This is a genomic window from Streptomyces sedi, from assembly GCF_006335015.1.
In the GTDB taxonomy this organism is placed as follows: Bacteria; Actinomycetota; Actinomycetes; order Streptomycetales; family Streptomycetaceae; genus Streptomyces; species Streptomyces sedi.
Genome location: NZ_VDGT01000027.1, coordinates 1 through 57,671, shown reverse-complemented (window position 1 = coordinate 57,671; position 57,671 = coordinate 1). Strand labels below are relative to the sequence as shown.

At 71.2% G+C, this 57,671-nt stretch carries 45 protein-coding genes, 1 tRNA gene and 1 CRISPR repeat array (1 of these 47 running past the window's edge); of the genes, 24 read left to right on the top strand and 22 right to left on the bottom strand.

The window, feature by feature from the left end; translation table 11 throughout:
- From FH715_RS25930 to FH715_RS25875, 12 genes are all read left to right on the top strand, one after another.
- Positions 1-4,880: the 3' portion of a non-ribosomal peptide synthetase gene (locus tag FH715_RS25930; RefSeq protein WP_139649556.1), read on the top strand. 295 nt of this gene lie to the left of the window's left edge; 4,880 of the gene's 5,175 nt are visible here — the last part of the coding sequence; its start codon lies beyond the left edge, outside the window; the stop codon is at positions 4,878-4,880.
- Between the two features lie 7 nt (positions 4,881-4,887).
- Positions 4,888-10,395 (top strand): type I polyketide synthase, encoded by a 5,508-nt coding sequence (locus FH715_RS25925; RefSeq protein WP_170184831.1) that lies wholly within the window; start codon positions 4,888-4,890, stop codon positions 10,393-10,395.
- Positions 10,395-11,195 (top strand): SDR family oxidoreductase, encoded by an 801-nt coding sequence (locus FH715_RS25920; protein WP_170184830.1) that lies wholly within the window; start codon positions 10,395-10,397, stop codon positions 11,193-11,195. The genes FH715_RS25925 and FH715_RS25920 overlap by 1 nt, the downstream gene beginning before the upstream one ends.
- Positions 11,196-11,256: 61 nt before the next feature.
- Entirely contained in the window at positions 11,257-13,596 is a 2,340-nt protein-coding gene (locus FH715_RS25915) for a lantibiotic dehydratase (RefSeq protein WP_139649551.1), read from the top strand.
- A complete protein-coding gene (locus tag FH715_RS25910) occupies positions 13,593-14,429 on the top strand; it encodes an inositol monophosphatase family protein (RefSeq protein ID WP_139649549.1) in 837 nt (278 codons plus the stop codon). Before FH715_RS25915 ends, FH715_RS25910 begins: the two co-directional genes overlap by 4 nt.
- Entirely contained in the window at positions 14,426-15,466 is a 1,041-nt protein-coding gene (locus FH715_RS25905; RefSeq protein WP_139649547.1) for an inosamine-phosphate amidinotransferase 1, read from the top strand. Before FH715_RS25910 ends, FH715_RS25905 begins: the two co-directional genes overlap by 4 nt.
- A 49-nt stretch (positions 15,467-15,515) precedes the next feature.
- Complete coding sequence (locus FH715_RS25900; protein ID WP_139649546.1) at positions 15,516-17,381, top strand: ABC transporter ATP-binding protein; 1,866 nt, start codon at positions 15,516-15,518, stop codon at positions 17,379-17,381.
- Positions 17,378-19,201 (top strand): ABC transporter ATP-binding protein, encoded by a 1,824-nt coding sequence (locus FH715_RS25895; RefSeq protein WP_139649544.1) that lies wholly within the window; start codon positions 17,378-17,380, stop codon positions 19,199-19,201. Before FH715_RS25900 ends, FH715_RS25895 begins: the two co-directional genes overlap by 4 nt.
- Before the next feature lie 62 nt (positions 19,202-19,263).
- Positions 19,264-20,487: a condensation domain-containing protein gene (locus tag FH715_RS25890; protein WP_246108987.1), complete on the top strand. Its 1,224-nt coding sequence runs from the start codon at positions 19,264-19,266 to the stop codon at positions 20,485-20,487.
- Between the two features lie 49 nt (positions 20,488-20,536).
- Positions 20,537-21,922, top strand: coding sequence for a condensation domain-containing protein (locus FH715_RS25885; RefSeq protein ID WP_139649542.1), 1,386 nt, complete (start codon positions 20,537-20,539; stop codon positions 21,920-21,922).
- 98 nt (positions 21,923-22,020) lie between these two features.
- Positions 22,021-22,863 (top strand): SDR family NAD(P)-dependent oxidoreductase, encoded by an 843-nt coding sequence (locus FH715_RS25880; RefSeq protein WP_139649540.1) that lies wholly within the window; start codon positions 22,021-22,023, stop codon positions 22,861-22,863.
- A 270-nt stretch (positions 22,864-23,133) separates the two neighbouring features.
- Positions 23,134-23,913: a helix-turn-helix transcriptional regulator gene (locus tag FH715_RS25875; RefSeq protein WP_139649538.1), complete on the top strand. Its 780-nt coding sequence runs from the start codon at positions 23,134-23,136 to the stop codon at positions 23,911-23,913.
- Positions 23,914-23,962: 49 nt separating this feature from the next.
- Here FH715_RS25875 and FH715_RS25870 read toward each other — a convergent pair whose 3' ends face one another.
- The 9 genes from FH715_RS25870 to FH715_RS25830 are packed head-to-tail and all read right to left on the bottom strand — an operon-like array spanning position 23,963 to position 32,711.
- Positions 23,963-24,508, bottom strand: a complete 546-nt coding sequence (locus FH715_RS25870) for a hypothetical protein (RefSeq protein ID WP_139649536.1) — start codon at positions 24,506-24,508, stop codon at positions 23,963-23,965.
- The gene (locus FH715_RS25865; RefSeq protein ID WP_139649534.1) at positions 24,481-25,935 is read right to left on the bottom strand and encodes a type IV secretory system conjugative DNA transfer family protein; all 1,455 of its coding nucleotides are present in this window, start codon (positions 25,933-25,935) and stop codon (positions 24,481-24,483) included. The genes FH715_RS25870 and FH715_RS25865 overlap by 28 nt, the downstream gene beginning before the upstream one ends.
- Complete coding sequence (locus FH715_RS25860) at positions 25,925-26,173, bottom strand: hypothetical protein (protein ID WP_139649532.1); 249 nt, start codon at positions 26,171-26,173, stop codon at positions 25,925-25,927. Before FH715_RS25860 ends, FH715_RS25865 begins: the two co-directional genes overlap by 11 nt.
- A complete protein-coding gene (locus FH715_RS25855) occupies positions 26,170-27,570 on the bottom strand; it encodes a hypothetical protein (RefSeq protein WP_139649530.1) in 1,401 nt (466 codons plus the stop codon). Before FH715_RS25855 ends, FH715_RS25860 begins: the two co-directional genes overlap by 4 nt.
- Positions 27,567-29,057, bottom strand: a complete 1,491-nt coding sequence (locus tag FH715_RS25850) for an SCO6880 family protein (RefSeq protein WP_139649528.1) — start codon at positions 29,055-29,057, stop codon at positions 27,567-27,569. The genes FH715_RS25855 and FH715_RS25850 overlap by 4 nt, the downstream gene beginning before the upstream one ends.
- Positions 29,054-30,505, bottom strand: a complete 1,452-nt coding sequence (locus FH715_RS25845) for a hypothetical protein (protein ID WP_139649526.1) — start codon at positions 30,503-30,505, stop codon at positions 29,054-29,056. The genes FH715_RS25850 and FH715_RS25845 overlap by 4 nt, the downstream gene beginning before the upstream one ends.
- A complete protein-coding gene (locus FH715_RS25840; protein WP_139649524.1) occupies positions 30,502-31,368 on the bottom strand; it encodes a DUF8175 domain-containg protein in 867 nt (288 codons plus the stop codon). Before FH715_RS25840 ends, FH715_RS25845 begins: the two co-directional genes overlap by 4 nt.
- Before the next feature lie 54 nt (positions 31,369-31,422).
- Complete coding sequence (locus FH715_RS25835) at positions 31,423-31,725, bottom strand: hypothetical protein (protein WP_139649522.1); 303 nt, start codon at positions 31,723-31,725, stop codon at positions 31,423-31,425.
- Complete coding sequence (locus tag FH715_RS25830) at positions 31,722-32,711, bottom strand: MinD/ParA family ATP-binding protein (RefSeq protein ID WP_139649520.1); 990 nt, start codon at positions 32,709-32,711, stop codon at positions 31,722-31,724. Before FH715_RS25830 ends, FH715_RS25835 begins: the two co-directional genes overlap by 4 nt.
- A 518-nt stretch (positions 32,712-33,229) precedes the next feature.
- Between FH715_RS25830 and FH715_RS25825 the strand changes: the two genes are divergently transcribed.
- The 8 genes from FH715_RS25825 (at position 33,230) to FH715_RS25790 (ending at position 42,434) form a co-directional block, all read left to right on the top strand.
- Positions 33,230-34,252 carry a transglycosylase SLT domain-containing protein gene (locus FH715_RS25825; protein ID WP_170184828.1) on the top strand — a complete coding sequence of 341 codons (1,023 nt, stop codon included), beginning with the start codon at positions 33,230-33,232 and terminating at the stop codon, positions 34,250-34,252.
- A gap of 59 nt (positions 34,253-34,311) precedes the next feature.
- Entirely contained in the window at positions 34,312-34,602 is a 291-nt protein-coding gene (locus FH715_RS25820) for a GIY-YIG nuclease family protein (protein ID WP_139649516.1), read from the top strand.
- 87 nt (positions 34,603-34,689) lie between these two features.
- Complete coding sequence (locus FH715_RS25815) at positions 34,690-35,307, top strand: hypothetical protein (protein WP_139649514.1); 618 nt, start codon at positions 34,690-34,692, stop codon at positions 35,305-35,307.
- Positions 35,308-35,811: 504 nt separating this feature from the next.
- A complete protein-coding gene (locus FH715_RS25810) occupies positions 35,812-36,744 on the top strand; it encodes a quinone oxidoreductase family protein (protein WP_246108986.1) in 933 nt (310 codons plus the stop codon).
- A gap of 13 nt (positions 36,745-36,757) precedes the next feature.
- Entirely contained in the window at positions 36,758-37,576 is an 819-nt protein-coding gene (locus tag FH715_RS25805; protein WP_139649510.1) for an IclR family transcriptional regulator, read from the top strand.
- A 482-nt stretch (positions 37,577-38,058) separates the two neighbouring features.
- A CRISPR array of direct repeats spans positions 38,059-39,552; the repeat unit is 29 nt; unit sequence GTCCTCCCCGCGCGAGCGGGGGTGTTCCG.
- A 397-nt stretch (positions 39,553-39,949) separates the two neighbouring features.
- Complete coding sequence (locus FH715_RS25800) at positions 39,950-40,519, top strand: hypothetical protein (protein WP_139649508.1); 570 nt, start codon at positions 39,950-39,952, stop codon at positions 40,517-40,519.
- A gap of 344 nt (positions 40,520-40,863) precedes the next feature.
- The gene (locus FH715_RS25795; protein ID WP_139649506.1) at positions 40,864-41,061 is read left to right on the top strand and encodes a helix-turn-helix transcriptional regulator; all 198 of its coding nucleotides are present in this window, start codon (positions 40,864-40,866) and stop codon (positions 41,059-41,061) included.
- Positions 41,055-42,434: a tyrosine-type recombinase/integrase gene (locus tag FH715_RS25790; protein WP_139649504.1), complete on the top strand. Its 1,380-nt coding sequence runs from the start codon at positions 41,055-41,057 to the stop codon at positions 42,432-42,434. The genes FH715_RS25795 and FH715_RS25790 overlap by 7 nt, the downstream gene beginning before the upstream one ends.
- A gap of 194 nt (positions 42,435-42,628) precedes the next feature.
- Here FH715_RS25790 and FH715_RS25785 read toward each other — a convergent pair.
- Positions 42,629-42,710 (bottom strand) — tRNA-Tyr (locus tag FH715_RS25785).
- Positions 42,711-42,843: 133 nt separating this feature from the next.
- On the opposite strand from FH715_RS25785, the gene FH715_RS25780 reads away from it, so the two are divergent.
- The 3 genes from FH715_RS25780 to FH715_RS25770 all read left to right on the top strand — a co-directional run bounded on the left by FH715_RS25780 (position 42,844) and on the right by FH715_RS25770 (position 45,623).
- The gene (locus FH715_RS25780; RefSeq protein WP_139649502.1) at positions 42,844-43,332 is read left to right on the top strand and encodes a YajQ family cyclic di-GMP-binding protein; all 489 of its coding nucleotides are present in this window, start codon (positions 42,844-42,846) and stop codon (positions 43,330-43,332) included.
- Between the two features lie 60 nt (positions 43,333-43,392).
- Positions 43,393-44,502: a magnesium and cobalt transport protein CorA gene (locus FH715_RS25775; RefSeq protein WP_139649500.1), complete on the top strand. Its 1,110-nt coding sequence runs from the start codon at positions 43,393-43,395 to the stop codon at positions 44,500-44,502.
- A gap of 440 nt (positions 44,503-44,942) precedes the next feature.
- Positions 44,943-45,623 carry a DedA family protein gene (locus tag FH715_RS25770; RefSeq protein ID WP_097233113.1) on the top strand — a complete coding sequence of 227 codons (681 nt, stop codon included), beginning with the start codon at positions 44,943-44,945 and terminating at the stop codon, positions 45,621-45,623.
- A gap of 135 nt (positions 45,624-45,758) precedes the next feature.
- Here FH715_RS25770 and FH715_RS25765 read toward each other — a convergent pair whose 3' ends face one another.
- The 12 genes from FH715_RS25765 to FH715_RS25710 form a co-directional block, all read right to left on the bottom strand.
- Positions 45,759-46,130: a YccF domain-containing protein gene (locus tag FH715_RS25765; RefSeq protein WP_139649498.1), complete on the bottom strand. Its 372-nt coding sequence runs from the start codon at positions 46,128-46,130 to the stop codon at positions 45,759-45,761.
- 15 nt (positions 46,131-46,145) lie between these two features.
- Complete coding sequence (htpX, locus tag FH715_RS25760; RefSeq protein WP_139649496.1) at positions 46,146-47,006, bottom strand: zinc metalloprotease HtpX; 861 nt, start codon at positions 47,004-47,006, stop codon at positions 46,146-46,148.
- A 183-nt stretch (positions 47,007-47,189) separates the two neighbouring features.
- Complete coding sequence (locus FH715_RS25755; protein ID WP_139649494.1) at positions 47,190-48,860, bottom strand: NADH-quinone oxidoreductase subunit N; 1,671 nt, start codon at positions 48,858-48,860, stop codon at positions 47,190-47,192.
- Positions 48,857-50,443 carry a complex I subunit 4 family protein gene (locus FH715_RS25750; RefSeq protein WP_139649492.1) on the bottom strand — a complete coding sequence of 529 codons (1,587 nt, stop codon included), beginning with the start codon at positions 50,441-50,443 and terminating at the stop codon, positions 48,857-48,859. The genes FH715_RS25755 and FH715_RS25750 overlap by 4 nt, the downstream gene beginning before the upstream one ends.
- Positions 50,444-50,447: 4 nt before the next feature.
- Positions 50,448-52,373 (bottom strand): NADH-quinone oxidoreductase subunit 5 family protein, encoded by a 1,926-nt coding sequence (locus tag FH715_RS25745; protein ID WP_139649486.1) that lies wholly within the window; start codon positions 52,371-52,373, stop codon positions 50,448-50,450.
- On the bottom strand, positions 52,370-52,768 hold the full coding sequence (gene nuoK, locus FH715_RS25740; RefSeq protein ID WP_139649484.1) for an NADH-quinone oxidoreductase subunit NuoK: 399 nt from the start codon (positions 52,766-52,768) through the stop codon (positions 52,370-52,372). The genes FH715_RS25745 and nuoK overlap by 4 nt, the downstream gene beginning before the upstream one ends.
- Positions 52,768-53,325, bottom strand: a complete 558-nt coding sequence (locus FH715_RS25735) for an NADH-quinone oxidoreductase subunit J family protein (protein WP_139649482.1) — start codon at positions 53,323-53,325, stop codon at positions 52,768-52,770. The genes nuoK and FH715_RS25735 overlap by 1 nt, the downstream gene beginning before the upstream one ends.
- Positions 53,322-53,885 carry a NuoI/complex I 23 kDa subunit family protein gene (locus FH715_RS25730; protein WP_139649480.1) on the bottom strand — a complete coding sequence of 188 codons (564 nt, stop codon included), beginning with the start codon at positions 53,883-53,885 and terminating at the stop codon, positions 53,322-53,324. Before FH715_RS25730 ends, FH715_RS25735 begins: the two co-directional genes overlap by 4 nt.
- Complete coding sequence (locus FH715_RS25725; protein WP_139649478.1) at positions 53,882-54,841, bottom strand: complex I subunit 1/NuoH family protein; 960 nt, start codon at positions 54,839-54,841, stop codon at positions 53,882-53,884. Before FH715_RS25725 ends, FH715_RS25730 begins: the two co-directional genes overlap by 4 nt.
- Positions 54,842-55,756, bottom strand: a complete 915-nt coding sequence (locus FH715_RS25720) for an NADH-quinone oxidoreductase subunit C (RefSeq protein ID WP_139649476.1) — start codon at positions 55,754-55,756, stop codon at positions 54,842-54,844.
- A complete protein-coding gene (locus FH715_RS25715; RefSeq protein ID WP_139649474.1) occupies positions 55,753-56,307 on the bottom strand; it encodes an NADH-quinone oxidoreductase subunit B in 555 nt (184 codons plus the stop codon). The genes FH715_RS25720 and FH715_RS25715 overlap by 4 nt, the downstream gene beginning before the upstream one ends.
- Positions 56,298-56,708, bottom strand: coding sequence for an NADH-quinone oxidoreductase subunit A (locus FH715_RS25710; RefSeq protein ID WP_246108981.1), 411 nt, complete (start codon positions 56,706-56,708; stop codon positions 56,298-56,300). Before FH715_RS25710 ends, FH715_RS25715 begins: the two co-directional genes overlap by 10 nt.
- Positions 56,709-56,845: 137 nt before the next feature.
- Between FH715_RS25710 and FH715_RS25705 the strand changes: the two genes are divergently transcribed.
- Positions 56,846-57,671 (top strand): sensor histidine kinase (locus tag FH715_RS25705; RefSeq protein ID WP_211367774.1); only part of this gene is annotated, 826 nt, incomplete at its 3' end.

Sequence of the window (57,671 nt, the reverse complement as noted above, 5' to 3'; positions counted from 1 at the left end):
ACGCGGCACTGAACGACCGCGCCAACCGGCTGGCCCACCACCTGATCCGCGGCGGGATCGGGCCGGGAACCCGAGTGGCCGTCGCCCTGCCGCCGTCCCACCGGGTCATCGTCGCGCTGCTCGCCGTCCTGAAGGCCGGCGGTGCCTACGTGCCGCTCGACCCGAGCCATCCCACCGGGCGCCTACGCGACATCCTCGCCGACGCCCGGCCGCACCTGCTGCTGACCATCGACGAGACGACGAGGAACGGTCTGCCGCTACCCGAGGGCCTGCCCGTCCACGATGTCGACGGCCTTCTCGCCGGTAGCGGTTCCGGCGCGGACCCGGTGGCACGGGACCTGAACGCCCTCCTGCTGCCCTCTCACCCCGCCTACACCATCTTCACCTCCGGCTCCACGGGCCGTCCCAAGGGGGTGATCGTGCCTCGTACCGCGTTGGCCAACCTGCTCGCGGATATGACGGAACGATTCGCTCTCGGCCATGACGACCGGCTGCTCTCCCCGACGACCGTCAGCTTCGACATCGCGGCACTCGAACTCTTTCTGCCGCTCCTGGCCGGAGCCTCCGTTGTCGTGGCAGGTACGGAGGAACGCTCGGACCCCCACGCCTTGGCCGAGCTGCTGATCTCCTCGGGCACCAGCCTGATGCAAGCGACCCCTTCTCTGTGGCGGATGCTGATGGACACGCGGCCGGAGGCACTGCGCGGTCTGCGCGTCCTCACCGGCGGCGAAGCACTTCCGGCCGACCTCGCCCGGCGCCTCGTGGACGTGGCCGCCGAAGTGGACAATCTCTACGGACCAACGGAAACGACCATCTGGTCCACCTGCCGGCGGGTCAGTGCCGGGCAGGTCTCCGGCATCGGCGCGCCGATCCGTCACACCCACGCGTACGTACTCGACGAGAAGCTGGCGACGGTCCCGGACGGCGTGGAAGGAGATCTGTACCTCGCGGGCGAGGGCCTGGCCGACGGCTACCTCGGCCGGCCCGGACTCACGGCGCGTCAGTTCATCGCCGACCCGTACGGGCCCGCAGGCACTCGCATGTATCACACGGGTGATCGAGCGTCCCGCAACGCCGACGCCACACTCGATTACCACGGACGGACGGACCAGCAGATCAAGATCCGCGGCCACCGCGTCGAGGCCGGGGAGATAGAGGCGGCCCTGGAGAGGCACCCAGCCGTGGCTCAGGCGGTCGTGGTCCCGGTGAACTCCGCGGGCGCCACCGGCCAGGACCTGGCCGCGCTCCTGGTCGGACTGTCCGAGGACAGCTCGGAACGGGCAGCCGATCAGGACCTGCGTTCCTTCCTGGCCGATGTCGTGCCCGACGCCTGGGTACCACGCCGCTATGTGTGGTGCGACCGGCTACCGTTCGGAGGAACGGGCAAGCTGGACCGGAACGCCGCGCGCGCGACAGTCGTGGACGCCTTGGCGCGCGTTCCCGCCTCAGGCGGCGAGGAGAACTCGGACGTTCTCCGATCCCTGTGGGACGCGGCGCTGGGCGCCCCCGACACCGGCGGCACTTTCCTGAGTCAGGGGGGTCACAGCCTCGCGGCAGCGCGTGTGATCGGCGGCGTCTGGGAACGGCTCGGCGTTCGCGTCCCGATGAGCCTCTTCGTCAAAGAGGACGCCTCCCTTCGGGAGCTGCGCGCGTATGTCACCGGCGCGGAGCACGAACCGACGGCCGTGCGAGAAGGGACCGGACCACTCGCGGCCCCTCGCCCGCGGCACCGGGATCTTATGCCCCTGCCGGCCTCCCTGCGCCGTCTCTGGTACCTCCGCCAGCTCTATCCGGAAGCGCGCGCGGCCTATCACGTCGTGGCCGCGGCCCAGCTCCCGGGGGAGCCGGACCCCACCCGGCTCGACCAGGCGGTCCGTGCCCTGATCGCCCGGCACGACGCGCTGAGGATCGAGGTGAGGGACGAGGGCGACGTACCGGAGCTGTACCGCGTGCCCGCGCCGGACACGGCAAGGACCGTCGAGATCTGCGACCTCGACGGCGACTGGCGGCCTGAGCAGTTCGCCGCACAGAGCATTGCCCTCCCCTCCCCGGACGAGGCCCCGCTGATGCGTGTCAGGGTGGCCCGCGGGAACGGGCGCTGGTGTCTGGTGCTGGTCCTCGACCACATGATCGCCGACCAGCGGGCGGCCGACACACTCCTGGCCGACCTCGTGTCGGACCAGGAATCGGTCGGGGCCTCGGCATCACTTCCCGCACCGCGCTCCTTCTGGGAGTTCCTGGAGGCCGGATCGGCCGAGAGCGGTGCCCGAGCACACGCTGACCTGAAGTACTGGCGGGAGGAACTCGACGACGCGCCGGCGGAGCTGCTGCTTCCGATGGCGGCAGAGCGCCCAGCCGAACCCGACTTCCGCCCTGTGACCCACACGGTCCGGGTAGTCCCCGCACAGGCCCGCGGCATCGCTTCCGCCGCCGCGTCGCTCGGGGTTACTCCGACCGCCTTCCACCTGGGATGCTTCGCCACTCTGCTGCACAGCTGGAGCGGCAGGGACGATCTGGTCATCGGCCTGCCCGCGGACGCCAGGAGAACCTCCGCCGAACAGGACATGGTGGGGATGGCACTGGACACCCTGGTCGTGCGCAGTCGCACGGAAACCAAGGCGACGGTCGCGGACGTGATACGTCGTTGCCGGGACGGCTACGCGGCGGCGGCAGACCACACCGCGGTCCCGTTCGACAGTGTGGTGGAGGCGCTTGAGCGGCCGGCCGTGCCAGGCTTGAATCCCGTCTTCCAGGCGTGGTTCAACGACCTCGGTGACCTCAAGAGCCCACCGGAAGCGCTGCCGGTCCCGGTCACCTCCGCCCTCTTCGACCTCGCCGTCTACCTGCGCGGGGACGGCGAAGGACAGTCCGTCACCGTGGTGGGAGCGGCAGCTCTCTTCTCCGAACGACTGGTGGGGGAGTTCGCCCGTCAGTATCTGTTGCTCCTGGAACGAGCGGCGGCCGACCCCGACATCCGGGTCGACGGTCTGAGCCTGCGTGAGCCCGGCCCCTCGCCGAGCCTCCCCGAGTGCGTCGACACCGGCAGGTTCTGGGAGCGGCTGACGGACTTCGCCCACGCGCGGGACTCGGACACGGCGGTTCTAGGGCCGCAGGCCACCGTGACCTACGGCGAGTTGCGCGAGCGAGTACGCGGGCTGGCTGCGGGGCTGGCGCGCGAAGGGGCGGGGCGGGGGCGAACCGTCGCTCTGTGGTCACGCACCACGGAGAACCTGCCCGAGACGCTGCTGGCGCTGTGGCGCACCGGCGCCACCGTCGCCCTGATCCCGGAGGAGGCTCCCGTCCGCTATCGGGAGCAATGCGCGGACGCCGTGTCCGCTGACCTCGGCCTGGCCCTTCGATACAGCGCCGAGGCGGGGGTCCGCTCGGTGACGGATATCGCCCACGGTCCCGGCAACGAGTCCCACTGGCCGGAACCCGGCGGGACCAGCCATCTGTTGTTCACCTCGGGTACGACCGGCACGCCCGCTGCGGTGGCCGCTCCGCCCGATGCGTTGGGCGACGCGGTGGCCTGGTATCTGAAGGAGTTCAGGGTCGGCCCGGAAGACCGGTTCGCCATGCTGTCGGGGCCCGCGCACGACCCCGTCCTGCGCGACATCCTGGTGCCTCTGAGCGCCGGGGCGACCTTGTGCGTACCTCAGACCGGCTTCGCCCGGCGGCCAGAGGCACTCTTCTCCTGGCTCGACACGAACGCCGTCACCGTGGTGCACGTGACGCCCGGTCTCCTGGAACTGATCGCCTCCGGAGCCAGCGGGAGACTCGACGCGTTGCGGCTGATCGTGGTCGGTGGCGACGTGTCGACCGAGCAACTGCTCAAGCGGATACGCGGGTTCACAGACGCCGCCGTGGTCAACGCCTATGGGGCCACGGAGACACCGCAGATCGCGGCCTGCCAGGAAGTTCTGGCATACGGGGACCAGGCTCCGGCCATCGCACGGGTACGGCCTTTGCCGGTGGGCCGGCGGGCTGCCGGACGGGAAATCCATGTCGCGGGCCCTGAAGGGCTGCCCCTGGGCCCTGGGCAGTTCGGCGAGGTCGTGGTGCGCGGCCGAGCCCTCGCGCACGGCTACGCGGGAGATGTTTCCCGCGCCGAGCGCTTCGATGTGGACCCCTTCGGGGAACCAGGGGTCCGGCTCTACCGCACCGGAGACCATGGCTACACCACTCTCGACGGGGATGTCGTCGTCACCGGGCGCTTCGACCGGCAGGTGTCGCTGGACGGTCACCGCGTCGAACTGGCGGAGGTCGAGGCCGTGGCACAGCGGTTCCCCGGCGTGGTCTCAGCCCGCGCGGCCTACCGCGCCGATGGTGTGGTCTCGGAGATCTCGCTCGCCGTGCGGGCGGAGGCCGGACAGCACGTGGACGTGGCTTCGCTCCGTACTCATCTACGCGGTCGGCTGCCCCGTCACGCGGTGCCGTCGGTGCTGTCCGCCGGTTCGGACGAGCTACGCCTGGACGCCAGCCGGAAGGTGCGTCAGGCCCCTTCCGCGCCGTCCACGGGCGATCCCGGGCGAGAAGCGAGGACAACGACCGCCCGGCTGACCCCCGTGACCAAGACCGCGGACGAACTCCAACGACTCGTCGCCGAACTTCTGGGGCACCGCGTGCCCGACGAACGCAACTTCTTCGACGCCGGGCTCACCTCGCTCGCGCTGCTCCGGCTGCACAGGGGCATCACCCAGCGGCTGGGCTTCGAGCTGCCGGCGACCACGCTCTTCGCCCATCCGACTGTCAAAGCGTTGGCGAAGCTCCTCGACACCACGGCCGGACCGGGACGCGCGACGCCGCCCGAGACCGTAGCCGCGGCCCACGACGGGGCCCCAGGACGAGAGAGCCGTCAACCCGGCAGGAATGAAAGGTAGAACCACAGTGATCGACCAGCAACACGGCTTCTCTCCCGAGGCAATCGCAGTAGTGGGCTTCGCCGGACGGTTCCCCGGGGCGGAGAACACGCGCCAGTTCTGGCGGAACATACGGCAGGGCGTCAACAGCGTCGAACTGCTCGACCGCGCCGAACTCCTCGCCCGCGGGGCGGACGAACACGAGATCACCAAGCCGGACTACGTACCGGCGGTCGGGCTGATGCCCGACGCGGACCGCTTCGACGCCGATCTGTTCGGGGTGACGCCCCGGGAGGCAGCACTTCACGACCCCCACCATCGGGCGTTCCTGGAAGCGGTCCACGAGGCTTTGGAGAACGCCGGATACGACCCGTTCGCCGAGACAGCCCCGACCGGGGTGTTCGGTGGTTCCTCCGGCCCGGGGTACCTGACCCACCACGTGTGGGGCAATGTGGAGACCGGCAGGGTCGAGCCCACCACTCTGGGCATCTACACCAACCCTTCCTTTCTCCCCACCTTCACCTCCTACAAGCTGTCGCTCACGGGACCGAGCGTCGCGGTGGCGACCGCCTGCTCGACCTCGCTGGTCGCGCTCGACCTGGCGGCCGAAGCGCTACGACGCGGTGCCTGTGGCATCGCCGTCGCCGGAGCCGCCGAGATCGAGTTCCCCTTCGGACAGGGCTATCGCTGGCAGCCGGGCAGCATCCACTCTCGCGACGGCGTCTGCCGTCCCTTCGATGCCGCGGCCAACGGCACCGTCTTCACCAGTGGTGTGGCGGTCGTGGTGCTCAAGCTGCTTGACGACGCCCTTCGCGACGGCGACACGATCCGTGCGGTCATCCGTGGCTCGGCCGTCAACAACGACGGTTCGGACAAGGTCAGCTTCGGCGCACCAAGCGTTTCCGGGCAGATCGCGGCTGTCAAGGCGGCCATGACGCGGGCGGAGGTGCGTCCGGAGGACATCGACTACGTGGAGGCGCACGGCACCGGCACAAAGGTGGGCGACCCACTGGAGATCTCGGCACTCGCCCAGGCGTACGCGGAACTCTCCGGCGCCCCGCTCCCGCCCGGCACCATCCCGATCGGCTCGGTGAAGTCCAACGTCGGTCACCTCGGGCCCGCGTCCGGGCTCGCCGGCCTGATCAAAGTCGCCCAGTCTCTCGAACACCAGGAGATACCGGCGACGATCAACTACCGGGAGCCCAACCCGGCGATCGACTTCGGCGCCGTCCCCTTCTTCGTCAACGACTCCCCGCGTCCCTGGCCCAGCCGTCCGGACCGCCCACGCCGTGCCGCCGTCAGTTCCTTCGGGGTGGGAGGAACGAACACCCACCTGATCGTCGAGGAGCCGCCGGCCGTGGAACGCGCCAAGCCGCTGGCCCGCCCGCAGCTGATCGTGTGGTCCTCGCGCACCCGCGTGGGGCTGGACCAGACCGAGGAAGAACTGGCTGACCACCTCCGCACCTCGGGCCAGGCATTCGACGACGTGGCCCACACGCTCGAAGTGGGCAGGAGTCACCACCCCGTCCGCGCGGCGGCCGTGGCGGAGTCCGCGCGGGAGGCCGCCGAACTGCTCGGCAGCGGGTCCGGGTCCGTCCGGCGCAGCCCGGAAACGGCGTCGGAGCGCCAGGACGTGTGCTTCGTCTTTCCCGGCCAGGGTTCCCAGCGGGCCCGCATGGCCGAGGGGCTCTACGAGGGCGTGCCCGGCTTCGCCCAGGCTTTCGACGAGTGCCTGGACCTGTTCGCCGAGCACGACCTGATGGTGCGGGATGCCTGGCGCTCCGAGGATCCCGCGGAACTGGACCGCACCGACATCGCCCAGGCCGCGCTGTTCAGCGTGGAGTACGCGATGTCGCAAGCACTGGAATGGGCGGGCATACGCCCTGTGGCTGTTCTGGGTCACAGCGTCGGCGAGATCGTCGCGGCCACCGTCGCCGGGGTCTTCGACCTGGCTGACGCGGTGCGAGTGGTCGCCGCGCGCGGACGGTTGATGGCGAGAGCGTCCGACGGGGCCATGCTCGCCGCCGCGATCTCTCAGGAGGACCTCACCGAGCGGAACTTGGAAGGAGTGTGGCTGGCCGCGGTCAACGGGGCCGGGCAGGTGACGCTCTCCGGCGGCCACAAGGAAATCGCTGCGGCCCAGGCCTTCCTGGAGGAGGACGGCGTGCGCTGTCAACCACTGCGCACCGCCCACGCGTTCCACAGCCCGGCGATGGCCGAAGCCGCCGAACACTTCGAGACCGTGGTCGACCAGATCGAACTGAACGAGCCCGGGTTGCGCGTGGTCTCCGCGGCAACGGGCGCCGACCTGTCGCCACAGGAGGCCCGCTCACCCGCGTTCTGGGCGCGACAGTTGGTCGAGCCCGTGCTCTTCCATCCCGCTGTGGACCATCTCCTCGGTGAGGGCGAGCACCTGGTGATCGAAGTGGGTCCCGGACAGAGCCTTTCCGGGCTGGTCCGGCAGCACCCGACGGTGGTGCGCGGCGCGAGCTCGGTAGTGCCGGCGTCGCCGCGCGTCCCCGGCGCCGATGCCGACGAGCGCGCGTTCCTGGCTGCGCTGGGTGCGCTGTACGTCGCCGGGCACGACCTGGACCGGCCGAAGCGGGACGGCACTCGTGTGCCTCTGCCTGGCTACGCCTATCAACGCGAGCGGCATTGGATGGCCGCCGTCGACCGGACCGCCCCCGCAGGAGAGACCCGGGCTCTCTCTCCGGCTCACGACGAGAAAGCCGAGGAAGGCGTCCCCGCGCAGCCCCCCGCGACCGGGGTGTCAGAACAGAGCGCTGTCGGCACCGGTCCGACGGACCCGCCGACGTTGGGAACACCTCCTGTCGTGTCCCCCTTCGCCGCCCTTCAGTGGCACGAGAACCCGCTGCCAGTCACGGCTGCTGCTCTCCGCCCCCCGGGGCGCGTCCTGGCCCTGCTGCCGCGCGCGTTTGACGACGCACGGCAGGTTCTGGGCGCACTGCACAAGGCCGGGCACCATGTCTTCCGCGTCCGCGCCGGTGACCGACTGGAGCTGGGAGAGGAGGAGTTCACCGTCCGTCCGAACCACCCGGACGACCTGGAGGCCGTCCTCGCCCGGCTTCAGGCGCGCGACGCCCTGCCGCACACCTACGTGCACGCCTGGACCGTTGCGGACTGGGAGCCTGCGACTCCGAAGAACCTGGACGATCAGCTGGCGGGGGGGTTCCTCAGCCTCCTGAACGTCATGCGGCTGAGCGCGCGGCGACCAGCAGGGGGCTCGCTGCCGGAAGTGGTGGTCTTCTCCAGCGGTGCCGTCGACGTGTCCGGCGCGGAGACCCCGCACCCCGTCAAGAGCACGCTGGTGGGGTTGACCGTCACCTTCCCTCAGGAGGCGCCCGGACGGCGCTGCCGGCTCATCGACGTCGGAGGCGATACCGACGCACGCCTGCTCGCCGACGAACTGCTCTCCGACACCGGATCGGGCATCGTGGCCTGGCGCGGCGCGCGTCGCTGGGAGCGCTCGGAGAGGGAGATCGAGTTCGAATCCCGTGATGCCGCCGCGCTGCGCGAGGAGGGCGTGTACGTCATCACCGGCGGCCTCGGCGGGCTCGGCCTGGAGACGGCCAAGGGCCTGGTCCGTAAGGGGATTCGCCCCCGCCTCGCGCTGCTCGGCCGCCGAGTGCCCGAAGGCGACCGCGCCCTTCCGCCGGCGGAGGGCGACCGGGTGCGCACCGCTGTCGCGGAGATGGAAGCCCTCGGCGCCCAGATCCGTTTGCTGCCCTGCGACATCACCGTCGAGGCGGAGGTGGAAGCCGCCGTGGACGCGGTCATCTCGGCGTTCGGGCCGATCAACGGAGTGGTGCACTGCGCCGGAGTAGCGGGGGACGGCGTCATCGAACTACGTGACACAGCCGAGGCACTCGCCGTCCTGCGGCCGAAGGTGCTCGGTTCCCTGCTGCTGCGGCGAGCACTGGCGGAGCAACGGCCGGACCCGGACTTCTTCGTCTCCTATTCCTCTCGCAGCGGCACCCACGGCCTGATCGGCAGCGGCGACTACTCGGCAGCCAACGCCTTCCTGGACAGCGACGCGGCGACCCCGCGCGGACGCACCCGCACTCTCAGCGTCGGCTGGCCAAGCTGGCGGCAGGTCGGCATGGCCGCCCCCGGTACACCCACACCTGACGAGGCGGAGGAACGAGGGCGGCCTGAGGGTGAGGTGGTGTGGGAAGAGGTGTACGACTCCTTGACCCACTGGGAGCTGGACGAACACCGGCTCGGCACGACGCCTGTGATGCCCGGGACCGGCCAGCTCGATCTGGCGCTGCGCGCCTGGGCCGACCGAGGCGACACGCGGGCGGCCCGCCGGTTGGAGAAGGTGACCTTCCACCGGCCTCTGGAGGTGACCAGCCCCCGGTGCGTGCAGGTTCTCGCGCGTGGCGGGCAGGATGTCGATCGATTCGTCATCCGGTCCCGCCCGGTGGACGGCGAGGCGTGGACAGAGCACACCACGGGTTCGGTCCGCTTGGTGGAGTCCGTGGCGCGCTTCTCCGACCCGGAGGCACTGGCCGCCGAACTCTCCGGCGAGCAGCCACCCGCACCGGAGCCCGAAACCGGACTCGTGGCCGCGGGCCCGCGTTGGAACTGCCTCGGCGAGACCATCAGGGGCGCCGACGCCGACCTGGTGGAGCTCGTCCTCCCGGAGTCCTTCCTCGGCGACCTCTCCCGACACCAGCTGCACCCCGCGCTGCTCGACGTGGCCACCGCGTTCGCGCAGCGACCCTCCCCTTTCGCCAAGCTGCCGTGGTACTACGAGTCGATCACTGTGTTCGGCGCGCTCCCCGCGCGGTTCCACGCGCATATGCGCTACCGGCCGGGCCGGCAGCACGGCGTCACCGTCGACGTCGACCTGATCGCCCCTGACGGCCAGGTGCTGGTCGCCGTCGAGGGGTACACCATGGTGCGCGTAGACCCGGATGCGTGGCGTGACGGCCGGCGGGGCGCCGCGGGGGAACGGCCGGGCACGAGCCGCCCTCTTCCCGGCGCGGTAACCGAGGAGAGCGGGCTCGAACCTCATCAGGGGGTGCATCTCTTTCTGACCCTTCTGGAGTCGGTCACCCCGCCGCATGTCCTCGTCCGTCCTTACGAGAACGGCGCGCCGGTTCCGGCGGAACGGCCCCGGGAACTTCCCCAGCCGCGAACCGTCGTCGTGGCCCCCTCTCCCGCACCGGTAGAACAGACGGCGGTCGAGACACCGCGATCGCCGCTGCCCGAGGCGGCGCCAGGAACGAAGCGGCCCGCGGAGTCGCCCGTCTCCCCGACCGCCGTCGGCACGGAGGCGGAGGACGAGATCGCCACCGCGATTCGTGGCTTCTGGGAAGACGCGCTCGGAATGCGGGGGATCAAGGACGACGACGACTTCTTCGAACTCGGCGGAAACTCCCTGTCCTCCATCGAACTGATGGGGCAGATCCGCGAGCGTTTCGGGGTCGAGCTGAGCGTCGCGATGCTCTTCGAATGCCCAACCGTTTCCCTGCTGGCCGAGGCCGTGCGCGCGGGGCGGGACGCCTGATGGCCCCCGGACGCGGCACGCGCGGCAGCGGCCCCTTCGCCCCCGACCTGCTCAGCGGCCAAGTGGCGGTGGTGACAGGTGGAGCCACCGGCATCGGTCTGGAGACGGCGCGTCAGCTGCTGCTGCATGGCGCTCGGGTGGCCATCGCCTCACGCCGCCCCGACGTCTTGGACGAGGCGGCCGAGAGCCTACAGACGGAGACCGGCCGGCCCCCGCTCACCGCGGTCTGCGACGTGCGGGACGAACAGGGTGTGCGTGCGCTTGCCGAGCGTGTCACGGCAGAACTCGGCGCGGCGGACATCGTCGTCAACAACGCCGCCGCGAACTTCCGTATGCCGGCCGAGCGCATGACGCGTAGAGCCTTCCAAACGGTCGTCGATATCGACCTCGTCGGCACGTTCACCGTCACCAGGGCGTTCGTCGGCCCGATGCTGGAACGCGGTAGCGGGAACATCATCTCGATGGTGGTGCCGGAGGTCGGCCGGGGGTTCCCCACGTTCTCGCACGCCGGTGCCGCCAAGGCCGGCATCGTTTCGCTCACCGCGAGCTGGGCGCGCGAGTGGGGTCCGCGTGGCGTCCGCGTCAACGCGGTCGCGCCCGGTCTCGTTCCCACCGAGGGCGTCATGGCCCACATGTACGCCACGGAGGCGGAGAAGGACGCCGAGGACATACCGCTGCGACGGCTCGGCACCGTGACTGACATCGCCAACTGCGTGCTGTTCCTCAGCTCCGACGCCGCCTCATGGATCACCGGCACCACGATGACGGTGGACGGCGGCAACTCCACCATGCACCTGTGAACGGCGCGCGCAACCACGGAAGTTCGACAGTAATGGGCTATCTCTCGCTGGAGGTCTGGGTATGACGGCCGGACGGCAGGAACATCTCGTGCCGCTGGGCGACTCGGGCTGGTGGCTGTGGCGCGATGTCGCGCTGCGCAGTCCGGGTTTTCCGGCGCGGCTCGCACGCGACCTGGGCGACGAGCGACTGGCCGAGGCCGCCGACGCGTGCCTCGCCGGCTCGGTGACGGACACCGCTTACCGGGCGGTCTTCGCCGAGGCGGAGGTCCGCCTCCAGCGTCTGGTTCGCGCCACTGCCGCCAACCCGCGGATCCGGGAGGCGGTCACCTGGCAGAACCCCGCTCTGGTGGCGAACTGTCTGGACAAGGCGGTAGCCGGAGAACCGCGCAACGTCCGGGGCCGACAGCACGAGAAGAGCATCGTCGGACACCTCCAGCGGTACGCGCTGAAGAACGACACCATCGGCTTCTTCGGCCCGGTGGCGTGGGCCCGGTGGACCGACGAGCCGGGGGGCGGATTCGACGTCTCTCCCGGCGACCGGCTGTTGGCCAGGCGCACCGTGTACTTCGAACACTGGGCCGTCGAGGCACTGGCGTCGAAGCTGTCCGAGGATCCGGATCTGCTGCCGTGGCTCGCACCGCGAGTGGACCCGGTGGTCTCCGTCGCGGACGGCCTCGCACACCGTCCCGAAGGACGTCCTATACCGCTGACGCCTGAACAGACCGCGTTGCTCGGCGTCTGCGACGGCGTGCGGCAGGTCCGGGACCTGTCCGGGGAGCTGGCGGGCCCGGGACGTCCGTTCCCCTCCGAGCGGGTACTGCGCCGGACCTTGGAGGAGCTGCGGGCCCACCGGATCGTCGCGCTCGACCTCACCGGCCCGATCGAGGCCCGGCCCGAGGTGACGCTCCGCAAAAAGCTGGAGCGGGTGGGTGACCCGGCCGTTCGCGACCGGGTGACAGCCGCGCTGGACGAGCTGACCGACGCCCGCGACCGAGTCGCCGCGTCGGCCGGCGACGCCGAGCGGCTCGCCGAGGCCATCGGGCACCTCGACGCGGTCTTCACCGACCTCACCGGTGAAGCACCTGTGCGGCGCGCTGGACAGATCTACGCGGGCCGGACCCTGCTCTACGAGGACACCGTGCGAGACGTGGAAGTCAGGCTCGGACCGGCGTTCCGCACCGAGATGGCGGGACCGCTGGCGATCATGTTGGACAGCGCGCGATGGCTTGTGGGCCGTATCGCCGACAACTACCGGGATCTGTTCACGCGCCTGTACCGCGGGTGGACCGAGCGCAACGGCACCATGGCCATGCCGATGACCAGGCTGTTGGGGCTCGCCACCCCGCACATGCACGTCACCCGGTTGTCGTCCCCCCGCCTTGTGCGGTCAGCGGTGGCCGAGTTCCAGGAGCGCTGGCGCACGGTACTGGACCTGAGGGCAGAGGACGCGGAAGCGGCGCGGGTGGACCGCGCCCTCGCGGACCTCACCGCCCGCGCGGCGGAGCGGTTCCCACCCCGGCCGCCCATGTGGGCGACCGCGATCCACCACGCGCCCGATCTGATGGTCGCCGCCGCCTCGGCCGAGGCGGTGGAACGTGGCGACTATCTGGCGGTGCTGGGTGAACTCCACGTCTCCACCAACACTCTGGAGAGCAGGTTCTTCGTGGAGCAACACCCGAGTCCCGAGGCGCTCTGCGCTGCCGACGCCGCCGACCACGGTGGGCGCCGCGTTGTCCTGCTGCCCCCGAAGGACTGGCAGGAGAACTCCTCGCGCACCACGCCCCCCTCGGCGATGCTGGCGCCCGACGCCACTTACTGGGCGGTGCGCACACCCTGTGTGGAACCCCCGGGGGAAACGCTGAAACCGACCGATCTCACCGTGCTCGAGGAGGACGGAGAGCTGATCGTCCGCGATGCGGCCGGCGGCTCCCGCATCCCGCTGCTGGAGATGTTGAGCGAGTCATTCAGCTACATGACCGCCAACGCCTTCCGCCCCTTCGCCTCGGCCGGGCACCGGCCGCGCGTCACCATCGGCAATTTCGTCATGGCACGGGAGGCATGGTCCTTTCCTGCCGCCGACCTGGACTGGGCAGCGGTGCGTGAGGAGAAGGAGCGGTTCTTGCGCTGCCGGAGTTGGCGTGCGGAACACCGACTGCCCGAGCGGGCCTTCTACCGGTCCCCGACCGAGGAGAAGCCGGTCTACGTGGACTTCACCAGCCTGGCCTTGGTCAACGCGCTCGCGAAGACGGCCAGGCAGTCGGCCGGAATCAAGGACGCGGTCATATCGCTCGCCGAGATGCTGCCCGACACCGGCGACAGCTGGCTCACCGACGCGGACGGCGAGCGCTACCTGGCGGAGTTCCGCGTGGTCGCGGTCGACTCAAGCGGTGATCAACGGTGAGCGCGCTCGCGGACGATGTACGGCTGGCGCATCGCCTGGCCACCCGAGCGGACGAGACCGCACTCAGCTTCCTCGCGCACGGTGTCACCACCCGAACCAAGAAGGACGGCTCCCCGGTCAGCGATGCGGACCTGGCCGTCGAGGAGGAACTGCTGGGTATCCTCGCCATCGAGCGGCCCGGCGACGCGGTACTGGCCGAGGAGTCCGGCGCCCACGGCTCCGCAACAGGCCGTCGCTGGATCCTCGACCCGATCGACGGCACCCGTTCCTACCTCGCGGGCGGACGCTCCTGGGGTACGCACATCGCGTGCGAGGCCGGCGGCGAGCTCACCGTTGGCGTGCTGACACGGCCCACGGAGGGGGCGCGTTGGTGGGCGGCACGCGGTCACGGGGCATATCGCAGCGACCCCGCCGAGCCACTCGCCACCTCTCGACGCCTCGCGGTCACCGACATCGCGAGGCTGTCCGAGGCCAGGGTCGCCGGGCTGGTCGATCCGGGCTGTGTCGGAGCGGAGGTGCTCGCCGCCCTCAGTACCTGGACCGACGACGAGGTGTCCGTGGTCGCCGCGCTGCTGGAAGGCCGCGTCGACGTCGTACTCGACGACGGCGGCAAGGTGTGGGACCAGGCACCCGCCGCGCTCCTCGTCCGCGAGGCCGGCGGCTTCTTCTCGGATCCTCTCGGGGGGTCTCGCCTCGACTTCGGGTGGGGCCTGTACGCGAATCCGCTGCTGCGCGCCGATCTGTCGCACGCCCTGCGCGAAGTCATGGCAGAACGGGGCGCCGCGTTGACGGCGCCCCCCTCCCTCACACAGACGAAGAAGGAGCACACATGAGCCTGGTCGATGTACACAATGAATGGGACCCGCTGGAAGAGATCGTCATCGGTTCCATCGAGGGGGCCAGGGTGCCCGTCCCCGGGACGGACCTCTTCACGATCGAGTACGCGGAGTACGGCGTCGAGGACCGGATCCCGTCCGGTCCCGTGCCGAAGCGGGTGGTCGAGGAAACCCGAGAGGACCTGGATCGCATATGCCGTGAGCTCACCGGGCTCGGGATCACGGTGCGGCGCCCGGAGGACACCGACCTCTCGGCCACCGTCAACACTCCGGAGTGGTCGACTGACGGGCAGTACAACTACTGCCCGCGCGATGTGCTGCTGACGGTCGGCGACATGGTCGTCGAGACGCCGATGGTGCTCAGGTCGCGGTTCCTCGAACCGTTCGCCTACAAGGACCTGCTACTGGAGTACTTCGAGAGCGGAGCCCGGTGGATCTCGGCACCGAAGCCCCGGTTGCGGGACGAGATGTACGACGTCACCCGGAAGAAGGGGCAACGGCTGCTGGATCTCGAACCCGCCTTCGACGCGGCCAACGTGCTGCGCTTCGGAACCGACCTGCTCTACCTGGTGTCCGACAGCGGCAACGAACAGGGCTGGAAGTGGCTCCAGTCGATGCTGGGTGACCGGTACACCGTCCATCCCTGTCGCGATCTCTACGCCGCCACACACGTCGATTCCACAGTCGTCCCACTGCGTCCGGGACTCGTGCTCCTCAACCCCGAGCGGGTCAACGAGGACAACATGCCGGACTTCCTGCGGGGGTGGGACCGGATCTGGTGTCCGGAGCTGGCGGACACGGGCTTCGTCGGGGAACGCCCCTACGCCTCCACCTGGATCGGTATGAACCTACTGGTCATACGGCCCGGTCTGGTCGTCGCCGACGAGCGACAGCCTGAGCTGATCCGTGCCCTGGAGAAACACGACATCGATGTCCTCCCGCTGCGCCTGACCCATGCGCGCACTCTGGGCGGTTCCTTCCACTGCGTCTCGCTCGACGTGCGCCGTACCGGCTCCCTGGAGACCTACCGGTGACCGCCGTCCCTCTCCCCCAGCTCCCAGCGCACCTTGAAGAGGAGGTCGCGTGGACGCGCTTGCCAACCGCCTGAGGCTGCTGCGTGCTCTCGGCCCCGCAGGCCTACCCGTGAACGCCGCGCTAGTGGTGGTCATGCTTGTCGAACGACTCGGCCCGGCAGTCATGGCGGCAGGCGTCGGCCTCGTGGTGGGCGGCCTCGGCGAGGCCATCGGCTCCGGATCTCTGTCGGCGGCGGTGGCGCCGCTGTGTGTCTTCGGCGGCGCGGTACTGGCGACCCAGGCCGCCGAAGCGCTGCTCGAACCGCTGAAGTTCATCGCCGCCGTCAGGATCGACGGGCCGCACCGCGAACGGGTGGCACGCACGGCGGCCAGCTCCGGCCGTGTCGAGGTGCTGGAACGGCCGGAAACGCAGCGGCTGATCCGCGAGGCGATGGCCGACCGTAGCCACGGCTACGACTGCACCCCGTCCGACGGTGCCGTCGGACAGTTGCGCTGGGCCGCAGGCATGGTGGGTGCCGCCGCCGCCTGCGCGGTCTTGGCGCAGTACGCGTGGTGGTTCGTACCGATGGCGCTGATCCCGGCGGCACTGCATCGCGTGCTGCGCACCCGCGACGACTTCGCACTCGCGGCGCGGTGGCGTGCGGCGTCGAAGGACGAGCAGCACGCCGATGTGTGGCGGGAGGCCACTACCTCCCAAGGCGAGGGCAAGGACATTCGTGTCTTCGGTCTTGCCGACTGGAGCGTGACGCGGATGCAAGGACACATCCGAGCCGCCAACGCGCCCCTGTGGAGCTATATCGACCGCATGCTGCGCCGCAGCGGCGTACACCTGATGTTGGTAATCGTGGGGCTCCTCCCCATGTACGTGATGGTGGCTTCAGGAGCGCCCGGGAGAGCGGACCCAGCGGCGCTCGCGGCGGCGGTGTTCGCAGCGGGCTGGTCACTGTTCCTCGTACTCGGTCCGGACTCCGAGATGTACAACATCATCGGTGCCGGCCGCGTACTGCGCGCCCACGACGAACTACGCGACGCCCTCGGTGAATCCGAGCCCTCTTCCGCCACGGCGCGGGCAGCGGAAAGCAGCGATCGCCCGGCCGGCGGTGACCGTCCGGCTCCGCCGCGGGTGTGCTTCGCAGATGTCTCCTTCCGTTATCCGGGCGACGACCAGGATGTCCTCGACGGGCTGAACCTGGAGATCGAGCCTGGTGAGTTCCTGGCGGTCGTCGGGATCAACGGTGCCGGCAAGTCGACTCTGATCAAACTGTTGACCGGGTTGTACGAACCGACATCGGGAGTGATCCGCGCCGACGGGCACCCCCTGTCCCAGACCCCGGCCACCGACTGGCGCAGGCGTCTCTCGGTCGTCTTCCAGGACTTTGTCAAATACCCCCTGTCCGCCGAGGACAACGTGGCGCTCGGCCACGGCCACACTCCCCGGGATCGTGGAGAGGTCGAGAGGGCCGCGCACGAGGCGGGCTTCGAGGCAGTCATCGAGCGGTTGCCGGATGGATGGGACACCCCGCTGAGCCGCACCCGATCGGGCGGGGTGGACCTGTCCGGCGGCCAGTGGCAGCAGACGGTGCTGGCGCGGGCGTTGTACGCGATGCGGCGCGGGGCGCGGCTGTTGGTCCTCGACGAACCGACCGCGCACCTAGACGTCCGCACCGAGTCCGATGTCTTCGAGCGGTTGGCCAAGAGCCGCGGTGACAGCGGCCTGGTGCTGATCTCCCATCGCCTCTCCACCGTGCGGCAGGCCGACCGCATCGTGTTCCTCGACGGTGGGCGGATCACCGAATCGGGCACTCACGACGAACTGATGGCGAAGGGCGGTGCGTACGCCGACATGTTCCGCATCCAGGCCGCGCGGTTCCGACGCGGATACGACGACCGGATCGAGGAGGGCGACGTCCTGTGAGGCGCTACTGGTCACTCTGGCGGGAGCTGTTCACGCTCTCGTGGCGGCGACAGCGACGGCACACAGCCGCCACCCTCACGGCCATCGCCCTGTCCACCCTGGCGGTGCCCGTGTGCGCCGTGGCTCTGCGCCGCGCGGTGGACGCCATCGACGGCGGCCACACCTCGACGGCGGTCATGGCCGCCGCCGTGGCCGCACTGGCCTACGCGGTCAGCCTGGTCCTCCAGGACACCGCGGGCTTGCTGCGGGCCACCACCAACGACCGGCTCGGGCGGCTGGAGCTCCACCCGCGCATCCATCGGGACATCTCCCGGGTCCACGGTCTGGAGCACCTCGAACGCACCGACTTTCTCGATCGGATGACCATTGTCCGACTCGGGACCGGGCACGTGACCATGAGCCTGTGGAACATGGTTCTGGCCGTCTCCAACGTACTCAAGCTCGTTCTCGCCGTGCTACTCCTCGGGACGGTGACGCCCTGGCTCGGCCTGCTGCTGGTGTTCGCCGCTCTGCCTGTGTGGTTGGACCATGTCGGGCAGCGTCGGGTGCGGCGTGTCGAGGTGGAGACGTCGGAGGATCACCGGCTGCATCGCCGTCTGGCAGAGCTGGCCGTCTCCGCCTCCGCCGGCAAAGAGTTGCGGGTCTCCGGTACCGCCGAGGATGTCATTCGCCGTCAGACCACGGCCTGGTACGCGGCCATGGGACCACGCGCACGCGCGCAGTTCGTCGCCGGGGCGCTGAAACTCGTCGGCTGGCTGGTCTTCATCGCGGCGTTCGTCGGCGCGCTGGCGCTCATCACCCACCGCACGGTGCACGGCCACGGCACCGTCGGCGATGTCGTACTCGCGGTGACGGTGGCCATGAGTCTGCGCCAGACCGTGGCGAGCACGGTCATGAGCACGACCTCGACCGCCTCCGCGAGGAGGGTGCTCGATCCCTACCTGTGGATGCGTGAGTACACGGAGCGCGAGGCGACCCGCGACCAAGGAGAGCAGACGCCTCCCGCCGCGCTCACCGACGGCATCTCGGTGGAGAACGTGAGCTACGCCTATCCCGGCACCGACCGGCTGGCCCTTGACGGGGTCTCGGTCACGCTGCCGGCCGGCGCCGTGGTCGCCGTCGTCGGCGAGTACGGGTCGGGCAAGACGACGTTGGTGAAACTGCTGCAGAAGTTCTACCAGACTGATTCCGGGCGCATCACCGTGGACGGGATCGACCTCTCCCGGCTGGACACCGAACGGTGGCGGGACCGCTCCAGCGCCGTCTTCCAAGACTTCGGACGGTTCCGCACCACCTTCGCGGAGACCGTCGGACTGGGCGACCTGCGGCACGTGAACGACCGGGAGCGCATCCAGAGGGCCCTGGGCGAGGTCGAGGCCGACGACCTGGTGAGGCGCCTTCCGAACGGCCTCGACACCCAGTTGGGCAGAGAGCTGGGTGGTCTCGACCTCTCCGAGGGACAGTGGCAACGCACCGCGCTGGCCCGTGCGGCGATGCGCACCGACCCGCTGCTGTTCGTCCTGGACGAGCCCACGGCGTCGCTCGACGCCCCGAGTGAGCAGAACATCTTCGAGCAACACATGGCGCGCGCCAGGCACCTGGGGCAGCGGACCGGTGCAATCACCCTGATCGTCTCGCACCGCTTCTCCACGGTCGCCGGCGCCGATCACATCCTGGTGCTCGACAAAGGACGCCTTGTGGAGTCCGGCACCCACGAGGACCTGCTGGCGCTGCGCGGGCAGTACGCCGACCTCTACCGGCTCCAGGCCGACGCATACGCCGAGAGCGCTCCGGCCACGACCGAGGAAGAAGACGCATGACACGGCAGACTCCCGTGGAGACGGCCCCCCTGTCGTTCCAGCAGGAGGAGACCGTGGAGAACATGCAGAAGCACCCTGAGTGCGTACTGCGCTACGACAAGGTGCTGCTGTACCGCCTCGAAGGCGAGGTGGACCGGGAGTGCCTGCTTGGCGCGGTCGACGACATCACCGCCCGCCACGCCGTGCTTCGAACGGTCATGGGCTCCACCGGGCCCGGATATGCGCAACAAATCCGCCCGGCGCCGTTCCAGGCTCTGACAGTTCGCACCTGGCCCGGCGCGGGGGCCGCAGACGTCGCGCGGGCACTGCTGGAGGAACGGCTCACCGCGGAGGGCGCCCTCGGCGGGGCTCCGCTCTTCCGTATGGCGTTGCATCAGACTGACGACGGCACCCTGCTGTCCTTCGGTCTCCATCACCTGGTCTACGACGGGTGGTCCGTTCCCGTGCTCTTCCGCGACCTCTCTGAGTGCTACCGGGCGCGTACAGCGGGCACGGCCCCGGAGCTGCCCGAACTGCCCTTCAGCTACGCGGAGTACGCGGTGCGCCAGCGCCGCACCTGGACAGAGAATCGCGAGACGGCGATGGCGTTCTGGCGCGACCGTCTGGGCGGCGTGCCCGGCACGGTCGAGTGGCCCGAGCCAGTGCAGCCCCCGGCCGTCGACTCTTCCTGGGAGACAGAGCAGACCCCGTTCGCCCTGGGCAGCGAGATCTCCGACGCCGTGCGCGTCGCCGCCCGCCATGCGCGCACCACTCCGTTCATCGTGTTGCTGTGTGCCACAGCGGTGGCCATGGCACGGGTGACCGGCCAGCACGACTTGCTGATCGGTCCCGACACCGCGAACCGGGAGGACCCCGGAAGACGCGCGGCGGTGGGCTTCTACGTCAACTACCGGCCGACGCGCGTCACAGTGCGCCGAGGCGAACGGTTTCTCGACCTGGTACGCAGGGTGTGGCGCACCTGGCTTGAGGCGGACCGCCACCGCGACGACGACGCCCACCAGGTCCTGCGTGAGCTGGGTTCACCGGACGTGCTGAAGGTCAACATGCTCAGCTTCTCGGTCGGGGAGTACGACACCCCCCTGTTTCCCGGTGTCCGCGTGACCGAGGTACCCACCGCCCCAGACGCCTGGTACTGGCGCGATTTCAGCGTGGTGTGGAGCGGGGTCGAGGACGACGGTTTCCGCGGGGTCATGTTGTACCGCCGCGCTCGGGTGGACCTGTTCGCGGCCGACGCCGTCGTCGGCCACCTGAAGAAGCTACTTGCCGACAGCGACGTGTCGGTCTGACCCATTGCCTACTCTCATCCCGCCCCTCTCCCGGAAAGTCACAGCACGCATGCGCATGGTTGGTCTCGATGACCTGTCAGTCGGCCACGGGCGGCTGATGACGTGGCAGCTCACCGATGCCTCCAAGGAAGTCGCCGCAGAGGCCGGGCCCGCCGGGCCGCCGTCGCACAACCAGGAGTTGCGGCTGCGACAAGCCGAGGCAGGGCACGCCTCAGGCCGATGGCCCCGCCGGTGGCATCTCAGCGCCTCCGTGGCGGACACCGTCGATCCGGCGGCGCTCCAGCTGGCGCTCACCGAGTTCGTGCGCCGCCACGACACACTGCGGAGCCTCTTCCGACGAGAGTCGGACGGTGCCGTCAGGCGTTACGTCCTGCCCGCGTCGGCGGTCGAGCTGAAGCGTTCACGAGGAGAGTGGTGCGGCACCGAGGAAAAGGTGTTGGCCGCGTTGTCCCGTCTGGCCGACACCGTGACCGACCCCTGGGGGTGGCCCGGTACGGCGTTCGCGGCGCTCACCGGCGGACGAGAATCGACTCTCTTCCTGGTGTCGGACCATCTGCACGTCGACCTGTACTCCCACCTGCTGGCAGCCGACGAGATCAACCGGCTGCACCGAGCGCATCGCGAGAGCCGGGCAGCGGACTTGGCCGAGCCCGGCAGCTTCGACGCCCACGCCCGTGAGGACAGAAAGGACGACGCGCGGCCTCTGGACGGGACTGTGGAGCACTGGACGCGTTTCGCCCGCGCCATGGGCGGCCGGCTGCCCGCCTTCCCGCTCGACCTGGGAGTGCCCTCCACTGACGCCATGCCGTTGTTCCGGCGAAACATCCCATTGTTCGACGAGGAGACGGCCTCTGCGGTGGAACTCTGGTGCGCGCGCCACGGCGGAACGGTCCCGGCGGCCCTGATGGCGGCCTCGGCTCTGAGCGTGCGAGAACTCGGTGGTGGGTCCACGTTCGGTGCCCTGGTACCGATGTCGACCCGCCCTGTTCCCGTCCAGCCCTCGGTGGGCTGGTATGTCAGTGCTGTTCCCGTATGGTTCGAGGCGCCTGCGGGCACCGCGTTCGCCGATGTCATGCGCCAGGCGCGTCAATCCTTTCGCACGTCGAGATGTCGTCAGGACGCGGCGGTCGAACGTGTTCTGGCGGCCCTCCCCTCCCACATCGCCCAGGACAGGACCTTCTGGTTCTCCTACGCGGATACTCGTTCCACTCCGGGAGCTGAACCCCCGCAGGTGAGTAACCCTCGGCTGACCTTCAATCCGTCCCTGGGCGCGGGCGGCGACGTGTGGATCAACAGGAACCCTGACGGGACCCACATGCACGTCCGTTGCCCGAACACTCCTCAGGCAGTGAAGACGATGCACGCGTACGCGAGCGGCCTGAGAGCTCATCTCCTGGATGCCGTGGGCCGTGGGCAGGGTCAGCCGCCGCAGTAAGCCCCCTCCGTTCACAGTGACGTCGAAGAGCCGTGGCTCCTGACTGCGCCAACCGGCGGCCCGACGGCAACGCACCACCAACTGCCGAGAGGAACATCATGCGCACCATCGTCATCACCGGATCGAGTTCGGGCATCGGAGCGGCAGCGGCCATCAGGCTTGCAGGGCAGGGGAAGCAGGTCGTCATCACCGGACGGTCGGCTGCGAAACTTGCCGAGGTGCACCGCGCGATGGCAGCCGCCGCCCCCGAAGAGGCGCGAATTCCCGAGCCACTCGTCGAGGATCTGTCCAGCCTTGACGGGGTGCGCCGCCTTGCCGACCGGCTGCTGGAGCACTTCCCCAGGCTGGATGTCCTCGTCAACAACGCCGCTGTTCAGCCCAGCAGGCGGCGGGAGTCAGCGGACGGGTTCGAACTCTCCTTGGCCGTCAATCACCTGGCGCCCTTCCTGCTCACGCGACTCCTGTCAGCACGCCTGCTGGAGAACGCGGGGCGCGTGGTCACCACGGCCTCGGACTCTCACGCGAAGGGCCGGTTCGACTTCGACGACATCCCGCTGCTGGACGGATGGACGGGAGCGCTTTCCTACGGCCGGTCCAAGCTCGCCAACATCCTTTTCACCGCCGAGCTCCAGCGGCGTACACCACTGCCCGCGACCTGTTTCCATCCCGGCGCCATCAGGACGGACATCAACCGCGACTCCCCATTCGTACGTCTCGTGAAGCCCTTCGAGCGCTTTGTACTCGCCCCTCCCGAGCGGGGAGCCGACACTCTCGTGTGGCTCGCCACCAGCGACGAGGGCGGCGACCCGCGCGCTGTGTACTACCAGGATCGCGCGCCGGCGGAAACCGACGCCGGCGGTGACGACCCTGAACTGGCCGCACGGCTGTGGGAGGTCTCGGCCGAGCTGACGCGCACTCATTCCCAGTGGCCCATGGCCTGAAAGACAGCCGCTCGGCCTCCGAACCCGAGTACGTACCGCGTCGCCTGCGCTCAACGGGAGGGCGTGGCCCACGGCCACCAACTCCACCGAGACAGCGCGTCCCAGCCGACCGGTCCCCGCTGCCAGGCTGGTGGATGCGACGGCCGCCCGGGCGTCATTGCCCACTGGCCCCAGGGCTTGCCGCTACTCGTGGCCAGATACGGAACTCGACGGTGTTCTATATTCTTGTAATGCGATCCACTGTTCGACCGAAAGGAGGCGGAGGACACCGTGCCACTGAAGCACCCAGGCGGCCTGGACTTGCTGGCACTCGCGATACGCGTGTTGGAGGAGAGTGCCGAATCCTCCCCATGGACCACCATCGCCGAAACGCTCGCGGAATGCCTCGACGCCACCGCAGTCACCGTTACCGATATCCGACAAGGACAAGCCTCACCGGTCGCTTGGGCGCCGTCGCGCATGTCGGGGAAACTGGTGCACGAACTCTCCAAGGAATCCGTACAAGCAAAAAATCCTCTCATTACCCACTACGACACATTTCCGGACAGAACGCCGCGCACCGCTGAAGAGATCACCGGCCTATCCTTGTGGCGCGGCAGCGCAGCTCATTCCGTCGCTCGCCGCTACTTCGGTTCGGAAAACCAAATGGCGATCCCATGCGCCCGGGGCGATGACGTGCTGCGGAGCCTCGTCATCTACCGGTCAGCTCCCTTTTCCGACGGCCATCGGGCCTTCGCCACGCAGGCCCAGCCCCTGCTTGCCGCGGTCGACGGGCACGACAGGGTAGTTTCGCGATTTCGGGCCCCTCAGAGCCAAGCGATCTTGCATCGCTCACGCGAGTCCAGCCTCACCGCCCGTGAACTCACCGTGCTCACCCTGCTGGCACAGGCACTTCCATCAAAGACCATCGCCCAACGCCTGGGCATCTCGCTACGCACCGTACACAAACACATACAGAATCTGTTTAAGAAGCTCGACACGCATGATCGAATGGAAACCGTGCTCCGAGCACGATCAATGGGCTTGCTGGAACCGGCCACCGTCTCATAGCCGCTGTCGACGGCTGAAAGGGTGTTGACATGCCTGATGAAATGGAATGTCAGTACCCCCCGCCAGACCAAGTGCAAGACCGTTCAAGCCCCGCGCTTCCCGTCACCATCTCCCGCTCCGCCGCCTCCACCGCGTAGCGGCGGGGCAGGGCGTCGTGGTCGCCGCGGAGGCAGGGCGGGTTGGGCCCGAGGGTGGCGGCGAGGCGGTGGTGGAAGCTTTCCAGGTCGTGGTGCCAGCGGGGAACGTAGGCCGCCGTGGCGGCCTGGTAGACGTCGACGCGGCTGAAGGCGAGGGCGGCCAGGTCGTGGGCGACGGAGGGATGTTGTGGCCAGCAGGCGGGGATGACCTGGTGGTCCTGACCGGCGTAGGTCGCGTTGTGCCAGACGGCGACCTCGTCGAGCCAGGAGAAGACGACCGCCGCCAGTTCGCCGTCCAGAGAGCACAGGTCCCAGGGGCGTGGCGGCTCGGCCGGCTCGTCGACGACCGGCTCGTCGAGGTGCGGGTTGGCGGGTGCGAGGAGCCGGCGAACGCGCGGCGGGAGCGGCGGCCAGGGCGGGAGGGAACCGTTCACCGGGTGGTGGCGCGGGAGTGCCATGCCCGGTCGTGCCGGTGACGGAGCCGGCTGCGCTCGGCCAGCGCGACCGCCCGCGCCTCGTCCGCGCGGGCGCGCACGAGGATGACCTCGTGCGCGATGGCCGGCCAGTCCGGGTGTTCGGTCAGTGGGGGCAGCTCGACGACGACGGGCGGGAGGTTGCCGGCCAGCAGCAGGGCGTGGCCGGCGGTGAGGTCGAGTTGGGTGATCTCGTGGGCGTGGAGGACGGGTTCGCGGTCCTGGCTGACGGCGCTGGCGCGGCTCGGCGGTCCGCCTCGTGGGTCGCGCGAGAGCGTGGTGGAGGTCTTGAACACCGGTGCGGTGCCGCAGAGTTGTTGGAGGTCCCGGAGGAGGGCGACGTCGTGGGAGCCGCCCAGGACCAGGGTGTTGTTGGTGATGGCGGCCAGTTCGCGGGCGATGTCCCGGCCGAAGCGGCCCTCCGCCGAGGCCCAGGACTGCACGAGGTAGACCACGCACAGCCCGCGCCCCCGGCCGTCGGCCACGCGTTGCCGGAGGGAGGGCAGCGGCGCGATGTTGGGCGCCTCGTCGAGGGCGGCGACCAGCGGCGGGTCGAGCCGGCGGTGGGGCTTGGTGACCGCGAGCTGTTCGGCGCGGTCCAGGACATCCTCGGCGATGGCGGTGACCAGCGGGGAGAGCGAGGAGTGCTCGCTGTCCTTGCCGAGGAGATAGAGGGTGCCGCACGCGTCGAGCAACGCCTCGACGTCCGTGGCGTGTTCGGGTGGCACGTCGACGGCGTCGACGACCGGCCGGTGGGCGAACGCGGCCAGGGCGTTGGCGAGGGTGGAGCGGGTGTTGCCGACGGCGCGGTCGTCGCCGGTGGTGGCGTCGATGAGGTTCTCCGCCCAGTGCGGTCCCGCGCCCGGGTGGTGGTGGAGGATCTGCCGGGGCGCGGGGTCCTCGGGGCGCTTGGCCCAGCGCAGCACGTCCCGCAGCGAGGCGCCGTCGAGGGCGGCGGCGTGCAGGAGGCAGGACAGCCAGGTCCCGGCCAGGTGCCGGTAGTGGGCGGCGCCCTCGTCCTGTCCGCCGGAGACCCGCACGCGGGTGCCGGCGACGAAGGCCCGGCCGCGCAGCTCGGCGGTGAGGGTGTCGGCCGCGCCGTGGATCGGTGACCAGCGCAACGGCTGCTGCCCGGGAACGAGTTCCTGCGGATCGAGGGTGACGACGGGCCCGCGGCGGGTCCGCGCGCCCAGGGTGAGTTCGAGCAGGTCGGGCTTGGTGGAGGTGGCCAGCGCGGGGCCTGGCACGTCGCGCAGCAACCGGGCCAGGAAGCGGAACGTCTTCCCCGAGCCCATCGGCCCGACGACGCGCAACGCCTGGTCGTACGGCGAGTACAGCGGCATCCGGCCGCAGGCCGGGCGGACCGCGTGGCCGAGGAAGTACCCGTAGTCGGTCGCCGGGTCAGCGTTCACGGCCCGTCCCCTCCCGCGACGCGGCCAGCCCGGGGCGGACCTGCGCCCCGGCCCGCCGCACGGCCTCCTCCGACAGCGCCGCCCGCAGCGCCTCCGGGCGGGCGAACCCGGCGTGCGGAACGGCCGGACGCGAGCCGGCCCCCGAGCGGCGCGTCAGAAAGCCGCGCAGGAACGCGACGAGGCACAGCCCGGCGAAGACGAGGAACAGAACGCTCGCGGGCAACGGCAGTTCGTTCATCGCGGCCCTCCGTTCATCGCCTCGTCGGTGTCGGTGATCTCGATCTCCAGCGGCGTGCGCAGGTGCTGCACCATCCGGGCCGGCTCGTGGCCGATCCGCAGGACGTGCACGCCCCGGGCCAGCGCGGCGAGTTGGCCGTTGAGCGTGTGCGGGAGCCGGAACTGCCGCACCACCTCCTCCGCGTCGTCCTCGCGCGACTGACGGTAGACATGGACGATGCCCGCCTCCCTGACCAGCGACATCGCGTCCGAGTCCGGTGGGATGTCGCTGAGGTGGTGGACGACCGTGACGAAGGACAGCCCGATGCCGCGCCCGCGCTTGGCGAGGGAGCGCAGCACGGAGGCGACCCGGTCCAGCCGCGCCGTGTGGTACCCCTCCTCCAGCACGATCAGCCGCTGCCCGTTCCGTTGCGCCCACACCGCCGAGAGGAACGTCGCGACCAGCGCCATCACCAGCGACAGGGCGGGGGAGTCCTCCGGCAGCGCCGAGGTGTCGAAGACGATCAGCGGCGCGCTCAGGTCCAGGTCCTCACTGGTGGCGCGGTCGATGAGGCCCGACAGGTCGCCGCTGATGAACCGTTCGAGGTCCAGCGCCACCTCAAGACCCCACTCGATCACCGCCCGACGCGTCACCACGCCCTCCGTCGCCAGGTGCGGGCGGGGAACGGCGTCGGCCGCCGGGTCGTAGAGCGCGGCGACCACGTCGTGCAGCGTCGCCACCCGGCCCTCGGCCCTGGCCCGCGCCAGCGCCGTCCGGTGCGCGGTCCGCAGCGCGTAGCGCTGCCGGGAGGTCAGCTCCCGTTCGTGCGCGTGCTCGGCGACCATCAGCAGCAGCCGGTCCTGGCCGACCCGCCCGTCGCCGCCGGACTCCGAGGTGGTGGAGATGCGCGGGTCGAGCAGGTTGATCGCCGTGCCGCCGCTTCGGGCGAACCGCACGGGCACCACGCCGCACTCGGCCGCCGCCCGCTCGTACTCCCCGCGCCCCTGCTGGTTCTTCCGGTCCAGCACCACGACCTGCTTGCCGCAGGCCACCTGGCGCACGCAGTACTCCGTCTTGACCAGCGAGGACTTCCCGGAGGAGATGTCGCCGAGGACCAGCACGTTGGGGCTGGTGATCCGCCCCTGGTCGTAGAGCGCGTGCGGGTCGGTGGTGATGGGCTGCCCGGTCGCCAGGTCGACGCCGGTGATCGGCCCAGCCAGCGCGGGGTGCGTCGCCACCACGGCCGGGTTGAGCGCGGCGGCCTGCCGGGTGGAGGTGAAGATCGTCTCGGTCGACAGCTCGTTGCGGCCCAGCAGTTCACGGAACCGGCCGCGCCGTCGCGGCCTGGTCGGCGGGCGCTCGGCGGCCCGGGCGTCGGTCTCGGCCTCGGCCTCGGCCGGTGACGCGGTGGTCGTCATACGGTGATCCCCCTGGCCATCGGGAGGGCGAGCAGCAGCGCCTGGTGGTGACGGTGGTGGTGCCACCGGACGCGGGTCACCCCGGCGGCCTCGGCCGCGGCCGTGACGCGCACCCGCGCGGCGGACAACTCCGGGACCGTGGGCGCCGAGAGATGGAGTCGGACGGCGGGGTGCACGCCGCCGACGACCGGCGTCAGGAGGTCGTCGAGTACCCGCCGGGCGGAGGACATCGACGCCTCGCTCTCCCCGGTGGACACCTGGCCCCGGCGCCGCTCGCCGTGTCGGTCGGCGGTGTCGTAGGTCAGGGCGAGCCGCGCCCGCTCGCGCGCCGGCACCTTGGGCACCAGCCGCCACTGCGACTGAACGGTGCGGATGGTCGCCGGGTGGATGCCCGTGACCAGGTGCTCCATCCAGCGGGCGTTGACCGCCTGGAGCGGCCACGCGTCGCGGGGCAGCGATCCGACGGCGTGATGCCAGGGACGGGACGCGCCCTCGGTGCGGACGTGGTCGCGCCCGGCGACGCGGGAACTGGGCCAGCCGTCGGCGAACGACGCGACCTCGTCGAGGTCGTCGATGTCCCGGTCCGGGTCGTGGAGATGGCGGATCAGCGCGCCCAACCGGCGGGGGCCGAGCACCGCGCGCAACGGATAGCCGGCGCGGCTGACGCGGCCGACGACGTCGCCGAGCACGGCGAACATCTCGGCGCACACCGCGTCCAAGTCGGCGGGCTGGGCGATCCGTTGACCGAGTTGGGCCAGCGGCACGCGGATCGTGGCGAAGCTGCGGTACTCCTCGGTGTTGCCCGCGGCGTAGCCGGCGAGCTGGTTCATCGAGGCACGCAGGCGCGGCGGCACGTCCGGCGCGAGCAGCGCGGCCATGTGGGCGCGGTAGGCGTCGGTGTGGACGGGCAGCACCCGGGTGCAGAGGTCGAGTTGGTCGACGGGCAGGTTGGCGCCGGCCAGCCCGCCCAGCAGCCGCTCGAAGAGGTACCCGGCGGTGTTGACCGCCCGGGTGGGCAGCAGCCCGTCGCCGCCGCCCGCGATCTCGAAGGTGGCCGTCAGCCAGCCGGTGGCCCAGGAACGGTGCCGGTGGTCTCTGTGGTGCAGCAGCGCCATCGGGGAGTCGGGCGAGCCCGGCGGAGCGGGGGCCATCACGCGCACCTCGCCGACTTCGGGGGGCAGCGTGAACCCGGCGACGTGGTCCGGGCGTTGGCCGGCACCCGTCGCCAGCCGCCAGTCGAGCCGGTCCCAGGCCGCCGCCGTCCAGGAGTCGCCCTCGTCGGTGCGGCGCCTGCCCAGCAGCAGCCCGACGCCGGCACCCGCCAGCCCCAGGACCAGCACGGCGATCGACTGGGTGGAGACCAGCAGCACGACCCAGACCAGCAGATAGACGGCGACGGTCACCAACTGGACCGGCGTCACGGCGCCGAAGAGCGAACGCCGCCGCGTCTCGCCGCCCAGTACATAGGTCCGCTCGGCCCTGTTCACCGTTCCTCCTCGCCGTCGCGCTCCGCCCGGGCCGGCACCCGCTCGGCTCCGTCCGGCGGCGGGGCGTCGTCGCGTTCGCCGGCGAGGCCGATGGTGTCCCCGGGGCGTCCCGGGTCGGCGGCGACGGGCCCGGTCGACTCGGCGCCGCCGTCCGCGCTCTCGTCGTCCAGCTGACGCTCGGCGGCCAACGCGGCGGCGCCCGCCCCGCCCCCGGCCGCGACGGCCGCCACCTGCTCGGCCTCGTCCGGTCGGTCGGAGGAGGCGCCTGCCGCCGTCTCGGTTCGCGATGACTCACCGATGCGGTCGGCGCGTTGCTCGAACCGCTCCGCGAAGCCTGCGACCATCTCGCCCGCCGAGGGATGCGTGACGGTCCCCCGCAGCTCGGGGTCCATGCCGGTGCCCCCGGGTACCGCCAGGGACATCAGCCACATCGCCACCATGGGGAAGGCGTCGATCATCAGCAACCCGACCAGGAGGAAGAGCAGGATGGTCAGCCCGTCGTCCTCCGGATGGTCCGCCAGCATGGCGTCGAAGGCCGCCCAAATGGTGTGGAAGAAGAAGTAGATGAAGCCGGGCAGCAGCATCAGCCCGCCGATCAGTCCCGCGAGCCGTCGCAACGCCGCGGACCACGGCGGGTAGACCCACGCGACCAGGACCAACGGCACCAGCAGCCCGGCGAGATGCAGCCCCCACTGGGCGATCGCCATCTCGATGAGCGTCACCAGGCCGAGGCAGAGGATGCACAGGAACAGCAGCAGGGCCAGCACCGTTCCGCCGAAGACACCCCAGTCCCCCGCCTTCTCGACGATCAGGTCCATCAACCGCTCGACCGCGCTCCCCGCGTGCCCGACGCCCTCGTCAGCGAAGCCTCGTGCCAACTCGGCGCTGGCGAGTTGGAGTTCGAGCAGCAGCAGCGGCCCCACGGAGATCAGGGGAACGACGAGGACCAGCCGCCAACCGGACTGCCGCAGCAGGTCCATCCCCGTGGCGGACGACCCGGCGGCGGCGAGCCGACCCGTGATCCACACCAGCAGGAAGCCGAGCAGCACCAGGGAGAGGCCGAAGCTGGTCGCGTACTGGGAGACCCACCAGTCCTGGTCGAAGGCCGGCCGGGTCACCCGCTCGCCGACCGCCTGGATGTGGGTGAGGAGGCTGACCGTCGACTCGGCCATGCCCGTCACCCACGCCTCGATGAAGTCGTCGGGAACCACGTCACCGAGTGCGTCGGCCGCCGCCTCCGCCTTGTCGCGCTGCACGTCGCCGAGGTAGCCGTAGACCTCGTCGACGACCGGGATGTCGTTCAGCACGCCGCAGGCCCACTCCCCCAGCAGCGCGTCCTCGCACTCGTTCGCCCCGGTCGCGTCGTCCGCCGCCGCGTGCCCGGCCCCGGAGAGAACCACGAGCAGCGCCAGCAGCACCGATGCGATGACGGTTCCTGCGGGCCTCACCGGGCGTCCCCGGTGAACGGCTCCGCCGGCGCTTCCTCCGTGGCGTCGGCGTAGACGCGCCAGTCGTGCCCGAGCAGGCTCAGACGGGTGGCCAGATCGGTCACCGGGTCGCCCGGCTCGCCCGGCTCGACGGGCGCGTCGAACGGGCCACGGCTCAGCTCCCCCACCCGCCAGTCGCCGTCCTTCCAGCGCAGCTCCATGCGGCCCATCTGCCAACGGGTCCCGATCCCGGCCGAGGCGTCCGACGCGTCGGGCGTGCCCTGGAGGCACGGCATCCAGAAGTCGACGACCGCCCGGCTGTCGGCGTACTCCGCGACGCGATAGGCCCCCAGCTCGGGGTGGCAACGGGAGACGAACGCGCTGTCGTCCGCCCGTTCCGCGGCTGACGGGAGGCTGTGGGAACGGCGGAACTCCTCCGCGTCGCGGTCGAGTTGGCGCTGCGAGGGCGGCTCCAGCAGGGCGTCGCGCACATAGGCGAGGCGGTCGTCGCCGGACATCCGCTGCACGTCGGCGGTGGTGGCGGCGAACGTCGTGCCCGCCTCCACCGCCCCCTCCCTGGAGTGCGGGAAGCCGCGCGGCAGGCCGGACACCTCGCGGTCGGCGAGCGTCGCCGCCGCCGTCGCCCGGCCACGTGCGACCGGGGCCGACGCTGAGGGGGTAGGCGAGATCATGACCTCCCCCGCCGCCTCGCCCTGCCGACCGTCGTCGTCCCCTTCTTCGCCTCCCCCGACGAGGAAGAGGGCCGACGCGAAGGCACCCGCGACGCCGATCCCCAGGAGGGTGAGGAGGGCGGGTGCACTCAGTCCGAGCGCCCCGCCGCGCTCACGGGACGCCGGCGACTGGTAGTGGATGCGCACGTTCACGGAGACAGCCTTCGAGAGGGGTGGGATCGAACAGCGGGATATGCGGTGGGGAGGTCAGGCGCTGATGAGAATGGTGTAGAGCACGGGAAGGGAGGCCATTCCGATGGTGGCCGCCCCGACGCGGACCAGTTCTCCACGCGTCTCGTCCAGATCTCCGGCGAGTCCGTTGCGCTTGGACTTCGCCGCGCGGCCGATCGCCTCGATCAGAAAGTAGGCGCAGGCGAAGAATCCGATCACCCAGGCCAGCGCCAGGAACATACCGAACTTGGATTCCAGCAGTTCGGCGAAAGGACCGAAGCTGGGGCTGATTCCCGTGAACGGGTTGAACTGCTCGGCCAGTTCCATGGCGGCGTTCACCCCTCCCACCCGGGTGAGAGGGCGGAGGCCATCGCGGCGCAGGCGTGCAGCCAGGCCGCGTGGGTGGCCGACGACAGCCGTGGGTAGTCGATGGCGCCCCCGCCGACAAGCGCCGGCTCGAAGGGCATCGACATCGCCGTGTGGCAGCGGGCGCCGAAGGTGTCCAGCAGCAGCCGGCGGAGAACAGTGTCGGGGCGCGGCGCCGGATCGCAGACCAGGGCGACGCTCCGCTGCTTCAGAGCCCCCGGGCCCAGCACGTCCCGTTCCAGGACGTCCGCCATCCACAGGGCCGAGGACGCGGCGTCCTCCCGCACCGTGGTCGTGATGACCAGCAGGTCGGCCTGGCGTGCTGCGGCCAACCAGGCGGGCGCGCGCACGTTGTTGCCCGAGTCGATCAGGATCAGTCGGTAGTAGCGACGGAACAGTTCATGGAGCTGATCGAAGGCTTCCGCGCCGAGCTGCCCCGTCGCCTCGGGACGCTCGTCGCTGGCCAGCACGTCGAAGTGCGCGGGGCCCTGCCCTCGGGTGAAGCGTCCCAGGTCGCCGAGGCGTGCCGTGGGCCCCCGGAAGAGGTCGATCGCGGACAGCAGCTCGCGCGCGGTGTTGGCGTGGCCGGCCCGCACGGCTCGCTCGCCCAGCGTGCCCCGGGTCTCGTTGTTGTCGAACGCGACCACGCCGCCGCCCCGGTGCACGCCGAAGGTGCGGCCGGCCAGCAGGGTCGCGGTCGTCGTGAATGTTCCGCCCTTGGGGTTGACGAAGACGATGCTGCGCGGGCCGCCGAAGGTCATCTGCACCGCCCGCAGCGCGGTGTTCCAGTCCCGTTCCGCCGAGGAGACGCGCGGGGAGAGGCGGCCCTTCGTCCAGCGGTGCACCCGGCCGCGCCATCCCCACCGCGGCACGGCGGACCGGGCGCGCTGCCGCAGCGAGGCGGAGAAGTCGGCGTGCCGGGACGGCGGCCCGGACTCCCGTTCCCTCGTCGCCTGCACGGGCAGAGCCGATGTCGCGCCGTCCTGCGGTGGGGCGCTCGAAGGGTGCGGCGCGTGCGCGGCGTTCGGGGGGCTCGGCGGTGGAGGCGGCGGCGCGGGAGGCGGCGGGGGTGCGCCGAGCCGGCTGGCGGCGGTGGCACGGAACGACGCCTCCGTCAGCGGCTCCTCGGGAGAACCATTCACGATCATTTCCCTTAACCGTCCATAGCACTTACGGCGAAACGAGCACACAAGAAAGCACACGCGATCGCATCCGAAACCCGCGACCGGCGCTTCGTGAATTGATTCCTACCGCCACCAAAACACGCGTGTCAACGCGCACTTCCCTTCCCCGCCCCCGTTTGCCTCCGTTTCTCGTGTGGCGAGAAAGCCGGAACCTTTCTCCACTCACGGGCCTCCGATTCGACAATGAGGCGCGCGCTCTTTCTCTCCGAAACGCGCCCGATGACATAGCCTCCGGGAAAACCGGCGCCCTCGCGTCACTCTGCCCGTCCGCCACTCCCGGCAGGAAGCTCCGCATGAAGCAGCTCGGTTGCCTCGCCCTCCCGCTGGCCCTCGCCGTGGGCGGCCTGGGCCTGGTGGTGGTCCTCGGGCCGGAAGACCTGCGGGCCGAGGCGAGCACCGTACGGCTCGGCACGGACGCCCCGGTCCCCGAGGAGTACCGTGCGCTGCTCCTCGACGCCGCGGGCCAGTGCGCGGAGGTCAACGCCCCGCTGCTGGCGGCCCAGATCGACGTCGAGTCCGGCTGGAACCCGGACGCCGTCTCCGACAGCGACGCGCGGGGACTGGCCCAGTTCACCGACCCGACCTGGGAACGTTGGGGCCGCGACGCCGACGGCAACGGGACGAACTCGCCGCACGACCCGCCCGACGCCGTCGACGCCCAGGCCCGCTACCTCTGCCATCTCTTCGTGGACCTCGCCGACCTCCCGGGCGACCCCACCGACCGCACCCTCGCTGCCTACCACGCCGGCCCGTTCGCCGTCCGCGCCCACGGCGGCCGACCCCCGACGCGCGAGACCCGCGACTACGTCACGGCCGTCCGCGCGCTCCTCCCCCGCTACCAGGCCGTCGAGGACGCGCCCGCGCCCGCCACCGACTGCGGATTCACGCTCGCCCGCGCCAACCCCCGTACCTGCCAACAGGCGATCGACGCGGCCCGCGCGGAGGCCCGTTCCGCCAGCAGGGTCTGGGAACGCTGGTGCCTGGCCTTCGTCGCCGAGGCCTACGGCTGGGGCGCCTCCGGCGAGCCCACGGCCAACGCCGCCTGGCGCCGCCTCGACGCGGCCGACGAGACCCACCCCGGCGACCTCCATCCACCGGCCGGCGCACTCCTCTTCTACGCCACCGGCGACGACGCCGGCCATGTCGCCCTCCACCTCGGCGACGGCCAGGTCGCCACCAACGACATCGCCGCCCCCGGCCGCATCGACCTTGTCCCCCTCGACCACCTCACCGACGGCCCCTGGCACCTCACCTACCGAGGCTGGGCGCCCCCGCACTTCCCCCACGGTGTGGAGGGAACGAGCCGGGTGGGGTGAGTCCGCGACTTTCCGCATTCCGGCTCCGCAACGCCCCGCCCGTCGTAGGGTTCGGAACCATGAAGGTCATCTACAAGATCACGTATCCCAACGGGAAGATCTACGTGGGATCGGATACCACCGACGATCGACATCGACTCACCTACTTCGGGAGCCCCACGAAAAAGCAGCTCGCAGCGGATTTCGCCGGTGAGGACCTTCGCGATTTCACCATTCGGAAGCAGATCCTCTGGGAGTCGGAGACGGCCACCAGGAGCGAGGTTCTCCGGCGCGAGCAGGAACTCATCGTCGAGCACCGCGCGAATGATCCCGAGGTCGGCTACAACCTGCGGCCCGTTTTCCGCCCATAGCCCGCGCTTGCGCCGTTCCCTCCCTTTCCGGCTCTATCCTCCGCAGCGGAGAGCACGACGCGTCGAGGGAAGGCAGGGCATCCGCCGATGGCCACGGAGATCGCCGACAACACGGCCACCAGGCCCCGCACGCTCGCGGAGAAGCTGAGCTGGGTACGGGAGTTGCGGACGCCGAGAGGGGAGAAGCCCGCCTCGTTCGAGGTGTTGGCGCAGCGGGTCACCGAGCGCACCGGGGTCAGCATCTCGGGCGCCTATCTGTGGGAGTTGACCACCGGCAGGTCGACCAACCCGGCGTTGCACCATCTGCGCGCGCTGGCCGACTACTTCGAGCTACCGGTCGGCTATCTCGCGGACGACGGCGCCGACCACGAGCGGCTGGACTCCGAACTGGCCCTGCTCGCGCTACTCAAGGAACGCGGCACGCACGGCATCGAGGTCTGGGACGCCCCGGACGGGTCGGCCGATCCGCCCACGCTCCGGCGAGTCCTGGAAGGGCTGCGGCAACTGGACACCGGCGCGCCCGACGGCAGCACCGACATTTCCCGCGTTCCCTCGATCGGGACGGACCCGGAGCTGCTGGCGGCCCTGTCCGACAGCACCGTCCGCGAGATCACCGCGAGGGCGGGTTCCCTCTCCCCGGAGAGCAGGTCAACCCTTCTCTCTCTGGTCATTCATCTGTGTCGGCTCCAAACGCCTCCGCGATGAACCGACGCGAAAGGGTCGGCATCAGCCAACACGCGGCGGCGACACCGCCCAGGCGCCGCGCGTCCACCCGCGAACCCGGACCACCGACCACCACGGTGACCCGCCCCTCGCCCACCCACACGGAAACCGGCGCGCACGCCGCGGTTTTCTCGTCACCGGAACGGGGCGGGGGAACATATGGAAGGCGCATGAGAACTCTCCAGAGGAAGGAACCGGCACCCGTATCGGCGATGCCCTGAACTCCTGTTCCTACGCCCTCCATCGACACAGGTCAACGCGAAACAGACAAAACCAGTCGCATGAAATGCCATTACTCACGTGGCGAGAAACAAGCGCCACACACCCCCTCCCTTTCTCGCCTCGCGAGAAAGCGGGTGAGGCCCGCCGAAACACCGAAACCACCGCCCGAAACTCCCCTATCGTGCTGACCGCGGCGGGTAACCCACCCGCCCGACCACCACAGCACCCAGAGAAAGCCCGGGGAGCACAGTGCGCGCCATCGTGATGAAAGAGTTCGGCGGGCCCGAGGTCCTGCGTGTCGAGGACGTACCCGACCCCACCCCACGGCCGGCCCACGAGCTGGTCACCGTCACCCGCGCCGGCATCAACTACGCCGACGTGCACGTCAGGACCGACACCTACCTCGCCCCCGTCCCCCTCCCCTACACCCCCGGCAACGAGGTCCTCGGCACCACCGCCGACGGCCGACGCCTCGTCGGCCTCACCCGAGGCGGCGGCTACGCCGAACAGGCCCTCCTCCACCGCCGCACCTCCTGGGAAGTCCCCCACGACATCACCGACGACCAGGCCATCACCCTCGCCCTCCAGGGACAGACCGCCTGGCACCTCCTCCACACCACCGCACAACTCCGCCCCGAACAGAGCGTGTTGATCCCCGCAGCCGCCGGCGGCCTGGGCTCCCTCGCCGTCCAACTCGCCAAGCAAGCCGGCGCCCGCGTCATCGCCCTGGCCAGCAGCGCAGAGAAACGCGCCCTCGCCCAGGAACTCGGCGCCGACACCACCGTCGACTCCACCCCCGCCGACGGCCTCGCCGACCGCATCCTCACCGCGGCCGGCGGCCCTCTCGACATCGCCCTGGAGATGACCGGCGGCCAAGTCCTCCACGAAACCCTCGCCGCCCTCAAGCCCGGCGGCCAACTCGTCCTCTACGGCTACGCCTCCGGCCAGACCGGCGACCTGCCCACCCGCCCCCTGCTGGAGAAGTCCCTGCGCGTCACCCCGTTCTGGCTCCCCCAGCTCTACGCCGACCGCGACGCGCTGCCCACCAGCATGAATGCCCTCATCCACGCCATCCGCGAAGGCCAGCTCCGCCCCCTCACCGGTGGCACCCACCCCCTCGCCGAAGCCCCCACCGCCCACCGCACCCTGGCCACCCGCACCCACCTCGGCAAGCTCTCCCTCGCCCCCCGCCGCTGAGAGCCTGAGCGCCATGCCGTTGACCAACGCCCTCACCCCGCCCCCGGCACCGCCCCCGGGCGGGACGGGCCACGCCGAACGCGTCTTCCGCGTCCAGAAGGCGTTCACGACCCTCGAAGGCGACGTCCACGGCCCCGGCGCCCTCGCCAAAGCCACCGGACTCGACGACTCCGCCGTCTACCGCATCCTCCAATCCGGCGTCTACCAGGGCCTGTTCGAACGCGTCGGCCACGGCCGCTACCGCCTCGGCATGAACACCGCCGTCCTCGGCATCCACGCCCTCTCCCACGCCCCCTCCGACGCCGCCCACAGCGTCCTCGAACACCTCCGCGCGGCCACCGGCGGCCTCGCCATGCTCTACACCCTCGCCCCGTTCGGCGGCGCCCAACGCCTCTGCATCGACATGGCCGTCGGCGAATCCGACCTCGTCGAACTCGGCATGACACCCCGCGAAGTCCTCTCCATCACCCGCTCCCTCCGCACCGGCGCCAGCGGACGCACCATCCTCGCCTTCCTCCCCGACACCATCCAACGCCGCGTCCTCACCGAACCCGTCCCACCCGAAGCCGGCCCCGGCGCGATCAGAGACAACGCACAACTCGCCCGCTCCCTCCAAGAGATCAGGGACAACGGCTACGCACTCGGCCACGAGGAATGCATGGCCGGCTGGAACTCCTGCGCCGCCCCCGTCATGCGCGAAGACACCATCATGGGCGCCGTCCTCCTCCTCCGCCCCACCACCGAAATGCCCCGCGCCCCCCACTCCACCATCCAAGCCACCCTGCGGGCGGCCGCCCACCTCACCCGCATCTGCACGCAGCCGCTGGAGTAACCCCCCGCCTCCCGACCACACCGGTTGGCGAGCGGCGCGCACCATCGCTCAGTGAGCGCCAGCGGACCTCAACCGCCTGCGCCGCTGCCACGGCCGCCCACGAACGCTCCGCGCCGCGCCCCGCCATCCCGGCTTGTGCTCAGCCCTTCTCCCCCATACCTCGCGTTGCCGGGACACTCTCCGGCCGGCCGCCGCGGCACCCGAGCCCACCGCACTGTCACCGGGCCTCGGGACGAGGTCGACCGCAAGGACAGTTGACGGGGGGCGCCGTCAACCCGACGCCGCAGCAAGCTGGTTGAAAGACCGCCGGCGTTCGCAGCACCCCTGTCAGCGGCTGGCGATAACCTCGTTCGGACAGCTCACTCCACCACCAACAACGAGGCCCTACCATGCCGCCGTCTCTGAGACGCAGGCTCGCCACACCCCCGCCGACGCTTGGCAAAGCAATGGCAAAGCCCCTCTAACGCCGCAGGTCAAAAAGGGTCCTCCCCGCGCGAGCGGGGGTGTTCCGATGTAGTGCGCCGCTGGTTGTTGCATTCAGAAGTCCTCCCCGCGCGAGCGGGGGTGTTCCGCCACCACGGGCGGGCGACGTGCGCCCGGTCCAGTCCTCCCCGCGCGAGCGGGGGTGTTCCGCAGGCGAGACGGCCCTCGCGGGTGCCGTTGATGTCCTCCCCGCGCGAGCGGGGGTGTTCCGCGCCCCGGGGAGGATTTGAACCTCTCCCGGGGGTCCTCCCCGCGCGAGCGGGGGTGTTCCGGCTCTGTATTGGGAGAACCAGGGACGGGTTGAGTCCTCCCCGCGCGAGCGGGGGTGTTCCGTTCTTCAGGTACCGGTCATCCCCGACAGAGGCGTCCTCCCCGCGCGAGCGGGGGTGTTCCGGTGTTCAACTCGCTGGGACTCACGAAGTCCACGTCCTCCCCGCGCGAGCGGGGGTGTTCCGCGGTCATGAGGCCCGAATTCACCCGGGCCGTAGTCCTCCCCGCGCGAGCGGGGGTGTTCCGCGAGTAGCCCGCGTTAAGCGCCGTGATGGCTAGTCCTCCCCGCGCGAGCGGGGGTGTTCCGCCGCTCGTTACGAGATGACGATCGAGGCGGAAGTCCTCCCCGCGCGAGCGGGGGTGTTCCTTCGGGGAGCGCGCACCATCAATTCCCCGACGGGTCCTCCCCGCGCGAGCGGGGGTGCTCCGTCGGTGTTCCAGTGGCGCCAGCGGCCGGTGGTGTCCTCCCCGCGCGAGCGGGGGTGTTCCGTTGCGGGACCAGGTGATGTGCTGGTCGTCGGCGTCCTCCCCGCGCGAGCGGGGGTGTTCCGCTCGATCGCTGGTTACGCGTCGCGCATCGCGTGTCCTCCCCGCGCGAGCGGGGGCGTTCCGTTGTGGACTTCGTAACTCGTCCGAGGGCGGACGTCCTCCCCGCGCGAGCGGGGGTGTTCCGCGCCGTGGCGTCCCGGGACTTCGAGCCGTCGAGTCCTCCCCGCGCGAGCGGGGGTGTTCCGATGCGCAACCCGGCGGGTCGGCCGTGGGCGGCGTCCTCCCCGCGCGAGCGGGGGTGCTCCGACGGCGGCGCGATCGGCATGGAGATGACCCGCGTCCTCCCCGCGCGAGCGGGGGTGTTCCTTCATGACTTCCCCCGTTGACCCGTCGCTGGTCGTCCTCCCCGCGCGAGCGGGGGTGTTCCGCCCTACCCGGAGGCCCACTTCGCGGTCTGGCCGTCCTCCCCGCGCGAGCAGGGGTGTTCCGCCATGCTTCTTGGGCGGCGGCATTCCCGGAATGTCCTCCCCGCGCGAGCGGGGGTGTTCCGCGGGTCAGCACCGCGGCTGGCCCCGTACCCCGGTTCCTCCCCGCGCGAGCGGGGGTGTTCCGGCAAGCTCCGCCCCGGGGTGGCCCCCCTCGTGGTCCTCCCCGCGCGAGCTGGGGTGTTCCGCAGACGCCTGCCTGGCTGACGTCTGACACACCGTCCTCCCCGCGCGAGCGGGGGTGTTCCACGCATCGCGCGGCCGATCTCCTCCGGTTGGAGGTCTTCCCCGCCGAACGGGGGTGCTCCGTTGGCCGCCCAGCTGCGGTACGAGATCCTGTCGTCCTCCCCGCGCGAGCGGGGTGTTTCAAGAAAGGGAGGGATTGAGCACGTGGAGCCCTGTCCTCCCCGCGCGAGCGGGGGTGTTCCGCCCGCCGCCCCCACGCGCCACCGTTCCGCAGTCGTCCCCGCGCGCGGGGGATGTTCCCGTCGGCGGTATCGCGGGAAAGTTGCCGCCGCACCGATCTCCGTCTGCGTCTCCGCCGCAGCGTCGGCACGATTCGGCGCACGGCCGAACCATCTTCAGCGCCTTCACTCCTCGTTCGCGCGGACGGACGCAATCTGTCAGACGGCCGCAGGGGAACGTCATGACTGACTCAGAGCAGAGCACCAAGATGCGGGTGGCCAAGGAGCGCTTCGACCGGCTGCGTGCCGACCTCCCCGCGCGCGAGGCGCGTCGCAACAGCTTGGTGGTCGATGCACACGTGGATCCGCTCAGCGAAGAGGAACTACGCGCGCGCGCCGCTCGCAGGGCTCGCGGAGAGCGGAATCCGCCCGTGCCCGGCCGTGGGCGGCGCGCGGCGATCGCCCGGCTGATCGGGCAGACCGAGCGCAACGTCCGCAACCTGTACGAAGCCGAGATCGCGGCGCGCGCGACAGCCGGCTCGCCGGGGCGAATTCGTCAGCCGGACGACGCCTTCGACCGGCTGCCGGATGCCCAACAGGCCGTCGACGAGGTCACAGCAGCCCGCGATGACTACTACGAGGCGGTCGCCGACGCCCTGCCGCCTCACGTCGAGGGGGCCCGTCCGAGTGGGCGGGACGCCGAGCGCTTCGCCGAGGTACGGGCCGTCACCGGGCTCGATCCGTCCCATCTTCGGCGCCTTCAACGCACCGTCCAGGACAGGCGCGCGGCGGGAGGCGGCCAGGCACGCTGACACGTGCCCGCAGGCCGCACCCGCCCGCGCGGCACGGTGGTCCCTGACGACACGTCGTCGGAGCAGAGCGAACGTAGAGCGGCCCGTCCCACTTTCGAGCGCACTGTCCCCGCACAGTCACCCCTTGCTCATTTTATGGACTATTCTTCCGGAAATTAAGTCCACTTGATGTCGCACCGGAAGGGCTCATCCACATGTGTCGACGCATCACACTCGCCCAATTCGGTTCAACACGCCGCGAAAGAACCAAGACAGCCGGAAGGCCCACACCAGGACATCTACTGTCGTCAACACCTGTAGATGAAGCCCTCCCGCCTCCCTCACCCCACCGGAGTGGACCAGTCATGCCCTCTTCTCGCGAACCCCATCTGAGGCTCACCGACGTCCTGACCGAGTTGGACATGTCACGGGCCGCCTTCTACCGGATGCGCGTGCGCGGTCTCGCCCCGAAAGCACTCAAGCTTCCCAACGGCCAGCTCCGCTTCCGTCGGGCCGACCTCGACCACTGGCTCAACGCCCGTGAGGAGCAGTTCACATGTTGACCTACGACGTCCGCGTCTACTCCATCGAGACCCGACGAGAACGCCCCAAGCCGTACCGGGTCCGCTGGCTCGTCGGGAGCCGCAAGCACTCCAAGAGCTTCCCTCTGAAACCCCAGGCCGACGGCCGCCGGTCCGAACTGATGGGGGCGCTCCGCCGCGGCGAGCAGTTCGACACGGACACCGGGCTGCCGACTTCCGAACTGCGGGCACTGAGGGGCGCGGTCACCTGGTATGACCACACCCGCGCCTTTGTCGACCGCAAGTGGGAGACGATCCCTGCCAAGTCCCGCCGCAACGTCGCCGACGCGCTGGCCACCATCACCCCGGCGTTGACGAAACCGGCGCCCGGCAGGCCGGAGGAACGCCTTCTCCGGCGCGCGCTCTACAGCCACGCCTACAACAAGAACGCCTGGAGCGAGGAGACACCGACGCGGTACGCCGGAGCCCTGGAGTGGGCACGGAAGAACTCCCTTGCTATGGCCGAGCTTGAGGACACCGCCGTACTCCGCAAAGCACTCGACGCCCTCAGCAGGCGTCTCGACGGCAAGCCGGCCGCCGCGCGGACGGCGAAGCGCAAACGGGCCTGCCTGAGCGATGTTCTCGGCCTGGCGGTCGAGGAGAAGCTCCTTCCCTCCGGCATCAACCCGCTGACCACGATCCGCTGGGCCGTCCCCCGCGCAGCCGAACAGGTGGACCCGGAAAGCGTGGCCAATCCCCCGCAGGTCCGCCGCCTCCTGACCGCCGTACGCCAACAGGGGCGGCGCGGCGAGCACCTGGAGGCGTACTTCGGCTGTCTCTACCACGCCGCCCTTCGTCCGGCCGAGGCCATCCACCTCACCCGCCGTCAGTGCCACCTCCCCGCCCACGGCTGGGGCCGCCTCACCCTGCGCGGTGGAGTCGTCCGCGCCGGCCGGAGCTGGACCGACGACGGACAGGCGCACGAGGTGCGGGGGTTGAAAGCCCGTGCGCCGGAGGACACCCGGCCCGTGCCCATTCCGCCCGTGCTGGTCCGGCTACTCCGCCGGCACCTCGACACCCAGGGCGCCGCCCCCGACGGCCGGCTCTTCCGCACCGGCCGCGGGGGTGTCCTCCAGGAGAGCGGCTACGGTGAGGTCTGGGCCCGCGCGCGCAAAGCGGCTCTGACCGAGGAGGAGGCGGCCACACGACTCGCCCGCCGCCCCTACGACCTACGGCACGCGGGCGTCTCGTTCTGGCTCAGCTCCGGCGTCGACCCCGCCGAGTGCGCCCGCCGCGCCGGGCACAGCCTCGCCGTGCTCTTCCGCGTCTACGCAAAGGTCCTCGCCCAGAGCGAGGAACGCTCCAACCGCCGCATCGAGACCGCCATGAGGGAATGGGACGCGTCGCAGCGGTAGGCACGGAAGCACCCCGAACGCGGGGGATGTCTGGGGGACGCATGGGGGACACGGACTGACACGCACCGAGATACCCTCGGGTCGAAAGGGTACATAGAGGGCTTTTCGACTCTCGCCCGTTCGAACACCCCCAGCCCAGCAAAAAGACCCCCCGCCCAGCCGTATTCGCTGGTCAGAGGGTCCCTCTCGCACTGTGGCGGCGCCAGGATTCGAACCTGGGAAGGCTGAGCCGGCAGATTTACAGTCTGCTCCCTTTGGCCGCTCGGGCACACCGCCTTGCTGCGGTTAAACCATACCCGATGGGTGGGGGTGGTTCGCCACTCGGTTACGCCGGGTCGAACGGGGGGCGGCGGTGGCTAGGCTGTCGGCGACCGTGTCCGATCCGGATGTGTGAGGAGCCCACACCACCATGGCCGACTCCAGTTTCGACATCGTCTCCAAGGTTGATCGGCAGGAGGTCGACAACGCCCTCAACCAGGCCGCCAAGGAGATCTCCCAGCGCTACGACTTCCGCGGGGTCGGCGCCTCCATCGGCTGGTCGGGGGAGGCGATCGAGATCAAGGCCAACGCCGAGGAGCGGGCGAAGGCCGTTCTGGACATCTTCCAGTCCAAGCTGATCAAGCGCGGCATCTCGCTGAAGGCCCTGGACGCCGGGGAGCCGCAGGCGTCGGGGAAGGAGTACCGGCTGGTCTCCAGCATCAAGGAGGGCATCTCCACCGACGACGCCAAGAAGGTCGCCAAGTTGATCAGGGACGAGGGCCCCAAGGGCGTCAAGGCCCAGGTGCAGGGCGACGAGCTGCGGGTCAGCTCCAAGAGCAGGGACGCTCTTCAGGAGGTGCAGCGCCTGGTGAAGGAGGCGGACTTCGACTTCGCGGTGCAGTTCGTCAACTACCGGTGACCGCTGCGCCGGTGGGCGCGGCTTAGGGGGCGCGGCTTCGGGGGGCGAGCTGGAGGTGGAATGCGCGTGATCCGTCCGCTGCGCGCGGCGTTCGAGGCGGCCTGGCGGCAGCGCGTGGCCGAGCCGGTGGCCGACGTCGACGACGGCGGTGGCCCCTCGGGGGACGCCGTCGTCGACTGCGCGGTCTACCGCGACGGGGTGCGCCGCCCCGGGCCGCGCGACCCCGCGGCGGCCATCGCGCAGGCGCGGCGCCGGGGCGCGCGCGGGATGTTCGTGTGGATCGGCCTCTTCGAGCCGACGGAGAGCGAACTGGCGGGTGTGGCCGAGCAGTTCGGGCTGCACCCGTTGGCCGTCGAGGACGCGGTCCACGCCCATCAGCGGCCCAAGCTGGAACGTTACGACGAGACCCTGTTCATGGTGCTCAAGACGGTGCGCTATGTCAGTCACGGTGAACTGACCTCGACCAGCGAGGTGGTGGAGACCGGCGAGATCATGGTCTTCGTCGGCGCCGACTTCGTGATCACCGTGCGGCACGGCGGTCACGGCGCGCTGGGCGCGCTGCGGCGGGAGTTGGAGGAGAGCCCGGAGCAGTTGGCGAAGGGTCCGGCGTCGGTGCTGCACGGGATCGCCGACCAGGTGGTCGACCACTATCTGGATGTGGCGGCCGATGTCAGGGAGGACATCGACGAGGTGGAGTCGGCGGTCTTCGCCGACACCAGGGGCGACGCCTCGCAGGTGGGGCGGATCTACCAGCTCAAGCGGGAACTGCTGGAGCTGAAGCGGGCGGTCACGCCGCTTGACCGGCCGCTCCAGCAGCTGTCGGAGACGCCGATCGGGGTGGTCCACCCGGAGATCCGCAGCTACTTCCGGGATGTCGCAGACCATCTGAACCGGGTCTCCGACCAGGTCAACGGCTATGACGCGCTGATCGACTCGATCCTCCAGGCGAACCTGGCGCAGGTGCAGGCGACGCAGAACGAGGACATGCGCAAGATCACGGCGTGGGCGGCGATCATCGCCGTGCCGACGATGGTCTGCGGGGTGTACGGGATGAACTTCCGGTACATGCCGGAGCTGGAGTGGCGGTTCGGCTATCCGTTGGTGCTGACGGTGATCGCGACGGCCAGCTGGCTGATCCACCGGGGGTTCCGGCGGAACGGCTGGCTGTGAGCCCGGGCCGCGCGAGCGCCGGCGAGGCGCGGGGCAAGGGGAACGGGGAACGGGGAACGGGAGCGCGTCCGGGGGGATCGTCGGCGGTGGTTCGCGAACGCGACGGGTCGTGGAGGTCCCGGCGCCGGGCGGGCGGCGGGATGGCGGGCACCCGGGGCGCGCGGCCGGAGGCGCGCGGGGGCGGCGGCGGGGTGCCGGCCCGGCCGGAACCGGTGACGGAACCGTTGACGGGACGGGCCGCGGAGCCGGCCGGGGGGCCGGCTGTGATCTGGCACACGTGGTCGAGCCGTGGCGTTCACTGGTTCGGACCTTCGCGGGGCGCTCAGCGGGGCGCCCGGTCGTCGCGCCGGGGGCCGGCGGGGGCGGCGGTACGAAAGCCGGACGCGGCCGTTACGGATCAACCGCAGCGCTGACGGCTTCCATTCCTTAGCCTTGCGGACATGAACGATGCGATCCTCCAGGCGGTCGAAGACTTCGTCGCCACCCCTTGGGTGTATCTGGCGCTGTACGCCATCGCCATGCTCGACGGATTCTTCCCCGTGGTGCCCAGCGAGACGCTGGTCATCACCCTGGCGGTATTCGCTGCCGCGAACGGTGAACCGAATGTGGTGCTGATCATCGTGGTGGCCGCGTTGGGCGCGTTCACGGGGGATCACATCTCGTACTACATAGGGCGAAAGTCCGGCGCGCGGATCTACGCGAAGCTCAAACCGGGTTCGCGCACCCGCAAGGCCTACGACGCGGTGGCCAGGATGCTGGAGAAGCGCGGCGGCCTGGTGCTGGTGGTCGCCCGCTACATCCCGGGCGGGCGGACGGCGGCGACGTTGACCACGGGGGCCACGGGCTATCCGCTGCGTTCGTTCACGCTCTACGACACGGTCGCCGCGATCTCCTGGGCGGTGTACTCGACGGCCATCGGCTACATAGGGGGCCACGCCTTCGAGGAGGAGCCGCTGCGCGGGGTGATGTTGGGGCTCGGCCTGGCGCTGGGGATCACGCTGCTCCACGAGGGGATTCGCTATCTGCGGGAGCGCTATGTGACCGCGAAGAAGGGTGAGGGGGCGCGCGAGGAGGAGGAAGCCGCCGGCGCGCGCGCCGAGGAGGCCGCCAAGCGGCAGTGAGCCGGAGACGGGGAACGCGCGCCGAGGGCCCGGGAGAAGAGGATCGGATCTCCCGGGCCCTCGGCGCGTCCGGAGAGGGACGCGCCCGGCCCAAGAAGGGACAAGAAGGGAACGGAGGGGCGCCGTCAGACGGCGTCAGACGGGCACGATCTCGCGTCCGAGCGGCATCAGGGAGACCGGAATCATCTTGAAGTGGGCGATACCGAACGGGATTCCGATCACCGTGACGCAGAACGCGACGCCGGCGGCGATGTGGCCGAGGCTGATCCAGATGCCCGCCACGATCAGCCAGATCACGTTGCCCACGCCGGAGGCCACCCCCGCGTCGTGCCGGTCGGTGACGCGGTAGCCGAACGGCCAGAGCGCGTACCGGGCGATGCGGAAGCAGGCCAGGCCGAACGGGATGGTGACCACCAGCACGCAGCAGATCGCGCCCGCGATCGCGTAGCCGAGTGCCATCCAGAGGCCGGAAAAGATGAGCCAGATAACGTTCAGAAGGGTTCGCACCCAGACAGCATGGCGTCAACGCCCGCCGCCCGCCATCCTTTCCAGCCGAGCGATCCGCTCGTTCATCGGCGGGTGGGTCGCGAACATCCGGGCCATGCCCTCGCCCCTGCGGAACGGGTTGGCGATCATGAGATGGCTCGCCGTCTCCAGCTGCGGCTCGGGGCGCAGCGGCAGTCGCTGGGTGCCGGCGTCCAGCTTCCGCAGTGCGCTGGCCAGGGCGAGCGGGTCGCCGGTGAGCCGGGCGCCGGCCGCGTCCGCCTCGTACTCGCGGGAACGGCTGACCGCGAGCCTGATCAGGGAGGCGGCGATCGGGCCGAGGATCATCACCAGCAGCATCCCCACCAGCCCGGGCCCCTCGTCGTCGTCGCGGCCGAGCGGAAGGAACCAGGCGAAGTTGACCAGGAACATGATCACGGAGGCCATCGCTCCCGCCACCGAGGAGATCAAGATGTCGCGGTTGTAGACATGGCTCAGCTCATGTCCGATCACGCCGCGCAGCTCCCGCTCGTCGAGCAGCCGGAGGATGCCCTCGGTGCAGCAGACCGCGGCGTTCCTCGGGTTCCGCCCCGTGGCGAACGCGTTGGGCGCCTCGGTCGGCGAGATGTACAGCCGGGGCATCGGCTGGCGGGCCTGGCCGGCCAGCTCGCGGACCATCCGGTAGAGGCCGGGCGCCTCGAACTCGCCGACCGGACGGGCGCGCATGGAACGCAGTGCGAGCTTGTCGCTGTTCCAGTAGGCGTAGCCGTTGGTGGCCAACGCGACCACCAGAGCGAGGAACAGCCCCGTGCGGCCGAAGAAGCTGCCGATGACCAGGATCAGCGCGGACATGCCGCCCAGCAGTGCGGCCGTCCTCAGTCCGTTGTGCCGGCGGTGCACGGTGTGCCCTCCAGATCGCGCGCGCGGGGTGCCCGGATCATCCCGGATGGCGGGTATCTCCACTCTCAGTGGACACTCCCGAAGTGCACAACGCCACACGAAGGGGATGCGTTCCCGGGCGCCCCCGGCGGCGCGGCCTCCGCGCGCCGGCGGCGCCCCGCCCGCGAACTGCCGGAGCCCGGGTCACAGCCCGCCGTCGGTCAGCGTCAGGACCAGCTGGGGCGCGGCGGAGAGGGCCAGGGCGACACCGGCGGTGAGCGCGAGCGCGACGCCGGCGGCGAGCGTCGGGTGGCGGGGGGCGCGCGGCGGGGCGGCCACGGTGGCGCCCGCGCCGGGCGCGGCGCCAGCGGCGGGCGCGGGTGCCGAAACGGGCACCGCGTCGGAGCCCGCCGCGTCGGAGCCGGCCGCGTCGGCCGGCTGGGCGTCGGCCGGCTGGGCGTCGGCCGGCTGGAAGAGCAGTGCCGTCCAGCGCAGGTAGTAGTACAGCGCGACGGCCACGTTCACCGCCATCACCACCGCCAGCACGCCGAGCCCCGCGTCGACCGCCGCGCGGAAGACCGCCACCTTGGCGAAGAGCCCGATCACGCCGGGCGGCAGCCCCGCCAGGCAGAGCAGGAAGAAGGCCATCGCCAGCGCGGCCAGCGGGCGCCGGGCGAAAAGGCCCCGAAAGTCAGCGAGTCGACGACCGTTCCCGTTCCCCGAGGCGCGCGCGTCCTGAACGACGAGTGCGAGCACGGCGAACGCCCCCAGGTTCACCGCGCCGTACATCAGCGCATAGGCCAGCGTCGCGCCGACCGCGTCCCCCCGCGCCGCGCCGTCCTCGGCGTAGCCGGCGGCGGCCAGCGGCACCAGCAGATAGCCGGCCTGGCCGACCGAGGACCAGGCCAGCAGCCGCACCGCGCTGTGCGCGCCGGCGACCGCCGTGCGCAGCGCGGCGACGTTGCCGACGGTCATGGTCAGCCCGGCGAGCACCGCGAGCGGCGGCCCCCAGGTGTCGGCGTGGCCGGGGAAGGCGACGGTGGTGACCAGCGCGAGGCCGGCGAGCCCCGCCGCCTTGCCGACGACGGAGAGATAGGCGGCGACCGGCAGCGGCGCCCCCCGGTAGGTCTCCGGCACCCAGAAGTGGAACGGCACGGCGGCGACCTTGAAGACGAAGCCGACCAGCGTCAGCGCGACGCCCGCCTCGGCGAGGGTGGCCAGCCTCGGGTCGGCGTCGGGCAGTGCGGTGGCGATCTCGCCGAGGAAGAGGCTCCCGGCGCCCGCGTAGACGAAGCTGATGCCCAGCAGCCCGACGGCCGTCGCGGTCACCGAGGAGAGGAAGAACTTCAGGGCCGCCTCCGCCCCGTCCCCGCCCCGGCGCAGCCCGACCAGCGCGTAGGCGGGCAGCGTGGTCACCTCCAGGGCGAGCACCAGCGTCGCCAGGTCGCGCGCCGCCGGCAGCAGCGCGGCGCCGGAGGCCGAGGCGAGCAGCAGGAACCAGAACTCGCCGGCCGGCAGCCCCTCCTCCCCCTCCGCCGCCCTCGTCCCGTCCCGGTGGCCCAGCTCGGGAACGGTCAGCAGCGCCGCCAGCAACGCGCCGCCCAGCACCAGCAGTTGAACGACCAGCGCGAAGCGGTCCGCCGTGTAGGAGCAGAGCCCCGGGTCGTCGACCAGGCAGAACGTGGCGCGGTCGTCGCCCCACAGCGGCAGCAGTGCCAGCAGCGCCAGCGCGAGGCCGCCCACCGCGAGCCAGGCGAGCACGTTCCGGCGGGCCGCCGGCAGGAACAGGTCGGCGACCAGCACCGCCACGGCGGTGACCGCGACGACCAGCGGGGGCGCGAGGGCGGCCCAGTCCACGTTCTGGATCAGGTTCATCGGACGACTCCCGGCAGGAGGAGCTGCACGGCGGGATCGGTCAGGTTGACCAGCACGGCCGGCCAGAGTCCGGCCAGCACGGTGAGCGCGACCAGCGGCCCGTAGACCGCGTACTCGTGTCCGGCCAGGTCGGGCAGCGGCTTCGCGCCCTCGGCCGGTGTCGGGCCCATGCAGACGCGGCGCACCACGAGCAGCAGATAGGCGGCGGTGAGCAGGGTGCCGAGGGCGGCGACGGCGAGATAGGTGAGGAACGCGGGCCTGCTGAGCCCGTCGCCCGGGTGGAACGCGCCGAGCATGGCGAGGAGTTCGCCCCAGAACCCGGCGAGCCCCGGCAGCCCGAGCGAGGCGACGGCGGCGAAGGCCAGCAGCCCCCCGAGGCGCGGCGCGCGGCCGTAGAGCGCGGCGCCCGCCTCGCCGGCGAGGGCGCCGATGTCGGTGGTTCCGGTGCGTTCCTTCACGGCGCCCACCAGGAAGAACAGCAGGCCGGTGATCAGCCCGTGGGCGATGCCGGCGAAGAGCGCGCCGTTGACCCCGGCGTGGGTCATGGTGGCGACGCCGAGCAGCACGAAGCCCATGTGGCCGACGGACGAGTAGGCGATCAGCCGCTTCAGGTCGCCGCCGGCGCGCACCAGGGCCAGGCAGGCGAGCGACCCGTAGACGATGCCGACGACGGCGAACGCGCCGAGATAGGGCGCGAAGAACCGCATCCCCTCGGGCGCCACCGGCAGCGCGATCCGGACCAGCCCGTAGGTGCCCATCTTCAGCAGCACGCCGGCGAGCAGCACCGAGCCGACGGTCGGCGCGGCGGTGTGCGCGGCCGGCAGCCAGCTGTGGAGCGGCCACATCGGGGCCTTCACGGCGAGCCCCAGGCCGATCGCCAGCACCGCCACGATCTGGGTGGTCCTGGTCAGCCCGGAGCCCTGCGCCTGGGCGAGCGAGATCATGTCGAAGGTGCCGGCCCGCAGCCCGACCAGCAGCAGCCCGAGCAGCATCAGCACCGAGCCGAGCACGGTGTAGAGCACGAACTTCCAGGCCGCCGCCGCCCGTTCCGCCCCGTTGCCCCAGCGGGCGATCAGGAAGTACATGGGGATCAGCACGGTCTCGAAGGCGAGGAAGAAGAGCACCAGGTCCAGCACCGCGAAGGTGGCCAGCATCCCGGTCTCCAGGAGCAGCAGCAGCGCGACGAACGCGCGCGGGCCCGGCGTGCCGGGGCCGGTCGGCGGCCGGAAGTAGGCGTGCAGCGCGGCGAGGAACGTCAGCAGCGCCGTCATCACCAGCAGCGGCAGCGAGATCCCGTCGACGCCCACGTGCAGCCGGACGTCCCAGGCCGGCACCCAGGCCACGTCGGTCTCGGCCTGCACCGCGCCGGCGCGGGCGTGGTCGAAGGCGAACGCCAGGACGAGCGTCATCGCCAGCACCGCGCCGGTGACGGTCACCCCGTGCCGCAGCACGTCGCGGTCGGGCCCCCCGGGGCCGCGCAGCCCCGGAGGCGCGGGCAGCAGCGCGGCGAGGGCGCCGACCAGCGGCAGCGCCAACGCGACCAGCAGCAGGGTCTGTTGGGCGGTCCCCGAGAGCGTGATCATCAGGTCAGTCCCCCACCGCGACGAGCACGGCGGCGACGCCGAGGACCAGGGCCCCGGCGACCAGCGTGCTCAGATACGTCTGGACGTTGCCGGTCCCCGCGCGGCGGACCAGCGCGCCCAGCAGACCGGGGGCGCCGGCCGCGCCCCGCACACAGGTGTCGATCACCGCGCGGTCCAGGTGACGGACCAGTCCGGCCGCCGCGTTGACCGGCCGGACCACGGCGGCGGCGTAGACCGCGTCCAGGTGGAAGCCGGCCTCGGCGTGCCGGGCCAGCGGGCCGAGGAGCGCGGGCGCCGGGTCCTCCGCCTGGGCGCTCTCGTAGGCGCGGCGCCAGGTGGCGTAGACGGCGGTGCCGCCGAGCACGGCGGCGCCGGTCGCCAGCACGGAGGTGGTCAGGGTCGGGGCGAGCGAGCCGCCGTCGAGCCAGTCGGGCAGCTTGCCGTAGGCGAGGCCCAGCAGCAGCGAGGGAACCATCAGCGCCCAGAGCACGCCGGTCATCGCGGAGGAGGCGCGTTCGCCAGGCGGCACGGACTCGACGCGGGCGTCGACCGGGTCGTGGAAGGCCAGCAGCCACAGCCGGGTGGCGTAGGCGGCGGTCAGCAGCGCGGTCGCCAGCCCCGCGACCAGCACGATCCAGCCCGCCGCCGCGGGCGCGGCCAGGCTGGAGGAGACGCCGTGCTCGTTGTCGAGGGCGGCGTGCTCGGCGGCGCCGATGACCGCTTCCTTGGAGAAGAACCCGGCGAACGGCGGGACCGCGGCCAGCGCCAGCAGGCCTGTCGTCATCGCCCAGAACGCGTCGGGCGCCCGGCGCCGCAGCTCCCGCATCCGGGACATGGCGGCGAGCGAGCCGGTGCCGGCGGTCTGGATCAGCACGCCGGCGGCGAGGAACAGCAGCGCCTTGAACGCGCCGTGGGTGAGCAGGTGGAAGACCGCGGCCTCCCGGTCGGCGACGGCCAACGCGCCGGCCATGAAGCCGAGTTGGCCGATGGTCGAGTAGGCCAGCACCCGTTTGACATCGTCCTGGGCGAGCGCGGCCAGCGCCGAGCCGACCATGGTGAGCGCGGCGAGCGCGGCGAGCACCACCAGAGCGGCGGCCGAGGCGGCGAAGACCGGCAGCAGCCGGGCGACGAAGTAGACGCCGGCGGCGACCATGGTGGCGGCGTGGATCAGCGCGGAGACCGGCGTCGGGCCGGCCATGGCGTCGGGCAGCCAGGTGTGCAGCGGCAGTTGCGCCGACTTGCCGGCGACCCCGGCGAGCAGCAGCAGCGCCACCAGCGTGGGGTGGGACAGCTCGAAGCCGGAGAGCGAGGAGGAGAGCCGCGCGACGATGTCGCTGATCCGGAAGCTGCCCGCGTCGGAGGCGAGCGCCAGGATGCCGATCACGAACGGCACGTCGCCGAGCTTGGTGACGAGGAACGCCTTGAGCGAGGCGGAGCGCGCGGTGGCGGTCTCCCAGTAGTGCCCGACCAGGAAGTACGAGCAGATGCCCATGACCTCCCAGCCGACGAGCAGCACCACCAGGTCGTCGGTGTAGACGACCAGCAGCATCGCCGAGGTGAAGAGCGAGACCAGGGCGGCGTAGGAGGCGTAGCGCGGGTCGCCGCGCAGATAGCCGGTCGAGTACAGCTGCACGCAGCCGGCGACGACGGCGACCAGCACGGCCACCAGGACGGCGAACCCGTCGAGCCGGACGGCCAGTTCGATGGGGAGGGTCGGGTTGCCGGTGGGCGTCAGCGAGGTTCCGGCGAGCAGCGGCTCCCGGCCGCTCTGGCGGACGGCGACGAACACGGCGAGCGCGGCGGAGGCCAGCGTCGGCACCACGGCGAGCGGCTGGACGTAGCCGGGCGCGCGGCGCCCGGTCAGCAGGATGACGGCGGCTGCCAGCGCGGGCAGCAGCGGGACGAGGACGGCGGCGGTCGTGGTGTTCACGTGGTGGTGGTCTCCCGGCTCGCCGCGCCCCCGGGCCCGGGGGCGGGACCGTCGCGGTCGGGTTCGTTCCCGTCGGGTTCGTTCCCCTCGCGGTCGGCCAGCGCGCGGAGCCGGTCGACGGCCGAGGTGCCGCGCTCGCGGTAGACGAGCAGCACGATGGCGAGGCCGACGCCGATCTCGGCGGCGGCCAGCGCGATGAGGAAGAGGGTGAAAACCTGGCCGGAGTGGATCTCGTCCCGCAGCCACACGTCGAAGGCGACCAGGTTGAGGCTGACGGCGGCGAGCATCAGCTCGACCGACATCAGGACCAGGATGGCGTTGCGGCGGGCCAGCACGCCGTAGACCCCGACGCAGAAGAGCAGCGAGGACAGCACCGCCGGATAGACCAGGTGCATCAGCGCCCGCCCCCGTTCGCCGCCACGCCGGCGCGCGCCCGGCGCGCGCGGGAGAGGGCGATGGCGCCGATCAGCGCGGCCAGCAGCAGCACCGACAGCGCCTCGAACGGCAGCACCCAGGCGCGGAAGAGGCTGTCGCCCAACGCCTCCGACCTGCCGTGCGGCGTCTCCAGGTCGATCCAGGTGGTGCGGAACGCGTCGACCACCAGCGTCACCAGGCAGGCCGCCGAGGCCAGCGCGACGGCGAGCGCCACCGGGCGGTTGCCCGAGTCGGCGTCGGGCGAGGGGCCGATGGGGGCGCGGGTGAGCATCAGGCCGAAGAGCAGCAGGACCACGACCGAGCCGAGGTAGATCAGCACCTGCACCCAGGCCACGAACTCGGCCGTCAGCAGCAGGTACTCGACGGCCAGCCCGCCGAGCGCCACGACCAGCCAGAGGGCGGCGTGCACCAGGTGGCGGGTGGTCACGCAGAGCACGGCCGCGCCGAGGACGACGAGGCCGACGAGGACGAAGACGATCTCCTGCCCCGAGGTGGAGAGGAGCTCCCGCTCGGTCATCCGCCCCCCTCTCCCCCGTCGGCCTCGACCGCCTTCTCGGCGGCCTTCTCGGCGGCCTTCTCGGCGGACTTGCGGGCCGCGGCGATCTCCTTCGGCTCCTCCGCGGCGGGGTCCAGCGGCGGCGGCTCGGGCACCGTCCACATCCAGGCGCGCAGCTTGTCCCGCTCGTGCGTCAGTTCGGAGATGTCCGTGGTCGCGTACTCGAACTCCGGTGACCAGAACAGGGCATCGAACGGGCAGACCTCGACGCAGATGCCGCAGTACATGCACAGCGAGAAGTCGATCGCGAACCGGTCCAGCACGTTCCTGCTGCGGTCCCTGCCGCCCGGCGTGGTCGCCGGCAGCGTCTCCTTGTGCGAGTCGATGTAGATGCACCAGTCCGGGCACTCGCGCGCGCAGAGCATGCAGACGGTGCAGTTCTCCTCGAACAGACCGATCACGCCCCGGCTGCGCGGCGGCAGCTCGGGCTGCGACTCGGGGTACTGGGCGGTGACCGCGCGCCGGGTCATCGTGCGCAACGTGATCGCCAACCCCTTGGCCAGCCCCGATCCCAGGCTCATCCACTCACCACCTTGATCACTCCGGTGAACGCGATCTGGGCCAGCGCGAGCGGCACCAGCACGGTCCAGGCGAACTTCTGGATCTGGTCGGCGCGCAGCCTCGGCCAGGCGACGCGCGCCCAGATCACCACGAAGCAGAGCGCGCCGGTCTTCAGCAGGGTCCACAGCCAGCCGAGCTGGTCCGACCAGGGACCGTGCCAGCCGCCGAGGAAGAGCACCGCGGTCAGCGCCGAGACGACCACGATGCCCGCGTACTCGGCGAGCAGGAAGAACGCGAAACGCAGCCCCGAGTACTCGGTGTACGCGCCGAAGATGATCTCCTCCGGCGCGATCGGCGCGTCGAACGGCGGCCGTTGCAGCTCGGCGAGGCCGGCGGTGAAGAAGACGAAGGCGCCCACCAGCTGCCAGGGCACCCACCACCACTCGAACGCGTCGAGGATTCCCGGCAGGCTCAGCGTGCCGGCGGCCATCGCCACGGAGGCGGCGGCCAGCAGCAGCGGCAGCTCGTACGCCATCAGCTGGGCGGCCGTGCGCAGGCCGCCGAGCAGCGCGTACTTGTTGGCCGAGGCCCAGCCGGCGATCAGCGAGCCCAGCACGCCGACGCCGAGCGCCGCCAGCACGAAGAAGATCCCCGCGTCGACGGCCTGGCCGACCATGCCGTCGGGGCCGAGCGGGATGGCGATCAGCACCACCAGATAGGGCACCAGCGCGACGCCGGGCGCCAGTTGGAAGAGCCGACGGTCGGCGCCCTCCGGAACGGTGTCCTCCTTCTGGGCGAACTTGACGCCGTCGGCGACCAGTTGCGCCCAGCCGTGGAACCCGCCGGCGTGCATCGGCCCGACCCTGCCCTGCATGTGGGCCATCGCCTTGTGTTCCAACTGCCCGACCAGCAGCGGCAGCACGAGGAACGCCACCAGGACGGCGAGCACCCGCACGGCGACATCGAGCCAGTCCACTCAGCCCTCCTCCCCGTTCTCCGGGTCGGTCGCCGGGCCGTTCGCCTCAGCGGCAGCCGAACCGTTCCGCGCCGCCTCCGCCGCGTCGCGCGCCGCCGCCTCCGACGCCGCCTCCGACGCCGCCGCCTCCGGCGGCCCCGCCTGCGGCCCGCGCTGGGACGCCGAGCCCTCGCCCGCCGAGCGGGCGCGGCGCGGCCTCGCCGGCCGTCCCCCGCCGCCCGCCGGCGGGGCCGCGGCCTCGCCGCCGGCCGCCGCCCGCTGCGAGGCAGAGCCCTCGCCCGCGGCGCGCGCCCGGCGCGGCCGGGCCTGGCGGCCCTCGCCGCCGCGGGCCGCCGCGGCGGGCGGCGCGGGGGCGCGGCCCTTGAGCGGGCCCCACTCGTTCGGGTCGGGCACGCCGGGCGGCAACGGCTGGCGGCGGCGCGGGGTCTCCCCGCCCGGCTCCTTGGCGCCGGGCCACTGCTTGGCCACCCGCGCGGCCAGCACGAAGTCCTTGCGCAGCGGGTGCCCCTCGAAGCCGTCGGGCAGCAGCAGCGGCTCCAGCCCCGGATGGCCGGGGAAGTCGACCCCGAACATCTCGTGCGTCTCCCGCTCGTGCCACGCGGCACCCGCGAAGACGCCGGTCACCGTCGGCAGCGACGGCGCCCCGTGCGGCACCGTGGTGCGCAGCAGCAGCCGGCGCGGCGGGGTGCCGAGCGCCACGACGTGGGCGCAGACGCGCAGCCCCACGCCCGGCTCGTCCACGGCGCTCAGCCAGTCGAAGAAGTCGCAGCCCAGTTCGGCGCGCGCGGTCTCCAGCGCCGTGGGCCAGGCGTCCCCGGCCGGCACGTCGACCGTCAGCACCCCGTACGCCTCCTCGGCGACGGCGCCCTCCCCGAAGACCTCCGCCGCCGCCCGCGGCAGCCATCCGTCGGTCACGGGGCGTCCCTCCGCACCAGGTCGCTGGTGAGGGCGGCGGTCGAGGGGCGCGGCGCGTACCGTTCGGCGACGGACTCCTCGGCGATCTTCTCCTGGAGCTTGAGGATGCCCTGGAGCAGCGCCTCGGGCCGGGGCGGGCAGCCGGGGACGTAGACGTCGACGGGGATGATCTGGTCGACGCCCTTGGTCACGGAGTACGAGTCCCAGTACGGTCCGCCGCAGTTGGAGCAGGCGCCGAACGAGATCACGTACTTGGGCTCCGGCATCTGCTCGTAGAGCCGCCTGATGGCCGGGGCCATCTTGTCGGTGACGGTGCCGGAGACCACCATCAGGTCCGCCTGGCGGGGCCCGGGGGCGAACGGGATGACGCCGAGGCGGATGAAGTCGTGTCGGGACATCGAGGCCGCGATGAACTCGATGGCGCAGCAGGCGAGACCGAAGTTGAAGACCCACAGGCTGTAGCGGCGGCCCCAGTTGAGAATCACCTTCATGGGCTCGGGCGCCAGCCGCGCCAGCGGCCCGAGGCCGCTGCTGGCCGGTCTCAGATCCATGTGAGCACGCCCTTCCTCCAGGCATAGAGGAGTCCGACGGACAGGAAGCCCAGGAAGACGAACATCTCCACCAGCGTCGCCGCCCCGAAGCCGTCGGCGGCGAAGACCGTGGCCCACGGGAAGAGGAAGACGGCGTCCACGGCGAAGATCACGTACAGGAAGGCGTAGAGGTAGTAACGCACCTGGGTGTGCGCCCAGCCCTCGCCCACGGGGTCGACGCCGCACTCGTAGACCATCAGCTTCTCGGGCGTGGGCACGGAGGGGCGCAGCAGCCGGCCGGCGAGGAAGGCGAACGCGACGAAGAGCACGCCGACCACCGCGACCAGTCCGACGACGGTGTAGCCGTGGAAGTAGTCGGGCACGTTGGGGCCTCCGGCGACGGCGGGGAGGGCTGACAGCACGGGAGTCTAGGCGGTCGGGGGCGCGTTGTGACCACGGCGGGCGCCCGGTCCGGGCGGCGCGGGGTGGGGGTAGCCCCACCGTGGCTCACCGACACACCCCATGGTGCCGCTCCCGGCGACCCGGCAGTCTTGTCCTCATGATCAGCCGAGATGCCGGAGGGGGCCCGTACGGGCCCGTGGGTGAGCCGTTGCCGCCGCCGCGTTCGCCGCTGTCGGCGGCGACCTGGCGGGAGTGCGCCTATCTGCTCTCCAGCTGGCTGGTCGGCGTGGTCGCCTTCGCCTATGTGCTGGCCTGGTTCGCCGGGGGCGTGCTGCTGTCAGTGACCCTGGTGGGCCTGCCGGTGCTGGCGTGCGGCCTGCTGGGCTGCCGGCTGATCGGGCGGGTGGAACGGGCCAGGGCGCGGGCGCTGCTGGCGGTCGAGGTGGACGAGCCGAGCCCGGCGCGGGCGCTGCGCCGTTCCGGCCTGCTCGGCTCGCTGTGGTCGCTGCTGAAGGACCCGGTGGGGTGGCGTTCCGCGCTGTTCGTCGTGGTGCGGTTGCCGTGGGCGCTGGTCACGTTGGCGATCATGCTGCCGGCGTTCGTCGTGGCCTGGCCGGCGCTGCCGTGGCTGGCGCGGTGGTTGAGCCAGGTGGACCGGGCGCTGGTGCGGGTGCTGCTGTCGCCCTCGGACGAGTTGGAGCGGCGGATCGCCGAGTTGGAGGAGGACCGTTCCGTGGTGGTGGACACCTCGGCCGCCGATCTGCGGCGCATCGAACGGGACCTGCACGACGGCGCACAGGCCAGGCTCGTCGCCCTCGCCATGGACCTCGGCCTCGCCAAGGAGAAACTCACCGAAGACCCCGAAGCCGCCGCCCGCATGGTCGACGAGGCCCACGGCGAGGTCAAACTCGCCCTCCAGGAACTCCGCGACCTCGCCCGAGGCATCCACCCCGCCGTCCTCACCGACCGAGGACTCGGCCCCG

What these genes read in the sequence shown, in the direction of transcription:
- FH715_RS25820 (WP_139649516.1), top strand. Translation starts at nt 34,312, where the DNA reads ATGAAGGTCATCTACAAGATCACGTATCCCAACGGGAAGATCTACGTG.
- FH715_RS25880 (WP_139649540.1), top strand. Translation starts at nt 22,021, where the DNA reads ATGCGCACCATCGTCATCACCGGATCGAGTTCGGGCATCGGAGCGGCA.
- FH715_RS25905 (WP_139649547.1), top strand. Translation starts at nt 14,426, where the DNA reads ATGAGCCTGGTCGATGTACACAATGAATGGGACCCGCTGGAAGAGATC.
- FH715_RS25770 (WP_097233113.1), top strand. Translation starts at nt 44,943, where the DNA reads ATGAACGATGCGATCCTCCAGGCGGTCGAAGACTTCGTCGCCACCCCT.
- FH715_RS25715 (WP_139649474.1), bottom strand. Translation starts at nt 56,307, where the DNA reads ATGGATCTGAGACCGGCCAGCAGCGGCCTCGGGCCGCTGGCGCGGCTG.
- FH715_RS25885 (WP_139649542.1), top strand. Translation starts at nt 20,537, where the DNA reads ATGCGCATGGTTGGTCTCGATGACCTGTCAGTCGGCCACGGGCGGCTG.
- FH715_RS25810 (WP_246108986.1), top strand. Translation starts at nt 35,812, where the DNA reads ATGAAAGAGTTCGGCGGGCCCGAGGTCCTGCGTGTCGAGGACGTACCC.
- FH715_RS25735 (WP_139649482.1), bottom strand. Translation starts at nt 53,325, where the DNA reads ATGACCGAGCGGGAGCTCCTCTCCACCTCGGGGCAGGAGATCGTCTTC.
- FH715_RS25790 (WP_139649504.1), top strand. Translation starts at nt 41,055, where the DNA reads ATGTTGACCTACGACGTCCGCGTCTACTCCATCGAGACCCGACGAGAA.
- FH715_RS25795 (WP_139649506.1), top strand. Translation starts at nt 40,864, where the DNA reads ATGCCCTCTTCTCGCGAACCCCATCTGAGGCTCACCGACGTCCTGACC.
- FH715_RS25750 (WP_139649492.1), bottom strand. Translation starts at nt 50,443, where the DNA reads ATGATCACGCTCTCGGGGACCGCCCAACAGACCCTGCTGCTGGTCGCG.
- FH715_RS25890 (WP_246108987.1), top strand. Translation starts at nt 19,264, where the DNA reads ATGCAGAAGCACCCTGAGTGCGTACTGCGCTACGACAAGGTGCTGCTG.
- FH715_RS25780 (WP_139649502.1), top strand. Translation starts at nt 42,844, where the DNA reads ATGGCCGACTCCAGTTTCGACATCGTCTCCAAGGTTGATCGGCAGGAG.
- FH715_RS25800 (WP_139649508.1), top strand. Translation starts at nt 39,950, where the DNA reads ATGACTGACTCAGAGCAGAGCACCAAGATGCGGGTGGCCAAGGAGCGC.
- FH715_RS25920 (WP_170184830.1), top strand. Translation starts at nt 10,395, where the DNA reads ATGGCCCCCGGACGCGGCACGCGCGGCAGCGGCCCCTTCGCCCCCGAC.
- FH715_RS25815 (WP_139649514.1), top strand. Translation starts at nt 34,690, where the DNA reads ATGGCCACGGAGATCGCCGACAACACGGCCACCAGGCCCCGCACGCTC.
- FH715_RS25805 (WP_139649510.1), top strand. Translation starts at nt 36,758, where the DNA reads ATGCCGTTGACCAACGCCCTCACCCCGCCCCCGGCACCGCCCCCGGGC.
- FH715_RS25775 (WP_139649500.1), top strand. Translation starts at nt 43,393, where the DNA reads ATGCGCGTGATCCGTCCGCTGCGCGCGGCGTTCGAGGCGGCCTGGCGG.
- FH715_RS25870 (WP_139649536.1), bottom strand. Translation starts at nt 24,508, where the DNA reads ATGGCACTCCCGCGCCACCACCCGGTGAACGGTTCCCTCCCGCCCTGG.
- nuoK (WP_139649484.1), bottom strand. Translation starts at nt 52,768, where the DNA reads ATGCACCTGGTCTATCCGGCGGTGCTGTCCTCGCTGCTCTTCTGCGTC.
- FH715_RS25825 (WP_170184828.1), top strand. Translation starts at nt 33,230, where the DNA reads ATGAAGCAGCTCGGTTGCCTCGCCCTCCCGCTGGCCCTCGCCGTGGGC.
- FH715_RS25860 (WP_139649532.1), bottom strand. Translation starts at nt 26,173, where the DNA reads ATGAACGAACTGCCGTTGCCCGCGAGCGTTCTGTTCCTCGTCTTCGCC.
- FH715_RS25915 (WP_139649551.1), top strand. Translation starts at nt 11,257, where the DNA reads ATGACGGCCGGACGGCAGGAACATCTCGTGCCGCTGGGCGACTCGGGC.
- FH715_RS25855 (WP_139649530.1), bottom strand. Translation starts at nt 27,570, where the DNA reads ATGACGACCACCGCGTCACCGGCCGAGGCCGAGGCCGAGACCGACGCC.
- FH715_RS25755 (WP_139649494.1), bottom strand. Translation starts at nt 48,860, where the DNA reads ATGAACCTGATCCAGAACGTGGACTGGGCCGCCCTCGCGCCCCCGCTG.
- FH715_RS25730 (WP_139649480.1), bottom strand. Translation starts at nt 53,885, where the DNA reads ATGAGCCTGGGATCGGGGCTGGCCAAGGGGTTGGCGATCACGTTGCGC.